The organism is Prevotella sp. AM34-19LB (assembly GCF_003468525.1).
Taxonomy (GTDB): Bacteria; Bacteroidota; Bacteroidia; order Bacteroidales; family Bacteroidaceae; genus Prevotella.
The window spans coordinates 57,672-115,342 of record NZ_QSIG01000004.1; the positions used below are offsets into that span (position 1 = coordinate 57,672).

40 protein-coding genes, 1 tRNA gene and 9 pseudogenes (2 of these 50 cut by a window edge) are annotated in these 57,671 nt (G+C 48.6%); 27 read left to right on the forward strand and 23 right to left on the reverse strand.

All coding sequences use genetic code 11. The features are described 5' to 3' along the window. The 4 genes and pseudogenes from DW830_RS02150 to DW830_RS02165 form a co-directional block, all read right to left on the reverse strand. Nucleotides 1-134, reverse strand: partial view of an efflux transporter outer membrane subunit gene (locus DW830_RS02150; protein WP_119248700.1) — the 5' end (the start) only. 1,261 nt of this gene lie to the left of the window's left edge; 134 of the gene's 1,395 nt are visible here — the first part of the coding sequence; the start codon lies at nt 132-134; its stop codon lies off the left edge, out of view. Nucleotides 135-161: 27 nt separating this feature from the next. Next, on the reverse strand, nt 162-3,428 hold the full coding sequence (locus DW830_RS02155) for an efflux RND transporter permease subunit (protein WP_119248701.1): 3,267 nt from the start codon (nt 3,426-3,428) through the stop codon (nt 162-164). A 33-nt stretch (nt 3,429-3,461) separates the two neighbouring features. Continuing rightward, a pseudogene (locus DW830_RS02160) lies at nt 3,462-4,672 on the reverse strand (efflux RND transporter periplasmic adaptor subunit). A gap of 168 nt (nt 4,673-4,840) precedes the next feature. Beyond that, nucleotides 4,841-6,289 (reverse strand): CCA tRNA nucleotidyltransferase, encoded by a 1,449-nt coding sequence (locus DW830_RS02165; protein WP_119248736.1) that lies wholly within the window; start codon nt 6,287-6,289, stop codon nt 4,841-4,843. Nucleotides 6,290-6,399: 110 nt separating this feature from the next. Between DW830_RS02165 and DW830_RS02170 the strand changes: the two genes are divergently transcribed. From DW830_RS02170 to DW830_RS02190, 5 genes and pseudogenes are all read left to right on the forward strand, one after another. Beyond that, nucleotides 6,400-6,948 carry a DUF1599 domain-containing protein gene (locus tag DW830_RS02170; protein ID WP_233544340.1) on the forward strand — a complete coding sequence of 183 codons (549 nt, stop codon included), beginning with the start codon at nt 6,400-6,402 and terminating at the stop codon, nt 6,946-6,948. A 61-nt stretch (nt 6,949-7,009) separates the two neighbouring features. Next, a pseudogene (locus DW830_RS02175) lies at nt 7,010-9,093 on the forward strand (BT_3928 family protein). Nucleotides 9,094-9,232: 139 nt separating this feature from the next. Continuing rightward, complete coding sequence (locus DW830_RS02180; RefSeq protein WP_119248703.1) at nt 9,233-9,925, forward strand: SPOR domain-containing protein; 693 nt, start codon at nt 9,233-9,235, stop codon at nt 9,923-9,925. Nucleotides 9,926-10,025: 100 nt separating this feature from the next. Next, nucleotides 10,026-10,619 carry a GTP cyclohydrolase I FolE gene (folE, locus tag DW830_RS02185; RefSeq protein ID WP_119248704.1) on the forward strand — a complete coding sequence of 198 codons (594 nt, stop codon included), beginning with the start codon at nt 10,026-10,028 and terminating at the stop codon, nt 10,617-10,619. A gap of 153 nt (nt 10,620-10,772) precedes the next feature. Further along, nucleotides 10,773-11,525, forward strand: coding sequence for an exodeoxyribonuclease III (locus tag DW830_RS02190; protein WP_119248705.1), 753 nt, complete (start codon nt 10,773-10,775; stop codon nt 11,523-11,525). Between the two features lie 152 nt (nt 11,526-11,677). On the opposite strand, the gene DW830_RS02195 is transcribed toward DW830_RS02190, so the two are convergent. Next, nucleotides 11,678-12,184: a hypothetical protein gene (locus tag DW830_RS02195; protein WP_119248706.1), complete on the reverse strand. Its 507-nt coding sequence runs from the start codon at nt 12,182-12,184 to the stop codon at nt 11,678-11,680. Between the two features lie 390 nt (nt 12,185-12,574). Between DW830_RS02195 and DW830_RS02200 the strand changes: the two are divergent. From DW830_RS02200 to DW830_RS02215, 4 genes and pseudogenes are all read left to right on the forward strand, one after another. Further along, nucleotides 12,575-13,815 (forward strand): annotated as a pseudogene (locus DW830_RS02200) (3-phosphoshikimate 1-carboxyvinyltransferase). Nucleotides 13,816-13,861: 46 nt separating this feature from the next. Continuing rightward, on the forward strand, nt 13,862-14,245 hold the full coding sequence (locus DW830_RS02205) for a hypothetical protein (RefSeq protein ID WP_117661365.1): 384 nt from the start codon (nt 13,862-13,864) through the stop codon (nt 14,243-14,245). Between the two features lie 76 nt (nt 14,246-14,321). Then, nucleotides 14,322-15,143 carry a metal ABC transporter permease gene (locus tag DW830_RS02210; RefSeq protein ID WP_119248707.1) on the forward strand — a complete coding sequence of 274 codons (822 nt, stop codon included), beginning with the start codon at nt 14,322-14,324 and terminating at the stop codon, nt 15,141-15,143. A gap of 34 nt (nt 15,144-15,177) precedes the next feature. After that, on the forward strand, nt 15,178-18,291 hold the full coding sequence (locus DW830_RS02215; RefSeq protein ID WP_119248708.1) for a tetratricopeptide repeat protein: 3,114 nt from the start codon (nt 15,178-15,180) through the stop codon (nt 18,289-18,291). Between the two features lie 33 nt (nt 18,292-18,324). Here the strand turns inward: DW830_RS02215 and DW830_RS02220 are convergent, their stop codons facing one another. The 3 genes and pseudogenes from DW830_RS02220 to DW830_RS02230 all read right to left on the reverse strand — a co-directional run bounded on the left by DW830_RS02220 (nt 18,325) and on the right by DW830_RS02230 (nt 20,451). Further along, nucleotides 18,325-18,927: a lysine exporter LysO family protein gene (locus DW830_RS02220; protein ID WP_119248709.1), complete on the reverse strand. Its 603-nt coding sequence runs from the start codon at nt 18,925-18,927 to the stop codon at nt 18,325-18,327. Beyond that, the gene (locus DW830_RS02225; RefSeq protein WP_089544018.1) at nt 18,917-19,198 is read right to left on the reverse strand and encodes a LysO family transporter; all 282 of its coding nucleotides are present in this window, start codon (nt 19,196-19,198) and stop codon (nt 18,917-18,919) included. Before DW830_RS02225 ends, DW830_RS02220 begins: the two co-directional genes overlap by 11 nt. Nucleotides 19,199-19,462: 264 nt before the next feature. After that, nucleotides 19,463-20,451 (reverse strand): annotated as a pseudogene (locus DW830_RS02230) (Rpn family recombination-promoting nuclease/putative transposase). Between the two features lie 380 nt (nt 20,452-20,831). Between DW830_RS02230 and DW830_RS02235 the strand changes: the two are divergent. Next, nucleotides 20,832-22,412, forward strand: a complete 1,581-nt coding sequence (locus tag DW830_RS02235; RefSeq protein WP_119248710.1) for a bifunctional response regulator/alkaline phosphatase family protein — start codon at nt 20,832-20,834, stop codon at nt 22,410-22,412. A gap of 115 nt (nt 22,413-22,527) precedes the next feature. Next, nucleotides 22,528-22,953: a tRNA (adenosine(37)-N6)-threonylcarbamoyltransferase complex ATPase subunit type 1 TsaE gene (gene tsaE / locus DW830_RS02240; RefSeq protein WP_119248711.1), complete on the forward strand. Its 426-nt coding sequence runs from the start codon at nt 22,528-22,530 to the stop codon at nt 22,951-22,953. A 91-nt stretch (nt 22,954-23,044) separates the two neighbouring features. Here tsaE and trxA read toward each other — a convergent pair whose 3' ends face one another. Both trxA and dnaE read right to left on the reverse strand, forming a co-directional pair. Then, nucleotides 23,045-23,359, reverse strand: coding sequence for a thioredoxin (gene trxA / locus DW830_RS02245; RefSeq protein WP_089544029.1), 315 nt, complete (start codon nt 23,357-23,359; stop codon nt 23,045-23,047). Between the two features lie 90 nt (nt 23,360-23,449). Then, nucleotides 23,450-27,100 carry a DNA polymerase III subunit alpha gene (gene dnaE, locus DW830_RS02250; RefSeq protein ID WP_410524478.1) on the reverse strand — a complete coding sequence of 1,217 codons (3,651 nt, stop codon included), beginning with the start codon at nt 27,098-27,100 and terminating at the stop codon, nt 23,450-23,452. Between the two features lie 137 nt (nt 27,101-27,237). Between dnaE and DW830_RS02255 the strand changes: the two are divergent. Together DW830_RS02255 and pssA are read left to right on the forward strand one after the other, a co-directional pair. After that, nucleotides 27,238-27,929, forward strand: a pseudogene (locus tag DW830_RS02255) (phosphatidylserine decarboxylase family protein). 4 nt (nt 27,930-27,933) lie between these two features. Beyond that, nucleotides 27,934-28,662, forward strand: a complete 729-nt coding sequence (pssA, locus tag DW830_RS02260; protein ID WP_119248712.1) for a CDP-diacylglycerol--serine O-phosphatidyltransferase — start codon at nt 27,934-27,936, stop codon at nt 28,660-28,662. 151 nt (nt 28,663-28,813) lie between these two features. Here the strand turns inward: pssA and pyrH are convergent, their stop codons facing one another. From pyrH to DW830_RS02275, 3 genes are read right to left on the reverse strand one after another with little or no spacing between them, the layout of a single operon-like run. Next, nucleotides 28,814-29,524, reverse strand: a complete 711-nt coding sequence (gene pyrH, locus DW830_RS02265; RefSeq protein ID WP_089544033.1) for a UMP kinase — start codon at nt 29,522-29,524, stop codon at nt 28,814-28,816. Nucleotides 29,525-29,542: 18 nt separating this feature from the next. Beyond that, nucleotides 29,543-30,295: a biotin--[acetyl-CoA-carboxylase] ligase gene (locus tag DW830_RS02270; protein WP_119248713.1), complete on the reverse strand. Its 753-nt coding sequence runs from the start codon at nt 30,293-30,295 to the stop codon at nt 29,543-29,545. 33 nt (nt 30,296-30,328) lie between these two features. Next, on the reverse strand, nt 30,329-30,706 hold the full coding sequence (locus DW830_RS02275; RefSeq protein WP_119248714.1) for a YraN family protein: 378 nt from the start codon (nt 30,704-30,706) through the stop codon (nt 30,329-30,331). Nucleotides 30,707-30,858: 152 nt separating this feature from the next. Here DW830_RS02275 and DW830_RS02280 point away from each other — a divergent pair, with 152 nt between their 5' ends. Further along, a complete protein-coding gene (locus DW830_RS02280; protein ID WP_089544036.1) occupies nt 30,859-31,305 on the forward strand; it encodes a nucleoside deaminase in 447 nt (148 codons plus the stop codon). 3 nt (nt 31,306-31,308) lie between these two features. Here the strand turns inward: DW830_RS02280 and DW830_RS02285 are convergent, their stop codons facing one another. Beyond that, on the reverse strand, nt 31,309-32,157 hold the full coding sequence (locus DW830_RS02285) for a hypothetical protein (RefSeq protein WP_089544037.1): 849 nt from the start codon (nt 32,155-32,157) through the stop codon (nt 31,309-31,311). Nucleotides 32,158-32,198: 41 nt separating this feature from the next. Then, the gene (gene rsmI / locus DW830_RS02290; protein ID WP_089544038.1) at nt 32,199-32,930 is read right to left on the reverse strand and encodes a 16S rRNA (cytidine(1402)-2'-O)-methyltransferase; all 732 of its coding nucleotides are present in this window, start codon (nt 32,928-32,930) and stop codon (nt 32,199-32,201) included. 96 nt (nt 32,931-33,026) lie between these two features. On the opposite strand from rsmI, the gene DW830_RS02295 reads away from it, so the two are divergent. The 4 genes from DW830_RS02295 to DW830_RS02310 all read left to right on the forward strand — a co-directional run bounded on the left by DW830_RS02295 (nt 33,027) and on the right by DW830_RS02310 (nt 35,837). After that, nucleotides 33,027-33,608 (forward strand): thymidine kinase, encoded by a 582-nt coding sequence (locus tag DW830_RS02295; RefSeq protein WP_119248715.1) that lies wholly within the window; start codon nt 33,027-33,029, stop codon nt 33,606-33,608. Nucleotides 33,609-33,640: 32 nt separating this feature from the next. Then, a complete protein-coding gene (locus DW830_RS02300; RefSeq protein WP_119248716.1) occupies nt 33,641-34,780 on the forward strand; it encodes an AI-2E family transporter in 1,140 nt (379 codons plus the stop codon). A 77-nt stretch (nt 34,781-34,857) separates the two neighbouring features. Continuing rightward, nucleotides 34,858-34,930 (forward strand) — tRNA-Lys (locus tag DW830_RS02305). Nucleotides 34,931-35,216: 286 nt separating this feature from the next. Next, on the forward strand, nt 35,217-35,837 hold the full coding sequence (locus DW830_RS02310; RefSeq protein ID WP_119248717.1) for a DUF4840 domain-containing protein: 621 nt from the start codon (nt 35,217-35,219) through the stop codon (nt 35,835-35,837). A gap of 190 nt (nt 35,838-36,027) precedes the next feature. Here DW830_RS02310 and xylE read toward each other — a convergent pair whose 3' ends face one another. Continuing rightward, nucleotides 36,028-37,488, reverse strand: coding sequence for a D-xylose transporter XylE (gene xylE, locus DW830_RS02315; RefSeq protein WP_119248718.1), 1,461 nt, complete (start codon nt 37,486-37,488; stop codon nt 36,028-36,030). Between the two features lie 138 nt (nt 37,489-37,626). On the opposite strand from xylE, the pseudogene DW830_RS02320 reads away from it, so the two are divergent. The 4 genes and pseudogenes from DW830_RS02320 (at nt 37,627) to DW830_RS02335 (ending at nt 41,680) form a co-directional block, all read left to right on the forward strand. Then, a pseudogene (locus DW830_RS02320) lies at nt 37,627-38,581 on the forward strand (methylenetetrahydrofolate reductase). A 13-nt stretch (nt 38,582-38,594) separates the two neighbouring features. Next, nucleotides 38,595-39,706: pseudogene (locus tag DW830_RS02325) on the forward strand (ATP-binding protein). A 175-nt stretch (nt 39,707-39,881) separates the two neighbouring features. Continuing rightward, nucleotides 39,882-41,195 carry a stage 0 sporulation family protein gene (locus tag DW830_RS02330; protein WP_233544341.1) on the forward strand — a complete coding sequence of 438 codons (1,314 nt, stop codon included), beginning with the start codon at nt 39,882-39,884 and terminating at the stop codon, nt 41,193-41,195. 2 nt (nt 41,196-41,197) lie between these two features. Continuing rightward, nucleotides 41,198-41,680, forward strand: a complete 483-nt coding sequence (locus DW830_RS02335; protein ID WP_117661383.1) for a gliding motility lipoprotein GldH — start codon at nt 41,198-41,200, stop codon at nt 41,678-41,680. A gap of 79 nt (nt 41,681-41,759) precedes the next feature. Here DW830_RS02335 and rodA read toward each other — a convergent pair whose 3' ends face one another. The 6 genes from rodA to DW830_RS02365 all read right to left on the reverse strand — a co-directional run bounded on the left by rodA (nt 41,760) and on the right by DW830_RS02365 (nt 48,447). Beyond that, nucleotides 41,760-43,232 carry a rod shape-determining protein RodA gene (gene rodA / locus DW830_RS02340; protein WP_119248720.1) on the reverse strand — a complete coding sequence of 491 codons (1,473 nt, stop codon included), beginning with the start codon at nt 43,230-43,232 and terminating at the stop codon, nt 41,760-41,762. Nucleotides 43,233-43,307: 75 nt separating this feature from the next. Further along, nucleotides 43,308-45,158, reverse strand: a complete 1,851-nt coding sequence (gene mrdA, locus DW830_RS02345) for a penicillin-binding protein 2 (protein ID WP_119248721.1) — start codon at nt 45,156-45,158, stop codon at nt 43,308-43,310. A 62-nt stretch (nt 45,159-45,220) separates the two neighbouring features. After that, entirely contained in the window at nt 45,221-45,721 is a 501-nt protein-coding gene (mreD, locus tag DW830_RS02350) for a rod shape-determining protein MreD (protein ID WP_119248722.1), read from the reverse strand. Nucleotides 45,722-45,754: 33 nt separating this feature from the next. Next, nucleotides 45,755-46,633 (reverse strand): rod shape-determining protein MreC, encoded by an 879-nt coding sequence (gene mreC, locus DW830_RS02355; protein WP_089544051.1) that lies wholly within the window; start codon nt 46,631-46,633, stop codon nt 45,755-45,757. Between the two features lie 84 nt (nt 46,634-46,717). Next, a complete protein-coding gene (locus tag DW830_RS02360; RefSeq protein ID WP_006847875.1) occupies nt 46,718-47,740 on the reverse strand; it encodes a rod shape-determining protein in 1,023 nt (340 codons plus the stop codon). 113 nt (nt 47,741-47,853) lie between these two features. Further along, entirely contained in the window at nt 47,854-48,447 is a 594-nt protein-coding gene (locus DW830_RS02365) for an IMP cyclohydrolase (protein WP_089544052.1), read from the reverse strand. 151 nt (nt 48,448-48,598) lie between these two features. On the opposite strand from DW830_RS02365, the gene DW830_RS02370 reads away from it, so the two are divergent. The 3 genes and pseudogenes from DW830_RS02370 to DW830_RS02380 all read left to right on the forward strand — a co-directional run bounded on the left by DW830_RS02370 (nt 48,599) and on the right by DW830_RS02380 (nt 51,960). Further along, on the forward strand, nt 48,599-48,787 hold the full coding sequence (locus tag DW830_RS02370; RefSeq protein WP_119248723.1) for a hypothetical protein: 189 nt from the start codon (nt 48,599-48,601) through the stop codon (nt 48,785-48,787). A 31-nt stretch (nt 48,788-48,818) separates the two neighbouring features. Beyond that, nucleotides 48,819-51,334: pseudogene (gene clpB / locus DW830_RS02375) on the forward strand (ATP-dependent chaperone ClpB). 299 nt (nt 51,335-51,633) lie between these two features. After that, nucleotides 51,634-51,960: a hypothetical protein gene (locus tag DW830_RS02380; RefSeq protein ID WP_119248724.1), complete on the forward strand. Its 327-nt coding sequence runs from the start codon at nt 51,634-51,636 to the stop codon at nt 51,958-51,960. 1,014 nt (nt 51,961-52,974) lie between these two features. Here the strand turns inward: DW830_RS02380 and DW830_RS02385 are convergent. Further along, a pseudogene (locus tag DW830_RS02385) lies at nt 52,975-54,974 on the reverse strand (glycoside hydrolase family 97 catalytic domain-containing protein). Between the two features lie 326 nt (nt 54,975-55,300). Here DW830_RS02385 and hflX point away from each other — a divergent pair. After that, a complete protein-coding gene (hflX, locus tag DW830_RS02390; RefSeq protein WP_089544780.1) occupies nt 55,301-56,548 on the forward strand; it encodes a GTPase HflX in 1,248 nt (415 codons plus the stop codon). A gap of 21 nt (nt 56,549-56,569) precedes the next feature. Next, nucleotides 56,570-57,671: the 5' portion of a DUF4954 family protein gene (locus tag DW830_RS02395; protein ID WP_119248725.1), read on the forward strand. The gene runs 755 nt beyond the window's last position; the window shows 1,102 of its 1,857 coding nt (coding positions 1-1,102); it begins with the start codon at nt 56,570-56,572; its stop codon lies off the right edge, out of view.

Sequence of the window (57,671 nt, forward strand, 5' to 3'; positions counted from 1 at the left end):
GTATCAGAAGCTACATCGCGAACGATACCGCTGGTCTTCACATCCGGACGCTCATACTTTCCGTAGAGAGTCTTGCAGCTGCTCAAGGAGAGCGCTGCGAGACCCAATATGATGATATTTAAATTCTTTTTCATTATTTCCTTTGAAGTTACATTGCGTTATTACTTCTTCTCGATACCTTTCTTGTGGTGAGCTGCATTAGCATACTGCACCAACTCGGCAGCAGCCTCCTCGTTCAACTCATCCTCGAACTTCAATGGAGTCAACTTCTCCTGCAACCATTGGAAGACTGCAAAGAGAGCAGGAACCACGAAGATCTGACAGATAGTACCAATCAACATACCACCCACTGCGGCAGCACCCAGAGTCTGGTTACCATTCTTACCTACACCTGATGCGAACATCAGAGGCAACAGACCGATAACCATCGCCAGAGAGGTCATCAGGATAGGACGGAGACGGGCACCGGCACCCAGGATAGCTGAGTACTTGATAGCCATACCCGTACGACGACGCTCAAGGGCGAACTGTACAATCAGGATGGCGTTCTTAGCCAACAGACCGATCAACATAATCAACGAAATCTGCATGTAGATATCGTTAGAGTGACCGAAGATATTGGTGAAGATGAACGAACCAGCCAGACCGAATGGGATAGACAATACTACAGACAATGGCAAGATGTAACTCTCGTACTGTGCACTCAAGATGAGGTAAACGAATACGATACAGAGTGCGAAGATCAAACCTGTTGAGTTGCTTGATTCAGCCTCAGAACGGGTCAAACCAGAGTACTCATAACCATAGCCTTCTGGCAATGTCTCCTTGGCAACCTCAGCAATCGCCTTCATACCATCACCGGTAGAGTAACCGCTGTTAGGAGTTACAGATACATCCATAGAGGTAAACAGGTTGAAACGTGTGATGTTAGATGGACCATAAACCTTCTTCAAGTTCACGAACTCGCTTACTGGAGACATGGTGCCATCAGCACAACGTACATAAATCTTGCTCAGATCGTCTGGACGCATACGACTCTCAGGACCAGCCTGAATCATCACACGGTAGAGCTTACCGTAAGCATTGAAGTTAGATGCGTAGAGACCACCGAGATACCCCTGCATGACAGACAATACTGTTGATGGAGAGATACCAGCCTGCTTGGTCTTTGCAACATCCACATCTACCATATACTGAGGATAGTTAGGGTTGTACTGAGTCTGAGCGGTCTGGATTTCAGGGCGCTTGTTCAGCTCAGCCAGGAACTTCTTCACATTGCCATAGAACTTGTTCAAGTCACCACCGGTCTTATCCTGCATAGTCATGGTGATACCATTCTGTACAGAGAAACCGGAAATCATAGGTGGAGCGAAGGCAAGAACCTGTGCATCCTTGATGGCAGCAGTCTGCTTGTAGATCATACCCAACACAGAAGTAGATTCCATAGGGTTGACAAAGAGAGCCTCAATACCGCCACCCGTACAAGCCTCCTTGATACGGTGGAAGAATCCACCCGGACGCTCCTCGAATGGCTTCAGCTTCACGATGATGGTACCCTGGTTAGAACCGTCACCACCGATAAAGCTATAACCCATGATGGCGTTACGGGTTGCGATGGCAGGGTTGCTAGCCAGCATCTTATCTACCTGCTTAACCACCTCAGCAGTACGTTCCTGAGAGGTACCAGGAGCAGTAGAGATACAAGCGAAGATAGTACCGGTATCCTCATCAGGCACCAGACCCGTCTTGGTAGTACCCATCAGGGCTACCAGACCTACGATGCTGACAGCCACCAGGCTACCAGCGATGATGCCGTGGTTGATAACCCACTTGACACCACCCTTATACTTATTGGTAATCTTCTCAAACTGATAGTTGAATCCTGCGTGGAATCGATCGATAAAAGACATCTTCTTCTCGTGACCCTCCTCGTGTGGCTTCAGCAACATGGCACAAAGTGCAGGAGACAAGGTCAACGCATTGATAGCCGAAATAACGATAGATACAGCCATGGTTACACCGAACTCACGGTAGAAGTAACCGGAAGTACCACCGATGAATGATACAGGAACGAACACGGCAGACATCACCAATGTAATAGAGATGATGGCGCTGGAGATTTCGTTCATCGCATCGATAGATGCTGTAAGAGCACTCTTGTAACCCTGGTCGAGCTTGGCGTGAACCGCCTCGACCACCACGATGGCATCATCGACCACAATCGCAATCGCCAGCAGCAGGGCGGACAGCGTAAGCAGGTTGATGGAGAATCCGAAAATCCAGAGGAAGAGGAACGTACCAATCAAAGCCACAGGTACAGCAATCATAGGAATCAGCGTAGAACGGAAGTCCTGCAAGAAGATATACACTACGATGAACACCAGTACCAGGGTGATGATCAAGGTGAAGATAACCTCCTCGATAGATGCGAACAGGAACTCGGTAACATCCATCAGGATGACATTCTTCAACCCTGGAGGATAACTCTTCTCCAGTTCATCCAACGTCTTCTTCACGTCGCTTGCAATCTGGGTAGCATTGGATCCGGCAATCTGCTGAACCATACCCATCACGGCAGGCTGACCATCGTTGAGCAGGTTTACATTATACTGCAAACCACCCAACTCAATCTTGGCAACTTCGCCCAGACGGAGCGTCTGACCGGAAGTATTGCTCTTGATGAGGATGTTCTCATACTCCATTGGAGTCTTCAAACGACCCTTGTAACGCAAGGTATATTCATACTGCATATCAGAGCTCTCACCAAAGCTACCAGGGGCAGCCTCGATATTCTGCTCTGCCAAAGCCTGGGAAATATCAGAAGGAACCAGTCCGAACTCCTTCATCTTCTCCGGCTTCAACCAGATACGCATAGAGTAGTTACGGGTAGAAGGGCTCTGCACATCACCCACACCATTGATACGCTTCAACTGAGGAATGACGTTGATCAAGGCGTAGTTGGTAACAAACTGGTCGTCGTAACGGCCATCGTCTGTAGTCAGAGCGAACATGATTACGTTGGAACTCTGACGCTTGGTTACGGTGACACCCACTCTGGTAACCTCGGCAGGCAACAGAGACTGCGCCTGAGACACACGGTTCTGTACATTGACCGCAGCCATATCAGGGTCGGAACCCTGCTTGAAGTAAACGGTAATCTGAGCGAAACCAGAGTTAGACGCAGAAGAGGTCATATAGGTCATGTTCTCCACACCGTTGATACTCTCCTCCAGCGGAGCAACGACAGAGTTCAACACCGTCTGGGCATCTGCACCCGTATAGGTAGCAGTTACCGTGATGGTAGGCGGCGCGATATTCGGATACTGCTCAATAGGCAGCGATACCAAGCCGATGATACCCAGCAAGACGAAGAAGATGGAAACCACCGTCGAAAGTACCGGGCGCTTTATAAAGTTTGTAAATGACATAATTTACTATTTTTCTTTATACCTTATTATATATTACTTCTTGCCGCTCATAGTAGTAGCGAAGGCATGAGCGTTATCCTGAGACTCAGCCAACTCTGCAGCCTCAGCAATCTTCTGATTGTAACGCTCCAAAGTGATAGGCTTAATCTGCTGGCCATCGGTCAACTTGGTGATACCCTTCAATACGATACGATCACCAACATTCAGACCAGAAGTTACGATATAGTTCTTTCCATCATCCTGTGGATTTACCTTGATCTCAGAATACTTCACCTTGTTATCCTTGGTTACTACGTAAACGAAAATCTTATCCTGCACCTGAGAGCAAGCCTCCTGAGGGATGACGATAGCACTGTTATGATCGTTAGGCACAACGATAGAACCTGCACCACCACTCTTCAACAACTTCTCTGGGTTAGGGAAGTGAGCGATGAGAGAGATAGAACCAGAAGTAGCATCGATGACACCACTCATCTTAACCACCTTACCTGGATGATTATAGATAGAACCATCTGCCAACTGCAACTTAACAGCTGGGAACGCAGCAATGGCAGCCTGAACACTACCATTGGTCTTAGACATGCTCAAAATCTGAGACTCAGAGAGTGAGAAGAACACCTCCATGGTGCTGATGTTGGAAACGGTAGTCAAAGCCTGACCAGAAGCGCTAACCAAAGCACCCACCTTGAAAGGAAGGCTACCTACTACACCAGCTGAAGGGCTGGTAACGGTGCACCAAGCCAACTGCTCACGGGCTGAAGCCAAAGCAGCCTCTGCCTGAGCTACCTGAGCCTGAGCTGTAGCCAAACCGTTAGCTGCAGTAGAAAGCTCGTATTCACCGATAATCTTGCTATCATACAACTTCTTATTGTCTGGTAAGTCAACTTTGCAGTGTTAGCCTGAGCCTTGGCTGTATTGACAGCGGCAGCAGCTGAACGGACAGCAGCCTGATAAGTCTCGCTATCGATAGAGAACAAAGCCTGACCTGCTGAAACAGTCTGACCCTCATGTACAAAAACCTTTGTAATGAAGCCAGAAACCTTAGGACGTACCTCAACATCCTGAATACCCTTGATAGTAGCAGGATAGGTTGTCTGCAATGCGGCGCTGGAAGTGCCGATAGTAGCCACGGCAAACTCATCATCGCCAAAGTCAGGCAGACCGCCCTTCTTACTTCCACCACATGATGTCAAAGTTGCAAGAACACAAATTGCTGCAACGAACAAAACGTTTTTTATTTTCATACCTATTTTATATTATATTTATATTATAATTTATTATTTTTTGTCATACCTTATTATATATACCGCCCTCTGGCGGAAACTGAAACAATGCTTTTAGTTTTAAAAGCGGTGCAAAATTACTAATAATAAACGAATAACGGCTCGCAAGGAGCCGTTATTTAACAAAAATTATTCTCTGTTTAAGTTTTCTGCCATATTCAGCCCCATATCCTGGGCTTTCTTCATCAGAAGTTCCATCAGCGGTTCGCGCTCGTTAGCCACCTTGTTGTCCAGCACGGCATCCTTGAGATACTGCTTCAGTACGCCTACTTCGCGGCATGGCTTGAGCTGGAACATCTCCATGATTTCGTTGCCGTCGATACATGGCTGGAGCAGTCGCTTGTAGTCACGCTCCTGAAGATCAACCAGTTTCTCGCGCACCATCTTGAAGTTATCCAGGAATCGCTGCTTGCGCACCTGGTTCTTGCTGGTGATATCAGCCTCGCAAAGCGTCATCAGGTCGTTGATGTCATCACCGGCATCATTCAGCAGTCGGCGCACGGCGCTATCGGTCACCTCCTCATCCGCTATCACGATCGGACGCATGTGAAGCTCCACCAGTTTCTGCACATACTTCATCTTGGCATCCATCGGCAGTTTCATGCGGCGGAAGATGCCTGGAATCATCTTGGCACCGATAATGTTATGGCTGTAGAAAGTCCATCCGATGTTGTTGTCCCATCGCTTGCTCTTCGGCTTACCGATGTCGTGGAAGAGTGCCGCCCAGCGGAGCCAGAGGTTATCAGAATGCTTGCAAACATTCTCGAGCACCTCCATCGTATGGTCGTAATTGTTCTTGTGGGCTTTGCCGTTACGGGTCTCCACCTTATCCATCGCCACCAGTTCCGGCAGGATGAGATCGAGTAGTCCGGTATCCTTCAGATAATAGAAGCCGATGCTTGGATGTTTGGAGAGCATAATCTTGTTCATCTCGTCGCAGATACGCTCGCCACTGATAATCTTCAGTCGTTCGGCATTGCGCGAGAGAGCGGCATAAGTCTCATCTTCTATCTGGAAATTGAGCTGGGTAGCAAAACGTACACATCTCATCATACGGAGCGGGTCATCAGAAAAGGTGATATCCGGATCGAGCGGAGTGGCGATGATGCCATCTTCCAGATCATAGACACCGTCAAACGGATCGACAAGTTCGCCAAAACGGTCCTTGTTCAGGCAGACCGCCATTGCATTGATGGTGAAGTCGCGACGGTTCTGGTCATCCTCCAGGGTTCCATCCTCTACAATCGGCTTGCGCGAATCACGGTTGTAACTCTCCTTTCGTGCTCCCACAAACTCTACTTCTGTATCCTTATACTTAACCTGTGCGGTTCCGAAATTTCGGAACACCGAGAGATGTGCCTTCTTGCCCAGCTTCTTCTTGAGGGCAGAAGCCACCTCTATTCCGCTACCCACCACTACGACATCGATGTCATTGGAAGGGCGCTCCAGAAAGAGATCGCGCACATATCCACCTACAACATAGCATTCCACAGACAGGGCGTCCGCCGCCTCTGAAATCTCGTGAAAAATATCCTTATCTAGTATTTGCGCCAGTTCGGCATTGGTCAAATTTCTCATACTCATTTTATTTCGGGGTGCAAAGTTACTGTAAAATAAGCGAAAAACAAAATAATTATTTGGCTATTTCACAATAAATGCGTATATTTGCACCGAATTTCGAAATTATTATGGCAGATTTATTGAAAACAGAACAGCAGTTTAAAGTTGTTATGGGAGAATGCAGGGCATTATTTGAGAAGAAGCTTCACGATTATGGAGCCTCTTGGAGAATCTTGCGTCCATCTTCCTTAACCGACCAACTCTATATCAAGGCGAAGCGCATCCGCTCGCTTGAAATCAAGAAAGAATCACTCGTAGGCGAAGGTATCCGTCCGGAGTTTATCGCTCTTATTAATTATGGTATTATAGGACTCATCCAGCTGGAAAAGCCTTTCGTGGATGAAGTGGATATGACACCGGAAGAGGCGATGAAGCTCTACGACAAGCATGCCCAGGAAGCCCTGGAACTGATGCTCAAGAAGAATCACGACTACGACGAGGCATGGCGCTCGATGCGAGTGAGCAGCTATACCGACTTTATTCTCACCAAGATACAACGAGTGAAGGAAATCGAGGATATCGAAGGAGCCACACTCGTATCAGAAGGCATCGATGCCAACTATATGGACATCATCAACTATGCGGTTTTCGGTGCCATAAAAATGGGAGAAAAGTAAGAAGGCTCATTCGAGAAGGCTCATTCGAGAAGGCTCATTCTATGAAGTAAAAGGGTAATTTATGACGGCAAAGCAGATTATAACAAAAACAGCGGTGAATATCGGGCGACTGCTCGTGGCTGTAACCTTCATCTTCTCAGGATTCGTGAAGGGAATGGATCCACTGGGCACACAATACAAGATAACCGACTATCTGGAAGCGCTGCATATCGACTGGATGTTTCCCGACTGGAGCACCCTGGTGATGTCGGTATTGCTTGCCACTGCTGAGTTTGCCATCGGTATCTTCCTCCTCTTCGCCATCCGACGGAGACTGGTGAGCAAAATCACCCTTGCCGTGATGAGCGTGATGACGCTGATTACACTCTGGATCGTCATCGCAGACCCAGTAAAGGATTGCGGATGCTTCGGTGACGCCGTAGTGCTCACCAATATGGAGACATTCATCAAGAACATCATCCTCCTGATTTTCGCCGTCCTGCTTTGGAGAAAGCCGCTGGAGATGCCGAGGCTCATCTCGAAACAGACACAGTGGTAGTGATCAACTACACCTTCCTCTTCTCCATCGTGATGAGCATCTGGAGCCTGTGGTATCTGCCGCAGTTCGACTTCCGCCCTTATCACATCGGTGCCAACATCGCCAAGGGTATGGAGATTCCGAAGGGAGCCAAGCAGCCGAAGTTTGATACCACCTTCATTCTGGAGAAGAACGGCGAGCGAAAGGAGTTTACGATAGACAATTATCCAGACTCTACCTGGACCTTCATCGACAGCAAGACGGTGCAGACAGAAGAAGGCTACGTGCCCCCTATCCACGACTTCAGCATAGAGGATGCGAAGACGGGCGAAGATATCACCCAGGAAGTGATTCACCGCAAGGGCTACACCTTCCTGCTCATCTCGCCACATCTCGACTTTGCCGATGACAGCAACTTCGGAAGCATCGACGAGATACACGAATACGCCAACGACCATGGATATCCCTTCCTCTGCCTCACGGCAAGTACGGAGAAAGCCATCAGGCACTGGCAAGACATCACGGGAGCAGAATATCCCTTCTATATCACAGACGAGACAACGCTGAAGACCGTGATACGCAGCAATCCGGGACTGCTGCTGCTGAAAGACGGCACCATTATCCAGAAATGGAGCCACAACGACCTGCCTAAGATGGCAGACCTGGCAGGCAAGCCGCTGGAGAAGACTGAAATCGGCAAGATGCCGGAAGTAAGTGCCGCCAAGAAGATAGCCGGCATCATCTCCTGGTTTGTCATCCCGCTGGTATTCCTTACCATCGCCGACCGGCTTTGGGCATGGGGCGCCTGGATCAGAAAGAAAGAGAATTCAAACAGAATATTATCAACTTTTAAAAAGAAAAGAAAAATGAGAAAGAAAATTGTAGCAGGCAACTGGAAAATGAACATGAACCTGCAGGACGGTGTTGCTCTCGCTAAGGAGATCAACGAGGCATTGGTAGCAGACAAGCCAAACTGTGACGTAGTTATCTGTACTCCATTCATCCACTTGGCTTCTGTAGCTCAGGTTTTGGATTCAGAGGTAGTAGGTCTCGGTGCTGAGAACTGCGCAGACAAGGCTAAGGGTGCTTTCACAGGTGAGGTTTCAGCTGAGATGGTTAAGAGCACAGGTGCTCAGTACGTTATCCTCGGTCACTCAGAGCGTCGTGAGTACTACGGTGAGACTGCAGAGATCTTGAAGGAGAAGGTAGAGTTGGCTTTGGCTAACGGTTTGAAGATCATCTTCTGCTGCGGTGAGACTCTCGAGGAGCGCGAGGCAGAGAAGCAGAACGAGGTTGTTAAGGCTGAGTTGGAAGGTTCAGTATTCCACTTGGACGCAGAGGCTTGGAAGAACATCATCCTCGCTTACGAGCCAATCTGGGCTATCGGTACAGGTAAGACCGCTACATCTGATCAGGCAGAGGAGATGTTGGCATACATCCGCTCAATCGTAGCAGAGAAGTATGGCAACGAGGCTGCTGAGGAGACATCTATCCTCTACGGTGGTAGCTGCAAGGCTAGCAACGCTCCTGAGCTCTTCGCTAAGCCAAACATCGACGGTGGTTTGATCGGTGGTGCTTCTTTGAAGGCTGCTGATTTCAAGGGTATCATCGACGCTTGGAAGAAGTAATCTCACAAGGATATTTACCAAAGGGGATGCCTTCTTTCATGGGGGCATCCCTTTCCCTATCTTTATAGGATAGCAGAAACAGATTGCTGACACATTATATATTAATAAAAGGTATATATATATTAAATAAGGTATAGTCATGAAACAATTCGTCACATTATTGATTTTCATCCTCTGCTCATCTATCCAGATGAATGCGCAGACTTACTTGGACCATCTCAAGCAGAAGAATCCAGGACAGGGTGTCGTGACCGTACACCAAAGCAAGGCTATCGACGAATTGGTGAACGGAAAACAGGTTCCAACCAATACAAATCAGGTGAATCCACAGGACGATAAGACTAAGACTAACCCACAACCACAGAAGAAACCAACAGATACTCAGCATAAAGAAGTAACTCCAGCTACCCAACACAAGCAGTCACCAGACTCGCTCAAGAAGAACGAGCCACAGCACGAAACTGCCAAGGAGAAACAGCACGAAAACAATGCACAGAAGGCTGAGACACATCAGGAAGAAACCGAGATGCCTGTAGTGGATATGCGCAAGAAGGTAATGCGCAGAAGCTATAAGGTTACAGGATATAGAGTGCAGATCTTTGCCGGAGGAAACTCACGCAACGACCGACTGAAGGCTGAACAGACGGGCAACAACATCAAGATGAAGTTCCCAGACCAGCCTGTATATGTGCACTTCTACTCGCCAAGATGGATTTGCCGTATGGGCAACTTCCGCAATCTGGGCGAAGCACAGAAGGTGCTTGCCAAGGTAAAAGCCCTGGGATACAGACAGGCATGCCTGGTAAAAGGCCAGATTACCGTGCAGTATTAAAGTAAAGAGTGAAAAGTGAAGAGTGAAGAGTGAAAAGTGAAGATTTCAACAGTCTTACTATTCATAAAGTTCAAAATTCAAAGTTCAAAGTAAATAAGATATGAATCCAGAAACAGAATTTCGCGAGGGATTGGATGAACTCGCAGGACACTATAAGGAAGTTTTGAAGCTCCTGGGTGAAGACACAGAGCGTGAAGGACTTGTAAAGACTCCTATGCGCGTAGCCAAGGCGATGCAGGTATTGACCCGCGGCTACTATCAGGATGCCCACAAGGTATTGACCGATGCCCTCTTTGAGGAGAAATACGACCAGATGGTCATCGTGAAGGACATTGATTTCTTCTCTCTCTGCGAGCATCACATGCTGCCTTTCTATGGCAAGGTACACGTGGCTTACATCCCTAACGGCAAGATTACCGGACTGAGCAAGATTGCCCGTGTAGTAGATATCTTCAGCCACCGCCTTCAGGTGCAGGAGCGCCTTACCCAGCAGATCAAGGACTGCATCCAGGAGACATTGAATCCTCAGGGCGTAATGGTCGTAGTAGAAGCTAAGCACATGTGTATGCAGATGCGTGGTGTGGAGAAGCAGAACTCCATCACTACTACCAGCGATTACAGCGGTGTATTCAATTCACTGAACACCCGCCAGGAGTTCATGAGCCTGCTGAGAGGTGAGAGCAAGAGAATCTAAAGAAGTGATTCTAAAGAAGTGATTCTAAAGAAGTGATTCCAAAGAAGTGATTCTCAAGTAAAAACATCCAGCAACTCATCAAAAAGTTCAAAGTTCAAATTTCAAAGTTCAAAGTTTAAAGTTCAATGTTCAAAATTCAAAGTTCAAAGTAATATGAAGTTTATATCCTGGAACGTGAATGGCCTGCGTGCTTGCGTGGGCAAGGACTTCGAGAGCCAGTTTAAGGCACTCGATGCCGACTTCTTCTGTCTGCAGGAAACCAAGATGCAGGAAGGTCAGCTCGACCTGAAGTTCGAGGGCTACGAAAGCTACTGGAACTATGCCGAGAAGAAGGGATATTCGGGCACAGCCATCTATACCCGCCACCAACCACTGTGCGTGAGCTACGGTATGGGCGTGGAGGAGCACGACCACGAAGGAAGAGTCATCACCCTGGAGTATGACAACTTCTATCTCGTAACCTGCTATACTCCGAACTCCCAGACAGAACTCAAGCGCCTGGATTATCGCATGACTTGGGAAGATGACTTCCGAAAGTTCCTGAAAAATCTGGATGCCAAGAAACCAGTAGTTATCTGTGGCGACTTAAACGTGGCACATCAGGAGATAGATATCAAGAATCCGAAGACCAACCGTCGCAATGCCGGTTTTACCGACGAGGAGCGAGAGAAGATGACGCAGCTTCTGAACGATGGCTTTACAGATACCTTCCGCTATCTGCATCCCGAAGAGGTTACCTATTCGTGGTGGTCATACCGATTCAAGGCACGCGAGAAGAATGCCGGCTGGCGCATCGACTACTTCCTGGTATCTGATAGCATCAAGGATAAGATTACAGAAGCAAAGATACATACCGACATCATGGGCAGCGACCACTGCCCGGTAGAGGTTGATCTGGCACTCTAGACATAGCAAAAAAAAGGGGATGTACCTTCCTCCCGGAAGCCATCCCCATATTGGTCATATCAACATAAAATTTTAATTTATATAAGAGAGATTTTCTATTTAATTTAAGAGAGATTTTCTATTTTAAAGATCTTCTATCTTAGAGAGATCCTCTACAGCAAGCTCTGAATCTCAGAGAGATTCTTCTTCTCTGTGGTACCATCCTTGTATGTTACCATAAAGTAATTGTGAATAGACTTACCATTCTTGAACTGAACAATAGCCACGCCACCTTCACGGAGCTGGAGAGTGAAGTATCCCTCACGCTTGCCGTTAACATACTTTCCGTGCCACTTCTCCTTACCATTCTTGTAGTAAGTAGTAACCTCACCATTAAAGATAGTATTGCGGTCGTTACCGAGATCGATGAAGCTGTAGCCACCCTCGGCACGAAGATTACCGTTCATATAGAAGTCCTGGAACACATCCTTCTTATTGATGCCAGCGCCGGTAGTCATCAGCAATCTGTAATAACTAGCCTGATCTGCACTAGCTACGTTACTCATATTTTCTGCATAGAAAATAGTGTCTGCTACTACTGTTGCATTCTCTACGTGCTTGCGACCGAAAGTAGCTACGGTCATGAGAGCCATCAATGAGAATAATATAACTCGTTTCATATTTTTAATTTTTAGATTGTTACTAATTGTTTATTGTTTTATTTTTCTGATGCAAAGGTACTACAAATTCCGGTAAGTTGTATCATTCCTTAACGCTATTTTATGTTATTTTTGGGGTCAGTTTTACTTTTTGAAAGAAAACGCACACAAAATTACAATTTGACATTTTAGGGGGGCGATTTTTACACTTTGAAATAGTCATATCTCCATATACCCCATTATTACCCCCATCTCGTTTACATATTGACAGTAAGAGGTAGAAATAGAGCACGGCTGCCGATGCTTTTTTTGAGATATTTCGAAAACTTTTCGCCAGAAACTAGCGTATATACTTTTTATTTTGTACTTTTGCACTAAAATATATATAATATAAGGTACGCGTATGATAAAATATACCATCAAGCACCAAGCCAACTGAACGCAAGTATCAACTTGCCAGCATCTAAGAGTATTAGCAACCGAGCTCTCGTAATCAGTGCGATGGCAGGAAGCCATATCCACCCCAACAACTTGAGCGACTGCGATGATACGAAAGTGATCGTTGCCGCCCTTCAGAATATGCCCGAGGTCATCAACATCAAGGCAGCAGGCACAGCCATGCGTTTCATGACAGCCTATCTCTCTGCCACCACAGGCGAACATACCATCACCGGCACCGAGCGCATGCAGAACCGCCCTATCGGCATCCTCGTAGATGCCCTGCGCTATCTGGGTGCCGACATCACCTACGAGAAGAAGGAAGGCTATCCCCCACTCCATATCCGAGGCAAGGCGCTGGAAGGCGGCCACCTGGAGGTAGTGGGCAATATCAGTTCGCAATATATCTCGGCGCTTCTGATGATCGGTCCGATTCTGAAGAACGGACTGGAACTGAAGTTGACTGGAGAGATAGCATCCCGCCCTTACATCGACCTTACTCTCTGGACGATGAAGGAATTCGGTGCTGATGCCGACTGGACGGATATGAATACCATCACCGTGAAGCCACAGCCTTACAAGGAGACATCCTATATGATAGAGAACGACTGGAGTGCTTCTTCCTACTGGTATGAGATGATGGCTCTGAATGGCAACATCGACTCCAGAATCCAGCTCGAAGGCTTGATGGACTGCTCGAAGCAGGGAGATTCCGTGGTGAAATACATTTTCAGTCTGCTGGGAGTGAAAAGTGAATTTGAGAACCATGATCATCTTTCGAATGTCATGCTGAAGGCGAACCGCTGTCTTCTGCCGAAATTCGATTATGATTTCTCAGGTTCTCCTGATCTAGCTCAGACCATTGTGGTAGCCTGCTGTGCCTTGGGTGTAAAGTTCAAGTTCACGGGTCTTGCCAGCTTGAAGATCAAGGAGACCGACCGCATCGAGGCACTGAAGACAGAGTTGAAGAAGGTGGGCTATGTCATCCACGATGAAAACGACAACACCCTGTATTGGGATGGCGAAACCTGCGAGCTTCATTTGCTCCAATCGATACCTACGAGGATCATCGTATGGCGATGGCATTCGCCCCTCTCGCCTTCAAGTTCCCTCAGATTGATATCAACAATCCCGAGGTAGTGAGCAAATCCTATCCTCATTATTGGGAAGACCTGAAGAAAGTAGGGTTTGAAATTATTGAGAGTGAAAAGTGAAGAATACAACAGCTTTGCTAATCATAAAGTTCAAAGTTCAAAGTAAATGCTATATTTAGTTTTAGCCCTGGTGGCATTAGGCCTGATAAGCGCCATTTTCGGAATCGTATCTCACCGCAGGGGGGAAGACGAGGAACCTTTGCAGGAAGGCGTATCGTGCAACACCTGTAACGGTGAGAACTCGAAGTGCGAGCAGGAGTGCATGATGGAAGCCGCCACCAAAGAAATAGAATATTACGATGATGAGGATCTCGACCGCTTTGCCGGTCGGGATGCTGATGCCTATACCGATGAGGAGGTTGAGGAATTCTCGGAAGTGCTCTATACCATGCAGCCGGAAGAAGTGGCAGGATGGAACAGAAGCCTGATACTGAGAGGCATCAACCTGCCCAACCAGCTGAAGGATGAAGTCATCGGCTTTTTAAGCTAGAATTTTGCAGTTCTAAGTTCAGCAGCATTGCTAATCATAAAGTTCAAAGCTCAAAGTAAAAGTTCAAAGTAAAAGAATGGATATACTACAATATACATTTTTCCAAAATGCACTGATAGGCGCCTTTCTGGCAAGCATCCTGTGCGGCTTTATCGGAACCTACATCGTTACCCGCCGATTGGTATTCATCAGCGGCGGCATCACCCATGCCTCTTTCGGAGGCATCGGCATCGGCGTGTTTACAGGAATCAATCCGATACTCTCCGCCATGGGTTTCGCCGTACTCAGCGCCTTCGGAGTGCAATGGATATCGCGCAAGAAAGATGTGCGAAAGGATTCCGCCATCGCCATGTTCTGGACCCTGGGAATGAGCGTGGGCATCATCTGCTGTTTCCTGACTCCAGGATTCATGCCCGACCTGCCCTCCTTCCTCTTCGGAAGCATCCTTGCCATCGACAGCGCAGACCTGTGGCTGTTGGGCGGACTCGCCCTTATCGTAGCCCTCCTCTTCACCTTCCTCCTGCGCCCTATCCAGAACATCGCATTCGACAGTACCTTCGCCCGTTCGCAGCATCTGCCGGTTACCGCTATCGAATACCTGATGATGACGCTTATCGCCATGACCATTGTGGCTACACTGAAAATGGTGGGCATCGTACTCGCCATCAGTCTGCTCACCATTCCGCAGATGACCGCCAACCTCTTCACCTATAATTACAAGCAGATGATATGGGCAAGCATCATCCTGGGATGGATAGACTGCATCGCCGGTCTCTACATCAGTTATCTGCTCAACGTGCCATCAGGTGCCACCATCATCTTCATCAGCATCGTGGTATTCGCACTCGCCAAAATCATCCTGGGCATCAGGAGAAAGAGGAAGACAGATCTTTCATAATAACAATAGATGCATTCTGAAAAAATAGAAAACAATGAAAGGCAAAAGCCCCATCAAACACCTTTTTCTGATAGGACTCGCTGTGATTGCAGTGAACCTGACGGGATGCTCTACGCAGAAGAATACGGCGCAGAGCAGGTGGTGGCATGCCTTTAATGCCCGATACAATACCTATTATAATGGTACCGTGGCTTATATCGATGGAGCGCTGGAGAAGGAAGAAGGCAACCGGGACAACTTTACGGAGCAGATTCCACTCTATACCGTAGGCAACAAGAACAGCCGCGATCTGGGCAAAGCCAACTTCGACCGAGCCATCGAAAAATGCGAGAAAGCCATCCACCAGCACAGCATCAAGCGCCGCCCTGTATGGGAACCCGGCAAGAGAAAGACGGCGAAAGATATCGAATGGCTCAGTCGCAGAGAATACAATCCGTTTTTATGGAAAGCGTGGATGCTGATGGGCCGCTCGCAATTCCAGAAGGGGGATTTCGAGGGGGCTGCTGCCACCTTCTCCTATATGAGCCGCCTTTACTCCACCCAGCCTGCCATCTACGGCAAGGCGCGCGCCTGGCTTGCCAAATGCTATATCGAGCAGGGCTGGACCTACGATGCAGAAGATGTGATCCGAAACATCCAGCGCGATTCCATTCACTGGCGTGCCCAGAAGGAATGGGATTATGCCTTCGCCGATTACTATATACACACGGGGGATGCCCGGAAGGCGATTCCCTATCTCAGGAAGGTGATAAGCCATGAGATGCGACACAAGCAGAAAGCCCGCCAGTGGTATCTGATGGGACAGTTACAGGCTTCCATCGGCAACCAGCAGGAGGCTTATCAGGCTTTCCGCCACGTCATCCGGCTCAATCCGCCCTACGAACTGGAGTTTAATGCCCGCATCGCCATCACCGAGGTCTTGGCTTCGGGTAACAGCAGGAAGATGATCAGCCGACTCAAGCGTATGGCGGCATCGGATAAGAACAAGGATTATCTGGACCAGGTATATTATGCCATCGGCAACATCCACCTAGCCCAGAAAGATACCCTGCATGCCATCTATGCCTACGAAAAAGGCAACCGGAAGGCTACCCGAAACGGTATAGAGAAGGGTGTACTCCTGCAGCGTCTGGGCAATTTGTATTGGGAAACCGAACGATATGCCGATGCCAAGCGCTGCTATGGCGAAGCAATCGGTTTGCTCGATCAGGACAGAAAGGATTATCCGCAGCTGGCTCATCGCTCCAAGGTGCTGGACGAACTGGTTCCCTATACCGATGCCATTGCCCTCCAGGATTCCCTTCAGTCTATTGCCAAAATGGACGAGAGAGACAGAAACGCAGCCATCGACCGAGTGATAGCTGCCCTGAAAAGAAAGGAGAAAGAGGAAGAAAGAAGGAGATGGGACGACGGAGCAGAAATGAATTCGGAATTTGATGGAGGAAATGACGGGAATGGTTCCGGGAAAGATTCCAGAAACGGATTCGGGAACGGATTCGGGAACACCAATACCTGGTATTTCTATTCCCCTGTAGCCGTAAGCCAGGGTAAGGCGCTCTTCGAGAAACTCTGGGGAAAGCGAAAGAACCTCGACAACTGGCAGAGAATCAACAAAACAGTTGTAGCTTCAGCACAAGAAACGGATATCGCTCAAGGAACAGATTCCAAGCTAAGAACAGATTCCGGACAAGGAACATCTTCAGCACAGAGAACAGATTCCGGGCAAGAAACGAATTCTGATCAAGATTCCAAGCTCCAGCCTGATGCATTACAAGACGCTCTATCCCATTCTTTATCCCAGAAAGAATCCGGCAAACCATCTGCCGATAGCGCCAGCCTCGACCCTCATCAACGGGCTTATTATCTGGCCCAGATTCCGTTCACCCCAGAGCAGATGTCAGCGAGCAACCAGCTCCTGGCGGATGGCTTATACCATGCCGGAATCATCTTCAAGGACCGGCTCGACAACCTGGCACTGAGCGAGAAGATGCTGCTCCGACTGGTGGACAACTACCCGGATTTCAAGCATCTCGACGAAGCCTATTACCATCTGTATCTGCTTTATTCCCGAAAGAAGCAAACTCAGATGGCGAACAGTTATGTCGATAAATTAAAGAAGGATTACCCAAAAAGCCAGTTCACAGCCCTCCTCTCCGACCCTTACTATCTGGAGAATGCGAGGATGGGTGTACACATCGAAGATTCCATCTACACCCTCACCTATCAGGCATTCAAGGAGGGCAAGTACGAGGCGGTGATGCACAACTCGGAAATATCAGACAAGCGGTTCCCTACTGGCGCCAACCGCGACAAGTTCCTCTTCATCAGCGGTATGACCCTGCTCAACGAGGGCAAGGTTTCCGAATGCCTGGAAAAGATGAACCAGGTGATAGCGCAATATCCCAACAGCCGGTTGAGCGAGATGGCGGGAATGATCGTAAACGGCGTGAATGCCGGAAGACGACTCTACGGCGGAAAGTTCGACCTGAGTAATGTCTGGGCGAAACGCAGCGATGTGCTCAATTCCCAGGACTCCACCCAGCAGAAAGAATTCTCTGCCGACCGCAACGACCGTTTTGTCTTCCTGCTCGCCTACAGTCCCGATTCCGTCAACGAGAACCAGCTGCTCTTTGAGGTAGCCAAGTATAACTTCACCACCTATATGGCGCGCAATTTCGACATCAGCATCGAAGACCTCCAGGGGTTGCATCGCCTGCAGGTAAGCGGTTTCCAGAACTACGACGAGGCGCGCCAGTATGCCAACGAGCTGCATCGGCAAGCCGGCATTCTCTGTCTGATTTCCAAGGCGAGAAGCTACGTAATCAGCGAGCCGAACCTCGAGCTTCTGGGCAGAAATCTCTCGTATGATGATTACGACAAGTTCTATACCCGTCACTTCGCACCGCTGAAGATCAGCAAGATGCGCCTGCTGATGGAGCCAACGGAAATCGTAGTGGATAAGGATTCCCAGAAGGAGGAAGATGCTCTGAAGGAAGAAAATGATTCCCAGAAGAAGAATCCTGAAGATAATGGAATCGATATCGAGAGCCAGCCCGCAGAAGATACCGATACCGGCATCTACTTCGATGACTCGAATACCCCAGATTCAGAAGCCGATGATGAATACATCGAGCTGAATGGATTCTGATAAAGCAAGAAAGCTCTAGCGGCAAGGAAGCCGTTAGAGCGAACAGAAGAAGGTAACCAGGAACGGTACGGAGAAATCTACGCAGAAGCCGTGGAAGATGGAAACGATGATGAAGCTCTCGCCCGAATAGCGGGTGATGATAGGCAATGTGGTATCCATCGTGGTGGCTCCACCTACGCTGATAGGTGCCAGCTTGCCGAAATACTTCGCCAGCAGAGGCGCACAGAGCAGGGTGAGAATCTCACGGAAGATGTTGGCAAGCAGGGCGATGGTTCCCAGCTCGGCACCCCGATACTGCGTGATGAAGATGCTCGACAATGAGTAGTATCCGAAGCCCGAACCGATGGCGAGACAGTCGGAGATCTGACGGTGTCCCAGTATCAGGGAGGCAGCTGCGCATCCGGCAAGGGTTCCCAGGATGGTCATCACCGGCAACATCATCAGTCGGGGATTCACCTTTCTGAAACTCTTCAGGATAGAAGTATCGCAGCCGATGCTGATACCCACGCAGAACATCAGGCAGCAGAGGGCATAATAGCTCACGTCGCTCGCCAGGAAACTGGCAGGAATCACATCCCACACTCCCACGATGATGCCCAGTACGAAGAAGCCTACGATAATCAGACTACCTTTCATTTCCAGCCTCCTTTCTGCAGACATATCTCCACAATGCCCACGCAAAGATTGCACTACCCAGACTTCCGGCTATCGTAAGCACGATGGCTTCGAGTCCCAGGGTCTGAAGACCATTGATAATACGAGGGTTCGCTCCCACCTCGATGCCGAGCAGGAAGAGGAGTACCCAGATAAGCGCCGTGATGACACGGCCGATAAAACTCATTTTCTTGTTGCGGAGCAGGTACCCCGTACCAATTCCGCATAGCATGATCATTACAATCTTGAGCATTGTTTCTTCTTTTCTTTCTTTTTTTATTATTTTTGATTGATTACTTTTATCTTCGATAATAATAACGGATCGTACTAGTACTAATACTTGCTAATCTTCTTGTTATATTCTATAGTTTGCTTGGTATTCTGACATTCACAAACCCCATTCTCAACTTCTCTTTATTAATGTGCCACAACAAGGAAAAAACTGACTTCTAAAAATACGGATATTGGAAATCAAGCAGTTACATAATAAGCAGCAGCAAGTTGGGTTAAATTTCCCTTATTCTTTCAGCTGCTTCAACTGACTCTCCGACAATCCCGTTATTTCCATCACCGTAGCAGTATCTATGCCATTCGTCAGCATCTTTCTGGCAATCTCAAGGCTTCGCTTGTTCATGCCCTTCTCCATTCCTTCAGCCAGACCTTTTTCCATTCCTTCAGCCAAGCCTTTCTCCATTCCTTCAGCCAAGCCCTTCTCCATTCCTTCAGCCAATCCTTTCTCCATTCCTTCAGCCAGTCCTTCTTCTTTTCCTTCTCTCTTAGCGGTATCAATCGAATTCTTGATATCACGATACGCCATCTTACTGGCTTCATACTCCCGCTGTTCCTGCGGAGTGAATCTTGCAATCTCGGCTTCTTCGAAGAGGCGGTCGAAGACCTTGTCGCATAACGCCTTAGGGCGCTGAGTAAGCTTATAGAGATTCTTCAGGCATAGAGCCACTTGTCGTAGAGCGTATCCAACTCGTCAAGCGACTTGTTGAACTTGGCGATTTCCACGTAGATAAACTCCAGCTTATCGTAGAAAATCTTGTGCGTAGCTGTATCGCATAACTGTACATGATGGCGGATTTCCTCCTTATTGAAGGCATCCTCGTTCATGTTGAAGTTGAGCAGAGCAATGGTGTAAACATGGTTGAGCTTGAAGTCCCATTCACTACCCTTAGGAGCCTGCTCACGAATCGGAAAAGTGGAATAGAACAGGGCACGGTCTTTGAAGTAGGTCTGGTATGCATTCTGCATTTCCACGATAAACTTCTCGCCGTTCTCACCTTCGCAATATACATCGAAAATAGCTTTTCTGTCGGTGTAGATGTCGCCCACATTCTCTGGATTCAGATACTTCACGTCCTTAACAACCTGTCTTCCGTTGAACAAGCTGTTGAGGAAACAGATCAGCAAATCCTTGTTGGGAGCTGATCCGAAAATTCGCTTGAAACCGAAATCGGTCAACAAACTGATATATCTTTCTTCTACCTGCTTCATAATCATCTGTCTTTTAAAACCCTACCGCAAAGTTACGACTTTATTTTCATACCTGCAAGAGTTTTCAGATAAAAGTTGAGAAAATGTGATGATTCCCTGCTCTTCTCAGGAAAGTATCAAGAGGCAGTGGAGGGGGTTACAGTGGTTACGGTTACAGAAGTTACAGTTTTCTTTGAGGGGTAAACTGCTTTCCGCTCGCATTTTATGATTATCAATGAAAGGAAGTGCCGGTAAGTAAAGCTTATCGGCACTTTTTTTTTCAATTAAGTTTCTTTAACCACAACTCTCTTCCGTCATTCAATTATTCTTTGTACTTTAGCACCTCGAAAATAAAAACATATCCTAAAAGGATACAGCAAAAAGATACTCTAAAAGGATAATGCAATATGAGCAACGGATTATTACTATGGATCGATGATGAAATTGAGCTTCTCAAGGCGCATATCATCTTCCTGGAGAAGAAAGGATACGAGGTTGCCACGGTGAGCAATGGCTCGGATGCCATCGAGCTATGCCGACAGCAATCCTTCGACCTCATCCTCCTCGATGAAATGATGCCTGGACTGAGCGGTCTGGAGACCCTGCAGCAAATCAAGGACATCCAGCCCGCTACACCCGTTGTGATGTGTACCAAGAGCGAAGAGGAGAACATCATGGACCAGGCCATCGGGTCGAAAATCGCCGACTATCTCATCAAGCCCGTCAATCCGAGCCAGATTCTGCTCTCGCTGAAAAAGAACATCCACCGAAAGGATATCGTGACCGAGGTAACGCAGAGCGGATACCAGCAGGACTACCAGCAGATTGCCCTGAAGATGATGGACTGCCGTTCCTGCCACGACTGGATGGAGATATACAGAAGACTCGTGAAATGGGAGCTGGAACTGAGCGATACAGACAGTCAGATGACCGAGATGCTCGCCATGCAGAAGGAGGAGGCAAACATCGGATTTGCCAAATTCATCACCAGGAACTATCTGGACTGGATAGACCAGAAGAGGGATGGGAATGCCTCTTCTTCCGGCGACCGCCCGATGATGAGCCAGGATGTCTTCAGAAACAGGATTTTCCCGATTCTGGACAAGGGAGAGAAGGTGTTCCTCATCGTGATAGACAACTTCAGATACGACCAGTGGAAGATGCTGGCAGCTGACATCGGCGACATGTTCGACATTAACGAGGATATGTATATGAGCATCCTGCCTACCGCCACGCAATACGCCCGGAACGCCATCTTCAGCGGTCTGATGCCCAACAGGATTGCCGAGATGTTTCCGGAACTCTGGGTGGATGAAGACGAGGAGGAGGGCAAGAACCTGAACGAGGAGCCGCTGATACAGACGATGCTCGACAGATACCGCAAGCGATACAACTTCAGCTATCACAAGGTGAACGATTCGCAGGGCGCCGACCGGTTTATGGAGCACTACAACGAATGCAGGGAGAAGGACCTGAACGTGCTGGTGATCAACTTCATCGACATGCTCTCGCATGCCCGAACGGAATCGAAGATGGTACGCGAGCTTGCCAATACGGAGAGTGCCTACCGCAGCATCACGCAGAGCTGGCTGCGCCACTCGGTGCTCTCGGAACTGTTCAGAAGACTGTCGCAGGATGACTGCAAGGTGGTGATCACCACCGACCACGGAAGCATCCGCGCCTCGAAGCCCATCAAGATCATCGGCGACCGCAACACGAATACCAACCTGCGCTACAAGCTGGGCAAGAACCTAGCCTGCAATGCCAAGGAGGTTTTCACCATCAAGGATCCGAAAAGGGCACAGTTGCCTGCTCCCAACCTGAGTACATCGTATGTTTTTGCCTACGGAGATGCCTTCTTCGCCTATCCGAACAACTACAATTACTACGTTTCGTACTATAAGGATACCTTCCAGCACGGTGGCATCTCGATGGAGGAAATGCTTATTCCGCTCATCACCCTGACACCGAGAAAGAGAAAACTGTGATGGTTGATAATTTATAGTTTATAATTTAAAGTTTATAGTAATCATAAAGTTCAAAATTCAAAGTTCAAAGTAAAAAAGTTCAAAGTAAAAAAAATCAAAGTTCAAAGTAGAATATATGAAGATTAAGATTGATTCATTAGACAACATCCATACTGCAGCCAAGGAATTCCTGCAGAACATGGGCGACGGCAAGGTCTTCGCCTTCTATGGCAAGATGGGTGCCGGAAAGACAACTTTCGTAAAAGCTATCTGCGAGGAACTGGGCGTAGAGGATGTGATCACCTCGCCTACCTTCGCTCTCGTCAACGAATACACTGCCGGAAACGGTGATCCTATCTACCATTTCGATTTCTACCGCATCAAGAAGATTGATGAGGTGTATGATATGGGATACGAGGATTATTTCTACGGCGGAAACCTCTGCTTTCTGGAGTGGCCGGAACTCATCGAGGACCTGCTGCCGGAGGATTGCACCAAGGTTACCATCACCGTGGAGGAAGATGGTAGCAGAAGCGTAGAATTCGCCGGGGCGAAAAGTTAGGAAAAGAAATACAAAAAAGAGAAATGAAAAATGGAAACCAGTCCATTCTTCATTTCTCTTTTTTCTTATTTTATCAAAAGAGACACATGTCTTACAGCAGCGCCTCAAACTTCTCCTTGAGAGTTGACTTGTTAGCAGCACCAACAAACTTGTCAACCAACTGACCGCCCTTGAAGAAAAGGATGGTAGGGATGTTGCGAACGCCAAACTCCATAGCGATGTCGTCGTTCTCCTCTACATCACACTTACCAACTACCAACTTACCATCAAACTCCTCAGCCAATTCTGACACGATAGGAGCAATCTGGCGACAAGGACCACACCATGTAGCCCACAAATCTACTACCAATGGCAACTCGCCATTCTTGTAACTCTCGAAATTCTCGGTTGTAATTGTTACTTCCATTTTCTTATACTTTTTTTTTATATAATTAATATTAATTGATCTGATAACTCATCTTCGGATGGTCGTTCACAAACTGTATCAGTTCCCTGCTCACTCCCACCGTGCGGTCCTGCGCACGCAGCAGCACATTGGTCTTGGTCTCGGCATCGTGAATCTGAAGGAAGAGCTGTGCCTTGCCTCATCATTCTCCACCAGCGTCTTGATATCATTCACCAGCGTTTCATCTATCACCGTACTGTCCACGATGATGGTAAACTTCTCCAGGCGGTTCTCCTTCACGGTCTGGAGATACTCCACAGTACTGATTTTGAAGTCGAGATAGTTGCTGTTGCCGTAACGGGAAACACACTTCGCCGTAACGAAGATGGTGCTGCCCTCTACCATGATGCCTCGCCAGTTGCCCCAGTCCTCACCGAAGAGCGCCAGCTCGCCCGATCCTTCGAAATCCTCGATGGTGACGAAGCCGCACGGCTTTCCGGTCTTGGTGAACTTGGATTTCACCCCGGTGATGATACCGCCGAACACCACATCCTCCTTCTTGGCAAGCTCCACCTTGTCGCCCAGTTCAGAGCAGTGGGTATTGCAGAGGTTGCGGAGGATGATTTCGTAATCGTCGAGCGGATGAGCCGAGAGATAGATGCCCACGAGCTCACGCTCCCTGTTGAGCCTTTCGATGGTGCTCCAGGATTCAGCTTCCGGTATAGGAGGGGTGGCTATCTCCACCGCCTCTACGCCTCCGAAGAGCGAGGTGGCTGCCTCGCGCTGTTCCTGCTGGTAGAGCTGACCGTATCTTACGAGCGTATCCAGGAAGGTATCGCCCTTGCTGTTCTTGCCGAAGTACTGCTCGCGGCGGATGCCGAAGCTGTCGAAACCGCCACTCAGAGCCAGACTTTCGAATGCCTTGCGGTTGACATTGGAGAAATCCACGCGCTCGGCAAAATCGAAGATGTTCTTATAAGGGCCGTTCTTCAGGCGCTCTGCCACGATGGCATCGGCGGCAGGAGTTCCCATTCCCTTGATGGCGGAGAGTCCGAAGCGTATCTCGCCATGCTCGTTCACACCGAAGGCACGGTAACTCTCGTTTACATCCGGTCCCAGGGTCTTGATGTCCATCGACTGGCACTCCTCCATCAGCTTGGTAATCTCGGTGATCTGCGCAAAGCGGCGGGTCATCAGCGCTGCCATGTATTCGGCTGGATAGTGCGCCTTGAGATAGGCAGTCTGATAGGCTACCCACGAATAGCAGGTGGCGTGCGACTTGTTGAAGGCGTAGGATGCAAACTTCTCCCAGTCGCCCCAGATCTTCTCGAGCACAGCCGGATCGTGGCCGTTCTCCTGTCCCTGCTTGATGAACTTCGGCTTCATCGCATCTACGATAGCCTTCTTCTTCTTACCCATCGCCTTACGGAGGGCATCCGACTCGCCTCGGGTGAAGCTTGCCAGCTGGCGGGAAAGGAGCATCACCTGCTCCTGATACACCGTGATGCCGTAGGTATCCTTGAGGTATTTCTCCATGCAGGGGATATCATAGGTGATGGCCTGCTGACCGTTCTTACGGGCGATGAAGTCAGGAATGTAATCCATAGGTCCCGGACGGTAGAGAGCGTTCATGGCGATGAGGTCCTCGAAAACCGTAGGCTTCAGCTCGCGGAGATACTTCTGCATACCCGGCGACTCAAACTGGAAGGTTCCGATGGTCTGGCCGCGCTGGTAGAGCTGATAGGTAAGCTCATCATCGATAGGGATGGTATCGAGGTCAACGATATCGCCCGTGGTCTGCTTGATAACCTTGCATGCCTCCTTCATCTCGGAGAGGGTCTTCAGACCCAGGAAGTCCATCTTGATGAGTCCGGTAGTCTCGATCACGTGACCGTCGTACTGGGTTACTGCCGTCTTCAGTCCCGGGAAATCAGGGTCATCGGCGGTAGATACAGGCACCCAGTTGCTGATAGGGTCGCGGCAGATGATGAATCCGCAGGCATGGATACCCGTGCCGCGGATGGTACCCTCGAGCATGCGGGCATACTTGATGGTATTGCTCTCGCGGGGGTCGCTGGAGTATTCTGCCTCCTTCAGCTCCGGGGTATATTTGATGGCATTGGTAAGATTCATCTTCGCACCATCGGGCAGACGGTCGGGAATCGCCTTGCAGAGTGCATTCGCCTTGTCCAAAGGCAGCTTCTCTACGCGCGCCACATCCTTGATAGAGTTCTTGGTGGCCATCGAACCGTATGTAATAATGTGGGCACAGTTCTCGTGACCGTACTTATCCATTACCCAGCGCAATACCTTGCCTCGACCGTCGTCATCGAAGTCGGTATCGATATCAGGCAGGTTCACACGGTCTGGGTTCAGGAAACGCTCAAACAGCAAGTCGTACTTCAAAGGGTCTATCTTGGTGATTCCCAAGCAATATGCCACTACGGAACCTGCCGCTGATCCACGGCCCGGACCCACCATTACGCCCAGCTCTTCGCGTGCCGCCTTGATGAAGTCGGACACAATGAGGAAGTAGCCTGGGAAACCCATGGTCTTCATCACGTGAAGCTCGAAGTTCACGTGCTCATCCACATTCTCGGGCAGCGGATCGCCATATAGCTTCCTGGCTCCCTCGTAGGCGAGGTGACGCAGGTATTCTGCCTCAAACTTGATGCGGTATATCTTGTCGTAGCCGCCCAGACGGTCGATTACCTTCTGACCTTCCTCGGGCGGCAGCTGGTTTTCTCCGTTCTCATCAGAAGTAAACTCCTTGTAGAGGTCTGCTTCCGACACCTTCTGGCGCAGCTGCTCCTCGGTACCGAAACTCTCCGGAATGGGGAAGAACGGCATGATAGGACCATGGTCGATGCTGTAGATCTCTACCTTATCCAACACCTCAATGGTATTCGAGAGCGCCTCGGGCACATCAGCGAACACTTCGTTCATCTCCTCGCGGGTCTTGAACCACTCCTGCTTGGAGTAGCGCATACGGTTGGGATCGTCCAGATCCTTGCCGGTGGCGATGCAGAGCAGATGGTCGTGCGCCTCGGCTGTCTCCTTGTCCTCGAAGTGGCAGTCGTTGGTGCACACGAGCTTGATGCCGTATTCCTTGGCAAACTCGATGAGCACCTTATTCGCCTTCTGCTGCAGTTCGTATGCCTCGCGGTTGGCGAGCAGACTCGGATCATCGGGCACCTTGTGGCGCTGCAGCTCCAGGTAATAGTCATCGCCGAAGAGGTTGTGATACCACTCGCATGCCTCACGGGCTCCGGCGATATCGCCCTTCAGAATCTTGGCTGGCACCTCGCCGGCGATACATGCCGAGCAGACGATGAGGTCTTCGTGATACTTCTCCAGGTCGGCACGGTCGGTTCGAGGGCGCATGTAGTATCCATCCACCCACGAATTACTCACCAGCCTGATGAGGTTCTTGTATCCGTTATAGTTCTTGGCGAGCACGATGAGGTGGTAACCACTCATATCACCCTTGTCCTTCTCGCGGTCGCCCTTGGTGCGTCGTGCCACATACATCTCGCAACCGATGATGGGCTTAAAGGGTTCGAGCCCCTCCTTCTTCCTGTCTTTGTTGACCTTTCCACAATAGTCAACCAGCTCCTTGATGCCGAACATCACACCATGATCGGTTACTGCCATACCCTTCATGCCATCCTTGATAGCCTTGTCCACCAGACGTGGAATCTTGGACTGGCCATCGAGGATGGAATACTGTGTATGGACATGTAAATGAACAAAATCTTCCATTTTTTGCGTTAAAATTCGTAATTTGAGAACAAAGTTACTGCTAAAAGTTGATATTGCCAAAAAAATGGGAGAAAAATTTGCAAAAACCATAAAAATGCCGTACCTTTGCACCAGAAACAAAAACGTAAACCTTTCTCATGGGACAAAAAATAAAGAAACTAAAAAAGATAAGAATTCACCGTGAAGGCACCGACCAGCTGGTGTTCGGCGGTATAGCACTGGTGGCTGTCGCAGCAGTACTGTGGATGGCCTTTGACAACAAGATACCTTTCTGGGCATTCCTTGTGGTCTTCGGTGTGGTATATGGTATCGTGCTCAACTTCTACCGATGCCCGATCAGATTCCTGAACGTGGAAGATACCGAGAAACTCGTGGTAGCTCCTGCCGACGGCAAGATCGTGGTGATAGAGGAAGTGGAGAATGCACCTTACTTTAACGATAAGCGACTGATGATTTCCATCTTCATGAGTCTCTGGAACGTACATGCCAACTGGTTTCCGGTGGATGGCAAGGTGAAGTTCGTGAAGCACGAGGACGGAAAGTTCATGAAGCTTGGCTGCCTAAGGCGAGCGAGGAGAACGAGCACGCCGACATAATGATCACTACCCCAGAGGGCGTGGATGTATTGTGCCGACAGATTGCCGGTGCCGTAGCCCGCCGCATCGTAACCTATGCCAAGGAGGGAGAAGAGTGCTACATCGATGAGCATCTCGGATTCATCAAACTGGGTTCACGAGTGGATGTGTATCTGCCTCTCGGCACGGAAGTATGCGTGAAGATGGGACAGTCAACCACAGGTGATCAGACAATCATTGCAAAACTGAAATAAGAAAATGAGTATTAAGAAGCATATTCCAAACACGATTACCTGCTGCAACCTTATCTCAGGCTGCATCGCTACATCGTTTGCCTTCGGAGGAAATTCCGAAATGGCACTGTTGTGGATTATCATTGGAGCTGTTTTTGACTTTTTCGATGGCATGAGCGCCCGTTTGCTGCATGTTTCATCGCCTATTGGCAAGGAGCTGGACTCGCTTGCCGACGATGTGACCTTTGGTGTGGCACCCGCCACCATCGTATTCTCACAACTCTATGTAATGGAGTATCCAGAGTTTCTGGAGCCTTTGCGCCCCTGGTTGCCATACGTAGCCTTCATCATCGCAGCTTTCTCTGCCCTGAGACTGGCGAAGTTCAACCTGGATGAGCGCCAGACCACCTCTTTCATAGGCGTACCTACCCCAGCCAATGCGCTGTTCTGGGGATCGCTGGTAGTAAGCAGTCCTGACTGGATTACCAACCAGAGCTGGTCGGTATATCTCGTGCTGGCGCTGATTTTCATCACCAGCTTCCTGCTGGTATGCGAGTTGCCGTTGTTCGCCCTGAAGTTCAAGCAATGGTCGTTCAAGGGTAATGAGGTGAAGTATTGCTTTGCCGGTTTTGCCATCGCCGTTCTTGCGGTATCTGTGGCTGCCGAAGGAGCAAGAGGATTCCTGGAGGGATGGTGGCCTATCATCCTGATGTACATCCTTCTCTCCTGGATGATGTTTCTGAAGAAAAAATAAAAATATAGGTTTTGTCATTTCCTTTTCAAGGAAAGGCGTTAATTGTTAGTATAGGCATCAGCTTTCTAACAAAGATAAAAAGATTAAGGAATAACAAAGGCTTACTTCCGGCGGGAAGTAAGCCTTATCTTTTTTATATGATCTCTGATGATTAGTTGTGTACGAGTGTACCAATCTCCTCACCTTCCATCACCTTCTTCAGGTTGCCTACTACATCCATATTGAATACGTAGATAGGAAGGTCGTTCTCCTTGCACATGGTAGTAGCCGTGAGGTCCATCACCTTCAAGCCCTTGGTGTAGATTTCATCGTAGGTGATATCCTTGAACTTGGTAGCGGTAGGATCCTTCTCAGGGTCGGCGGTATAGATGCCGTCCACACGGGTACCCTTGAGCATCACGTCTGCCTCAATCTCGATACCACGTAGAGAAGAACCGGTATCGGTAGTGAAATATGGGCTTCCTGTACCTGCAGAGAAGATGCAGATGTAGCCGTCTTCCATTGCCTCGATTGCCTTCCACTTGGTGTAGAACTCACCGATAGGCTCCATGCGGATAGCTGTAAGCACCTTGTTCTTCACGCCCAGTGCACCGAGGGCACTGCTCAGGGCGAGAGAGTTGATGACGGTGGCACACATGCCCATCTGGTCGCCCTTCACACGGTCGAATCCCTTCTGGCTTCCGCTCAATCCACGGAAAATGTTACCACCACCGATCACGATACCGATCTGTACGCCCATCTCGTGAACTTCCTTAATCTGCTTAGCATAATCACTCAAGCGCTCAGGGTCGATGCCGAAGCTCTGCTTGCCCATCAGGCTCTCACCGCTCAACTTCAAAAGAATTCTTTTAAACTTTGCCATAAATATCTTGTTTAATGTTTATTGTTTCATATTTGCTGAAGGAATCAGGAACCTGATTTCGCCGAAGGCATACGACCGGATCATTCCTTTCCTGTCGTGAAGGATGAGATGGCCGTCATCTTCCACCTCTACGAAGGCACCCTCGAATTTGCCGTCGGCATCCTCGTACCAGTGGAATCCCTTACGGCGGTAGAGCGAGAGATGATAGATGCCCGAAACATCCATATAGTCGGCACGGCGGAGCAGTTCATAATACTTTCTGAATGCCTCGATGATCTTCTGCAGCACCTCTTCCCTATCCACCTCGTGACCCAGAATCTGAGCCAGGGATACCGGATTGGGCGCATCGCTGTGGAACTCGGTCTGATTGATGTTCACCCCGGTACCGAAGATGCATCGCTTGATGCCCTTGGAATCGACAGAGGTTTCTATCAGCGTGCCGCTGATCTTCCTGTCGTTCCAATATACATCGTTCGGCCATTTCAGCGTAATGCCGTCGGTATAGGTATCCAGGGCATCCTTGACGGCTAGGGCTCCTGCCTCAGAGAGCAGGAACTGCTGGCGTACGGGCACCCAGGTAGGAGTCATCAGCAAACTGAACAGGAGGTTCTTGCCCGGTTCGCTCTCCCAGGTATGCGTGCCCTGTCCCCTGCCTGCCGTCTGATAATCGGCTACAGCCACGATGAGCGTATCATCCTCGCAGGCTTTCATTCCCTTCAGGAAGGTATTCGTAGAATCCACTTCCTGCATTCTTATGATCTTTGTTTCCATTTTCACCTTATTATATATATGTAAGCATCTGCCTCAAAGGATGAGCATCGGATTGAAGGCATCCTTGAGATGCTGCAGACTCTTCACCTGATGAGCGCATCCCACGATGGAGATGACATCGAAGCGCAACTCTTTGTCCACCTGGCATTCCTTGACATAGGCATTAGCAGCTATGGCAAGATTCCTCATCTTGCCGGGGGTAACAGCCTCTTCGGGCTGCTGGTATTCCTCGCCGGTGCGGGTCTTCACCTCTACCACCACCAGGGTGTTGCCATCGGGCGTATAGGCAAGGATATCCAGGTCGCGGCGGCCTAGCCTCCAGTCACGATCTATGATGGTATAGCCCTCATCTTCCAAATAGAGCGCAGCCTCATCTTCTCCCCATTTGCCCAAATCATTATGTTCAGCCATAGATTATTCTCTTTAGTTTACCTCTGGCGGCATCATTTTCCGCCCAAAAGGCACTATTACTATGCAAAAATAATACTTTTCTTTCATCCATCAAAGTTTTTTATGTATTTTTGCACAAAAATAGAAAAAGAGAAATCATAAAGAATGGAAATATGGAAGACAATCTGAAAAAAGACGAAGAATATATGCGCCGTGCGCTGATGGAGGCGCAAGCAGCATTCGACGAAGACGAGATTCCGGTAGGTGCCGTCATCGTTTGCAGGGACCGCATCATCTCGAGAGCCCACAATCTTACAGAGATGCTTACCGATGTTACCGCCCATGCCGAGATGCAGGCGATTACATCCGGAGCGAACATGCTGGGCGGAAAATACCTGAAAGACTGTACCCTCTATGTCACCGTAGAGCCGTGCGTAATGTGCGCCGGAGCCTTGGGATGGTCGCAGATCAGCCGTGTGGTGTATGGTGCCGGAGATGAAAAAAGGGGCTATACAAAATATGCGCCCGATGCACTGCATCCTAAGACAACAGTTACATCGGGCGTATTGGAAGATGAGTGCCGTGCACTCATGCAGGATTTCTTTCAGAGAAAGAGATAATCATTACTTCACGAGAACAACCAGGTACTTGCTGGTGCTCCAGAAAATCTGAGAGTTGGTGATGCGGAGCGTATATTGCTTGTTGGCATCACGAACCAGAGTATAAGAGCTTGAAGGATGAGTAGTGAGCAACTTGGCTGACTTAGAATAAAGCTTGATCTCAGAAACCTCACGGATATCTACCTTTGTAAAGTAGCTCTTGTTGAAGTTACCGGTCATAACCTTGCCATTCTCCATGATGTGCTGGTTCTTCAGCTCCTTCTTGGTACCGAATACATACCATGCTGTGTTGAGCTGCTTATCCTGAGCATTGATCACCTCAGTCTTCTTACTGCTTTCCTTGGTAAGGTTGCTGGTCTTGGTGTTCAAGTTGTTGATAGTCTCATCAAGAGCTGCAATGTGGATATCCTTGCTATCCAACTCCTCACGGAGTGCCTGGAGCTGCTTCTCCTTCTCAACCAGCTGCTTCTGCAGGTTCTCGATGGTCTTCTTGAGCTGGTCGCCCTGGATAGAGCTGTTAGCCAACTGCTTCTGCAACTTGGCGAGGAGCTCCTTGTTCTGCTTCATGCGAGTAGCGATGAACTGCACATCCTCCTTGAGTTTCTGTCTCTTGGTGGCACCCTCGCCATTCTTCAAGAGCACCACGCGGTTCTCAGCCTCATTGATCTGGTTGAGACCATCCTCAATCTCATTCAGAGTACCCAGCATATCATTCAGTTCGCTATCCTTCTGCGCAATGATGCTGTTGAGCGAATCTGATTGAGCCGCATTGTTAGCGGCATTGTTCTTGCCGTCGTTACATCCTGTTAAAACAAAGGCTGCGAGGCACGCCATCATTAATAGCTTTTTCATAATCCTTCTCCTTTTTGTTAATTTTATGATTAATACTTTATTTATTTATTATTCTTACGCTCTTCGCGTCGCTTTTCCTTCAATTCCTCCTTCAGCTGCTTGGGATCCTTACCCGCCAGCACGATGACGAACTCGCCGCGCGGTTCCGTCTCCAGGAAGTGGGCGATTACCTCGGCAAGGCTTCCACGCACACTTTCCTCGTGCAGCTTCGAGATTTCACGGCAGCAGCTCACCTGTCTGTCCTCTCCAAAGACCTCGGCAAACTGCTGCAAGGTCTTCACCACTCTATAGGGTGACTCGTAGAAGATCATGGTGCGCACCTCATCCTTGAGTGATTCCAGATAGGTTTGTCTGCCCTTCTTCTGCGGGATGAATCCCTCGAAGCAGAATCTGTCGCAAGGTAATCCGGACGACACGATGGCTGGGATGCAAGCCGTAGGTCCCGGAAGGGTCTGCACGGTGATGCCTGCTTTCGCAGCCTCACGAGCCAGATAGAAACCAGGGTCGCTGATGCCTGGGGTTCCTGCATCACTGATCAAGGCGATGGTCTCACCAGCCTTCAATCGCTCTACGATGCCAGCCGATGTGCCATGCTCATTAAACTTATGATGCGCCACTAATCGATTTTTAATATCGAAATGCTTAAGCAGGACGCTCGATGTACGAGTGTCCTCAGCGAGCACCATATCTGCCTCTTTCAAGACCCGGATGGCTCGCATTGTCATGTCCTCCATATTGCCTACTGGAGTCGGTACGATATATAATATGCCCATAAGTGGGTACAAATGTAGTTAATTAATCTTTCATAGCAAAAAAAAACTGCGTATCTTTGCATTTTTTAAAACCTTATTAGTAATTTTGTCCCCGAAATGACTGAAATACTGAATGGGGAGGCACACCGTCCCGGAAGAATTGAAGTGGTGTGCGGATCGATGTTCTCCGGAAAAACCGAGGAACTGATCCGAAGAATGAAGCGTGCCAACTTCGCCAGGCAGAAGGTGGAAATCTTCAAGCCGGCGATAGATACACGCTACTCCGAAGACAATGTAGTGAGCCATGACCAGAATTCTATCCGATCTACTCCTATTGAATCTTCCGGATCGATATTGCTATTGGCTTCGGATATCGACGTGGTCGGTATCGACGAGGCTCAGTTCCTGGACAATGGATTGGTGGAAGTCTGCAACGAACTCGCCAACCGCGGCGTACGCGTCATCGTGGCGGGGCTGGATATGGATTTCAAGGGCGTTCCCTTCGGTCCGATTCCTGCGCTATGTGCCATCGCCGACGAGGTGACCAAGGTGCACGCCATCTGCGTGAAGTGCGGTGCACTGGCATACGTTAGCCATCGACTGGTAGCTAACGACAAGCGCGTGCTCCTGGGTGAGCAGGATGAATACGAGCCGCTCTGCAGAGACTGCTACCAGAAAGCCATCAACCAGGAGAAATAGAAGAAAGTATCAAAATTCAAAGTTCAAGGTAAATGAGTAAGGAGATTACATTCGATAAGTTCATCAGATGGGCTGGTATCGTTACCCTCGTCATTGCAGTACTCTACATCACCAACTATCTGAGTGAGGTACTGCTCCCTTTCTTTATAGCATGGTTTTTCGCATACCTGCTCTATCCCGTCGTGAAGTTCATCGAGAATAAACTCCATGTCAAGGTTCGTGCCATCTCCATTCTTCTGGCAATGGGAGCTGCGATTGCCATCGTGGGTGGTGTCATCTGGCTCATCATCCCACCGATGATCGACCAGTTTGATAAACTGGGAGAAGTGTTGACCCGATGGGTTCACCAAACTACCCATACCAACAATCTCACGATGCTGATCAAGGAGTGGCTGCAGGACAACCAGACCACCATAGAACGATTCTTGAAGAGCAAGGACTTCAGCGATACCCTGAAGACCACGATGCCGAAGGTTTTCTCTGTAGTGAGCCAGACGGCAACCGTGCTGATGAGTATCGTGGCATCCATGATTACCTTATTATATATGTTCTTCATCCTGCTTGATTACGAAACCCTGACTGCCAACTGGGTGCGCATCTTCCCGAAGAAGAACCGTCCGTTCTGGTCGGCACTGATGAAGGATGTAGAACGCGAGCTCAACAACTATATCCGAGGTCAGGGAATGGTGGCGCTCTGTATGGGCATCATGTTCTGCATCGGCTTCACCATCATCGGTTTCCCGATGGCGATAGGCTTGGGCATTCTGATCGGCATTATGGACCTGGTACCGTATCTTCATACCTTTGCCCTCATTCCTACGGCCTTCCTGGCAATGCTCAAGGCGGCAGATACGGGACAGAACTTCTGGGTAGTCTTCGGACTGGCGGTATTGGTATTCTGCGTGGTGCAGGTGATTACGGATATGGTGATAACGCCGAAGATTATGGGCAAGGCGATGGGCTTGAACCCAGCCATCCTACTTCTGAGTCTTTCGATATGGGGCGCTCTGCTGGGCTTCCTGGGCTTGATTGTAGCCCTTCCGCTCACCACCCTTCTCATAGCTTATTGGCAGCGGTATGTAACGAGAGAAAAGCCGCAATATGAAGAGGATTTAGGGCAGGAACCACCGGAAATAGCCTCTGAAACGGGCAAAATTGAAGAAAAACAATAAAAAAACGACTAAATATTTGGTGATTTCAAAAAATAGTAGTACCTTTGCACTCGCTTTTAAACATAAGATTAGAGATTGACTCGCTAGCTCAGCAGGTAGAGCACAACACTTTTAATGTTGGGGTCATGGGTTCGAGCCCCATGCGAGTCACAATCTCTGAAAAGGACTTTCCACTAAGGGAAGTCCTTTTTTCGTATATGGTTCGGGCAATTGAAAGGGAAAAAGCTTTAAAAGCTGCGGGAAAAGAATTCCTTTAACTCTCATTAACTAAAAACAGATGCAAGATTCTTGCTTTTCTGCGTTTTATATAATGGAATTTAGGGCAAAAATGCCCTAGGACACTCAAAGGTGCCGGAAAGATTCCCCCCATAGAAACAAAAAAATAGAATAACATAAGACAAAAATAACAAAAGACAAAATAAAATTTCATAAGACAATGAAGAAAATTACATTATTCTCAATTCTGGCTGTACTCTTTGCAGCTATGTCATTCACCTCTTGTAACACAGGCGGTGACAGCGGTATCCAGCTTCCAACCAAGCAGGAAGCATATCAGATGATGTTGCAGGTAGGCGGTACTCACCAGTGCGGTATCCTCTTCCCTGCTGATAAAAACAACAATATCCAGGAGAAGGACAGTTTTGTTACCAGCATCTCTATCAATCCTTCTGACAGTACTTACCGTATCAGCAACTTCCCTGTTAAGTTTTTGGCTAAGTATGTAAAGAACGAGAAATACAGCAAGTTGATTTCAGAAGTACCAAATCAGATTTTGTCTGGAAAGCTTCACTCTCTGGACGCAACAACCCCATTCTTCTATACACAAACATACAACATCACTTTCAAGGATGAGCAGAACAACAATTATACTTTGGCATTCTATGCTCTCAATGGATATGCTGCTGCAGGATTTGACAAGAGCAAACAGAATTTCCTGCTCTATCTCACACCAGGCGCTATCTATAATGGCACAGAAATGGTGAATGATGTATTCAAGACAACTGTAGGCACATACGGTTCTATACCATACACTATGCTTCTGACATTCAAGAGATAAAAGAATCACCCTGTGATTCTAATTCTAAAACAAGAAATTAAGTTAATACTCTTTTAAATACAAACAACTTACAAATATATGGTCTGAATTTATCACTCAGCGTGAAAACTACATAAAAGGCGCGACAGCTCTCTGCTATCGCGCCACTTTTTTTTATTCTATATTTCAGTATGTTCTATATTTCAGTATCCTAATCTTTCTTCCAGAGCTTGCTCATATCCTCCAGACTCTTGCCCTTGGTTTCAGGTACCAGCTTCCATACGAAGATGGCTGCAACGATACAGATGGCACCATACAGGCCATAAGTAAACCAATGACCGAAATCATCGCCCGGAGTAAGGTGCATATTAAACATCGGTACGAAGGTAGAGCTGACGATGAAGTTGAATATCCACTGGAAAGCTACGGCAATCGCCACAGCCGCACCACGGATGGTATTCGGGAAAAGCTCGGCAATAAGCACCCAGGCAATAGGTCCCCAGGAGAACATAAAGCTGGCACTATATACCATGATACTCAGCATAGTAACCGTACTCAAGGCTTCATTACCAAAGGTCAAGGCTACGCCCAAGGCACCTACTGCCATGCCGATGGAACCGAAGATAAGCAATGGCTTGCGACCCAGCTTCTCCACCGTAAAGACGGCTACCAGCGTAAACGAGATATTCACAATACCCATAATGACGGTCTGAACCATCGGATTGCCCATACCCATATCCTGGAAGATACGAGGCGCATAATAGAGCACCGCATTGATACCCACAGCCTGCTGGAATACAGAAAGCATCACGCCCACAAAGATACACATAAAACCATAAGAGAAGAGCTTCTCGGTCTTCACGGTAACCGTATTCTTGATATCGTGGATAATCTCACGTGCCTTCTCTGAACCATTGATCTTGGCAAGCACGGCGTATGCCTTCTCATCCTGTCCGATCATCACGAGATAACGAGGGGTCTCTGGTACGAAGCAGATAAGGAAGGTGAACAGTCCTGCCGGAACCATCTCGCTGCCAAACATATATCTCCAGCCCGTCTCAATGGTCCACTGTGCATCCACCATATTGGCAATGGCACCCGCAGCATCATAGATAGGATTGGCATGGGAACCCATAATGATGAAATTGACGAAGTAAACCACCAGCTGACCGAAGATGATGGCAAACTGATTGCAGCTCACCAACATACCGCGCACATTACTCGGAGCGATTTCACCTATATACATTGGGCAGATGGCTGAAGCCATACCTACACCGATACCACCCAGCACACGATAGAAATTGAACACCACCAGCAACGTCCAGTCGGCATGCCCCTGAGGAAGGAGATAGGTTTCCGGTTCCATGGATCCCCAGGCAGACAGGAAGAAGCAGACACCCGCAAAGATGAGCGAGCGCTTGCGACCCAGCCTGCTGGCGAAAAGACCAGAAAGCGAGCTACCGATGATACATCCGATGAGCGCACTGGAAGAAGTGAATCCGTGCATCACATCGGTGTATTCGAAATCACCTGCACCCTTGAAGAATGCCTGCAAACCCTTCTCGGCGCCTGATATCACTGCAGTATCGTAACCGAAAAGCAAGCCACCCAATACGGCGACCATCACAATCGAGAAAAGATAGGCCTTAGAGCCCGTTTGTTGTTGTTCCATTTTACTTTAGGTTATTTTTTAATCTGTTTATTTTTATTTTTTATCTGTCTATTATAAAATAATACGCATATTCTGCACTTTTCCCCTATTTTTTTGTAAATTTGCAACCAAAATAAGAGAACATAGATATCACGTAATATGAACATCGCAGAATTCTTACATCAGAAGGGCGACAAAAGAGGCTTCTCTTTCGAGGTTTTGCCACCTCTCAAGGGTAATGGCACTGCGGCTCTCTTCCGCACCATCGACAGCCTCAAGGACTTCGACCCACGGTTTATCAACATTACCACACACCACAGCGAGTATGTTTACAAGGAACTGGAAAATGGTCTCCTCACTCGTCAGCGTGTGCGTCGCCGCCCTGGCACCGTTGCCATCGCAGGCGCAATCCAGAACAAGTACGACATCCCTGTCATCCCTCACGTCATCTGTAGCGGTGCCACGAGGGAAGACATCGAATACGAATTGCTCGATCTCCAGTTTCTGGGCATCAGCAATATCCTTGTACTAAGAGGCGACAAGGCGAAGGAAGACCGACAGTTTACACCAACTGAAAACGGCCATACCAATGCCACCGACCTGCTGGAGCAAGTAAACCAGTTTAACGACGGTTTCTTCTTCGACGGCACCCCGATCAAGCATCCGGATGATAAATTCTGCTGTGGCGTAGCCTGCTATCCGGAGAAGCACGAAGAGGCTCCCAATCTAGAGATGGACATGCAGCATCTCCTGGAGAAGCAGCAGTTGGGCGCTGACTATGCCATCACCCAGCTCTTCTACGACAACGAGAAATTCTATGCTTTCGTAGAGAAGGCTCGCCAGATGGGCATCACCATCCCTATCATTCCGGCACTGAAGCCATTCGCCAAGCTGAGTCAGCTCACCATAGTACCAAAGACCTTCCATTGTGACATCCCAGAAGCACTGGCGCAGGAGGTTTTGAAGTGCAAGAGCGATGAAGATGCCAAGCACTCGGTATCGAGTGGACGACAGCCAGGTGAAAGATCTCTTCGATCACGGATACAATCATATCCATTTCTTCACCGTTTCGGCGGTGGATAGCGTGAAACAGATAGCTAAAATTTTATTTTAAAGTTCAAAGTTCAATGTTAAATAGTGAAGTGATAGGTCAGCAAGATATATGGAACCGTCTGATGGAGATGGTTCAGGAGAATCGTGTGCCTCATGCACTGATGTTCTGCGGTCCACAAGGTTGTGGAAAACTGGCAGTGTCACTGGCTTTTGCCAGTTATCTGCTGGGCGATTCCCCGATGCTGAGAAAATGGGAGCATCCCGACCTGCACTTCACCTTCCCTACCATCAAGACATCTGAGATGAGCGGCGACCATACTCCCGTAAGTCTCGACTTTATGAAAGAATGGCGTGAGATGCTCCTCCAGGAAGGTCCGTATGTGCTGATCGGCGACTGGATGCAGCGCATGGGCAAAACCGATGCCGACTTCAACAAGCAGGCTATCATCACCGCCGATGAGACCGACAATCTTTCGAGAGAGCTGAGCATGATGTCGAGTCAGGGCGGATACAAAATCAGCCTGATATGGTTACCGGAGAGAATGAACCTCACGAGCGCCAACAAGATATTGAAACTGCTGGAAGAGCCGCCTCATCAGACACTCTTCCTCCTGGTAAGCGAGCAGCCGGAACTCCTGCTCGAAACCATCAGAAGCCGTGCACAGCGTATCGACCTGAAGAAGATGAAACTTCCGAGATAGAGAAAGCTCTCATTGAGCGAAGAGCGCTGGATGCAGAATCAGCCCACCGAATCGCCCGAATCGCCAACGGCAACTGGAACCATGCACTGGAAGAGCTGGACTCTGGCAATGAAAACCGCCAGCATCTGGATATGTTCATCATGCTGATGCGCCTCTCCTATATGCGCAACATCCACGACCTGAAGAAGTGGAGCGAGGTGGTTGCCACCTTCGGCAGAGAGAAGCAGAAGCGAATGCTCGATTACTTCATGCACATGCTGAGGGAGAGTTTCATGTATAATTTCCGCCAGCCGGAACTCAGTTATATGACACTGGAGGAGGAGAATTTCGCCAGGAACTTCGCCCGATTCATCAACGAGGCGAATATCATCGACATCTCCAATCTCTTCGAGGAAAGCAAGCGATTCATCGCACAGAATGCCAACCCGAAAATCGTATTCTTCGACCTGGCGCTGAAGAATATCGTTCTGCTCATCAGAAAATGATGGGAAAGCAACAGAGAATCCCAGGCGCCATACGCTCTGGGGGTACAAAGTAGAAAACATGACGCCTGGTAAGGGCAAAAGCATCATATACATTATATATATTTAATAACAATAAATAGAATACATCATATATATTTAATAACAATAAAAAGAATACATCGTGGATTATAAAAATATGAAATTCAGAATGTGGAATGGCTGCGATAGAGGTCTGTGCTGCAAGGCTGTGGGTCGTCAGGACCGACAGCTCAACACATACGACTGGCTAGCCGACGTGCCGGGAAACGCTGAGAGCACCGACCTGGTGGAAGTGCAATTTAAAAATACCCGAAAGGGATATTATCACAATGTCAACAACCTCGACCTCAAGAAGGGCGACATCGTGGCTGTAGAGGCTAACCCGGGTCACGACGTGGGTGTAGTAACATTAACCGGCCGACTGGTAAAGCTGCAGATCAAGAAGGCAAACCTCAAGTCGCAGGATGACATCAAGCGCATCTACCGACTTGCCAAGCAGGTGGACCTCGACAAGGCAAAGGAAGCCAAGAGCCGCGAACACGACACCATGATCCAGAGCCGACAGATAGCCAAAGACCTGGGCCTGAAGATGAAAATCGGTGACGTGGAGTATCAGGGAGATGGCAACAAGGCTATCTTCTACTATATCGCTGATGAGCGTGTTGATTTCCGCCAGCTCATCAAGGTGCTTGCCGATACCTTCCATGTCCGTATCGAGATGAAACAGATTGGTGCACGCCAGGAGGCTGGCCGTATCGGCGGTACAGGTCCTTGCGGCAGAGAGCTCTGCTGCGCTACCTGGATGAAGAACTTCGTAAGTGTGAGCACCAATGCTGCACGCTATCAGGACATCTCGCTCAATCCTCAGAAGCTGGCAGGTATGTGCGCCAAACTGAAGTGCTGCCTCAACTACGAGGTAGATAACTATGTAGAGGCAAGCAGAAAGATGCCACCTAAGGATGCCGTGCTTCAGACTGCCGATGGCGAGTTCCATCAGTTCAAGGTAGATATCCTTGCCGGACTCATCACCTACTCTTCTGACAAGAACCTGGCTTCCAACCTGGAGACCATCACAGCAGAACGTGCCAAGGAAATCATCGAGATGAACAAGCAGGGCGAGAAACCGCTCAGTCTGATGGAGAATGGCAAGGTGAAGGAAACTTCCAAGAGCATCGACTTGCTCAATGAGTCTGATCTCAGCCGATTTGACAAGACGAAGAAAAAGAAGAAGAACAAGAACCGCAATGCGAACCGCCCTGAAAAGGGAGACAACCGTCAGCCAAACGGCAATCGTCCGGAAAAGAACGAGAACCGCCAGCCAAACGGCAATAACCGCAACAGGGATAATAGAAACAAGGGACCTCGCCAGCAGGGAAACAGACCTCAGCAAGGCAATAACAACAAGCCAAAGCAGGCAAACAACAAGCCTCAGCAGAGCGAGAACAACAAGCCACAGGAGGACAAGAAGTAAAAATGAAAAGACTGATTCATTTCGTTTTCATACTGGTGGCAACCATTGCCTTCAGCGCTTGCAATCATGCCAAGGTATATGATGAATATGCCCACACACCGATTGCAGGATGGGAGAAGAACGATACCCTATCGTTCGAAATCCCTCCGATGGCTGCCACCGGCTATTATCGGCAGAGTCTGGGTCTGAGAACCACGGGTGCCTATCCGTTTACGGCATTGACACTCATCGTGAACCAGACCATCTACCCTGCCAACAAGGGCAAGCGTATAGAGAAGACTGATACCGTACTCTGCCAGCTCATCAACCAGCATGGTGAGAACAAGGGACAGGGCATCAGCTACTATCAGTACAACTTCCCTATCAATATCTATAAGATAAACAGAGGCGATTCCATCCATATCGCCATCCGCCACGATATGAAGCGAGAAATTCTTCCGGGTGTAAGCGACATCGGAGTGAAAATAACGAAAAATGACCAATGAGACGTATCTCACTGGTCATTTTTTTTATGCTGTAAAATCTGCTTCCAATATGGAATAGCCTACTTCTTATGCCTTAAAGCTAGCTTCTCACCAGGTTTCTTCCGGCATCAATACGCAGGAAGATGAAAAGCAGGATGGTAAAGCCCCAGAGCGAACTACCTCCATAACTGAAGAATGGAAGCGGAATACCGATTACCGGCGTCAGTCCCAGCACCATTCCCACATTAATAAACAGGTGGAACAGGAATACCGAAAGCACACAGTAGCCGTATATTCGCCCGAACTTGAAAGGTTGTCGCTCCGCCAGATGTATCAACCTCAATATCAACATCAGGAAGAGCAGTAGCACGCCTGCCGAACCCAGGAATCCTTCCTCCTCTCCTACCGTACAGAAAATGAAGTCGGTATCCTGCTCAGGCACGAACTTCAACTTGGTCTGGGTTCCGTTTAGGAATCCCTTTCCCTGCAAGCCACCCGAACCGATGGCTATTTCACTCTGATGCACATTATATCCGGCACCCGCCAGGTCTTCATCCAATCCCAGCAGCACATTGATACGCACTCGCTGGTGAGGTTCCATCACGTTGTTCAGCACGTAATCGGCACTGTAGAAGAAGGCTATACTTCCCATTGCGAAAATCGAAATCAGGAAATAGTTGCGGAAGCGGGTTCTCAAACCGTGATACACCAGGAATCCGATCATCACCGCACAGAGCAGCAGCTGCACCCATACGATGTCAAACGGAATGATGTAGGTGGAGAAGAGCGCAAAAATGAGCGTGATGCCCACTGAGTAGCACAGGATGATGAGAGCATACTTCCTGTTGCCCGTATAGCTGTTCACCAGTCCTGCCGTGAAGATCTGCACCAGCAGCAGCACCGTGAACTTTCCCACCGAGGTATAGGTATCCCACATCATCACGTTCTCGTACTTGATACCCACCACAAAGTAAACCACCATCGAGACTCCGGTAAAGAGGATGGCACCCGGCATGCCCTCGCGGTAAAGCATCAGGAAGAAGGCGGAATAAACCAATGCCGAACCCGTCTCGCGCTGTCCCACGATACATATCATAGGCAGAAGAATAATGCCTACAGCCGCCATGAAATGCTTCATCTTATGGATATTGAATCCATAGCTGCACATAAACTTCGCCACAGCCAGCGCCGTAGCAAACTTACCGAATTCGGCAGGCTGCAGTCGCAGCGGTCCCAGCACCAGCCAGGAGTGCGAACCCTTGATGCTATGCGGATTGAATATCGTGGCAAAAAGCAGCAATATCAACACGGCATAGATTACGTAGGCGAAGGTATCGAAAAACCGGTCATCCATCATCAGGATGACGAAGCCCAGCGCGATGGAGGTACCTATCCATATAATCTGCATACCCGAACGGGCACCCAGACTGAAGATATCGTTGTCACCATAGGTATAGCTGGCACCGCAGACACTGATCCAGCCGAAGCAGAGCAATGCCAGATAGATGCCGATGGTCCACCAGTCGAGCGAACGGAGAATACCAGCTGGTTGTTTATTATCTGATTGAGCCATTGTTTTTATTATTCAATGAATTGAAACTGCAGTCTCAGAATAGAAACTGCAATTTTTATTTGAAACTTCAGTATATTATCTGCTACTAGAGCCGTAGGCAATTCTTCGAGCCTGCATCTGGGCAGCCTGACTTTCAGAAGCTGGAGAGAGCTTTCCCTTCAGATACTGCTCCATCATCAAACCACCGATAGGCACACCATAGTCGGCACCCCATCCACCATTCTCCACATACACGGCGATGGCGATTCTTGGATTGTTCATCGGAGCAAAGCCCATGAATACAGAGTGGTCGTGACCACGGTTCTGAGCCGTACCGGTCTTGCCGCAAGGCTCGAAGTCGTAACGGGAGAGCATCTTACAGGTACCCTTCAATGCCGAACTTCTCATACCAGCCACCACATAGTCATAGGCTCTCTTCGAAGCCTTGGTGTAATGACGACGGGTATAGAGCGTATCGAGCGGCTCGCCCTGCACCTTGCGCACTACATGAGGCACATAGTAATAGCCTCGGTTGGCGATGGTTGCACCCAGATTGGCAATCTGCAGAGGAGTAAGGTTCACCTCACCCTGTCCGATAGAGATACTGATAATGGTAAGTCCGTTCCAAGATCCCTTGTAGGCCTTGTCATAGAACTGTGCATTTGGAATCAGACCTCGCTTCTCGCCCGGCAGATCGATGTCCAGCTTATAGCCGAATCCCATACTCACCATATAGTCTTTCCATACGGTCATCGCCTCCTGCACCGAGCCATACTTTTTCTTGTTGCCTATCATGTAATAAAGTCCCCAGCAGAAGTAACCGTTGCAGGAAGTACTGATAGCATCCACCAGTGCAATAGGCGACGGGTGACCATGACATCCCACATGCAGACCTCTGTAAGAGAAACCATGATTACATGGGAAGGCTGTACCCGGAGTGATGATTCCCTCGGTAAGATAGGTCAGCGCCTGGGTAGTCTTGAAGGTAGAACCTGGAGGATACTGACCCATGATACTACGGTTCAGGAGCGGTTTCCAAGGGTTCTGCGACAGCCACTTATGCATCTTTCCTCTATTCTTACCCACCAGTCGGCGCGGATCATAGGTTGGAGAAGAAACCATCGCCAGCACCGACCCGTCCCTTGGGTCGATGGCAACGATACTTCCTATCTTGCCCTGCAACAGTCTTTCGCCCAGCGCCTGGAGGTTGACATCGATACCCAGCGTCAGGTCCTTACCTGCGATAGGTCGCTGGTCGAGCTTTCCGTTCTGATAGCTTCCCTGTATTCTTCCCCGGGCATCACGAAGCATAATCTTCACGCCCTTGGTTCCTCGGAGCTCCTTCTCGTAATGCTTCTCCAGTCCCAGCTTACCGATATAGTCACCCGGCTGATAGTAGTCATCATCCTCGATATCGCTTGGCGAAACCTCACCCACGTCTCCCAGAACATGGGCAGCGTATGGATAGGCATATTCTCTCACACTTCGCTTCTGCACATAGAAGCCCGGGAACCGGAACATCTTCTCCTGGAAGACGCTGAAGTCCTTATCTGAAAGCTGACTCATGAAGAGCTGCTGGGTATATCGCGAGTAACCGGGATTCTTGCTTCTGTCCTTGATGGTCTCCATTCGCTTCTCGAAAGCCTCCTTGGTAATGCCCAGGGAGTTACAGAAGTCCATCGTATCCAGACGTCCCTCCTGCTCCTTCATCACCACCATGATATCATAGGAAGGCGAATTATACACCATCAGCTTGCCGTTTCTGTCGTAGATAGCGCCACGCGAAGGAAACTCTATCTGCTTCAGGAAGGCATTGGAATCGGCATTCTTCTTATAATCCTCGCTCATAATCTGAAGCGTAAAGAGACGAATGGTGTATATGACTACAATTGCTATAGCCACACCACCAATCACATACTTACGCTTATCAAGATTGTAATCCACCATATTATATATATAGCTGAAAATTTTGTTTGATCTTTTACTGTTCTCTGTCTTGCTGCAAGGTTCTATGTCTTGCGGAAGCTCTCCAATGCCATGATGAGCAACATCGTGATGGCTGTACTGCCACCGATGCGGAGAAGCCACTCCATCCAATTAAAGAAATTGAAGGTCTCCAGAGTAAAGAATACCAGATTATAAACAAGCACGATAACCAACGTGTAGAGAATATACGAACCGATACCGATGGTGCGCATGGATGGCTCCAGGTCGTCGGCACTGTCTCTTGGCACGAAGAGTTCGAAAAGATAAGGCTGAAGCAGTCCGATGAAGGTCATCGAAGCTGCTGCTACTCCCGGCGTATTGGCAAACACGTCGATACAAAGTCCCATCATGAAGCTCCACAGCATCACCGACCAGCGTGGGTGGTTTCTGCGGAAATGGAGCACCATGAAAATATACAGCAAGGGGGTGGCGCAGTTGAACAGGTGGATATGGTTGAACACCAATCCCTGCACCAGCACAAGCACCACGAAGATGCCGACTCGTTTTATCAAATCTATACTCATTGCTACTTATATATCTCCTCTTACTATGATCTTTTAATTTTTACCTTTGGCATTGCCGTCGGGCATGATACTATCCTGGGCAGCACGCATAATCTGCAGGCGTTCCTTCATCACGGCATCGTCGATGACGCAGACATCACGCAGACGGGCAAAGTCGGTAGAAAGTCTCAACTGTACTCTATACGACAATCCATCAGCAGAATTAAACACGTGCAGAATCTTGCCCACTCTTACTCCAGGAGGGAATACAGCCGAATAGCCACTCGTTACTACGTAGTCGCCCAGCTTGAAGTGGGCATGGCGTGGCACCTCTTCCAGATAAGCCAGTTCCGAAACGCCACCCTTCCATCGCAGATAACCGAAATAGCCTCTGCCCTGGATGGTACAACTGATATTCGACTTCACGTTGAGCACTGGTATCACGATGCTGTAATGCTGAGCCACGAGATACACGATGCCCACCACTCCGGTGCCGCTTATCACACCCATATCCTTATGGATGCCGTCGGCGCTACCCTTGTCGATGGTAATCAGGTTGTCTGGCTTGTCCAGGCTGTTGGCAACCACCTTGGCAGGGATGAGTCGGTAATTCTGAAGCAGCGCAAACTGGTCGCGATGATAGATGGCACTATCCTTGGTTACCCCATAGAGGCTGTCGCTCAGCTGCTGCACCTGCTGTTCCAGATAGGCATTTCGCTGGGTAAGTTCCTGGTTCACCTTGGTCAGGGAGAAGAAAGTCTCCACGTTGGCATCCCATTCATAGATCTTGCCCGTCACGGCATTGGCGGTAGAAAACCACGCACTGCCTTGGTAGCTGTTATACTGGAACAGAAGCACCATGCTCACCACCTCCAGAATCACGAAGACAAACCAATGGTTGTATTTCTGCAAAAACTCTAAAAGGTTGTGCATACTTAAAAAAATGAATCTGTATATGATTAAAATTCCGCAAATGGGCACAAGTGGTCCAGATGCGGAATTTAAATATCTTGAATATTATCTCATCAGGAATGAGAAACGATCCACATTCTTCAATGCGATACCGGCACCCTTAGCCACACTGTGCAATGGATCCTCGGCGATATGGAATGGGATGTTGATCTTGTCCTGGAGTCGCTTGTCGAGACCGCGGAGCAGAGCACCACCACCTGAAAGCCAGATACCGTTCTTCACGATGTCGGCGTAAAGCTCTGGTGGAGTATTCTCGAGAGCAGAGAGTACTGCATTCTCAATCTTGGCTACAGTCTTGTCCAGACAGTGAGCAATCTCCTGATAGCATACAGGAACCTCCATAGGGAGCGCTGTGATACGGTTAGGGCCATGAACGATGAAGTCTTCAGGAGCCTCATCACCCAGATCGGTCAGGGCAGAACCCACATGAATCTTGATGCGCTCAGCCATACGCTCGGAAACCTTCACGTTGTGCTGGCGGCTCATATACTCCTGGATGTCGGCTGTAAGGTCGTCGCCGGCAGTACGGATAGAGTTGTTGGATACGATACCACCCAGAGAGATGACTGCAATCTCGGTGCTACCACCACCTATATCAACTATCATGTTACCTTCTGGTGCCTCTACGTCGATACCGATACCGATAGCAGCAGCCATAGGTTCAAAAATCAAATATACGTCGCGACCGTCAGCATGCTCGGCAGAGTCACGTACGGCACGAAGCTCTACCTCAGTAGAACCAGAAGGAACACCTATCACCATACGGAGTGAAGGTGAGAACAATCGGCTTCCTGTATGAACCATCTTGATAAGTCCACGCATCATCTGCTCGCAGGCAGTAAAGTCGGCGATAACGCCATCACGCAGAGGACGGATTGTACGGATGTTGTCATGAGTCTTCTCGTACATCATCTTTGCCTTCTCGCCTACGGCAATCATCTTGTCGGTGCGGCGGTCGAGGGCAACAACAGAAGGTTCGTCCACTACAATCTTATCATCACTGATAATGATGGTATTGGCGGTACCCAAGTCCATTGCGATTTCCTGAATAAATGAAAAAAATCCCATTTGAAATGTAAATCTAATATTTTAAGCTTAAAATCTTTCCTTTTGTAGTCATCTTCCCGCCCTCTCTTTCAAGAGCGGGAAGAGTTGCGAGATGAATAGGTTTACCTAATTTATTACTTGGCAAACCAAGCGTGGATAGCAGTATCATAGTGAGAACTTACGCCGAATGCACGCTCTGCGAACATCTTGCGGTCCTCAATGTCGGTTTCAGCACCCTTCTTCTTCAGGATGTCGAGAAGCACACTGTACTCAGCCTTGCTAGGAACGATAACCACGTCCTTGAAGTTCTTGGCACCGGCACGGATCAGGGAGATACCGCCGATATCAATCTTCTCGATGATGTCGGCATCGCTGGCGCCGCTGGCTACAGTCTGCTCAAATGGATAGAGATCCACGATAACGAGGTCGATAGAAGGAATCTCATACTCCTTCATCTGCTCCTGGTCGCCCTCATTGTCGCGACGGGCCAAGATACCTCCAAATATTTTTGGATGAAGAGTCTTCACACGACCACCGAGGATTGATGGATATGTGGTGACATCCTCAACTTTTTCACATTCATAACCCAAAGATTCGATAAACTTCTGAGTACCACCTGTGCTCAGGAACTTAACACCCTCTTCATTCAACTTGGCGAGCAACTCGTCCAAGCCATCCTTGTGAAAGACAGACACCAAAGCTGTCTTGATCTTCTTTGTTTCAGCCATTGACTTTATATATTACGAATTTTTATATTCAATATGGTTTCTAAAAACGCTGCAAAGATACAAAGAATATTTGAAATACACAAATATTTAATACCTATTATCACATTATTTAAAGGATATTTGCGATAAATCAAGTAATGGTTCAGCCATTTTGACAGAAGCTTTTCTGCGAATAGGGAAAAAGGAAGGAAAAAACAGACAAAATGTCAGAAAAACGCCCAAAAACACGCAATGGGCACGCTATTCGCATCCACGGATTGCGATGCCGGAAGCCATCAAGGCTGAAGCATCATCCAAGGCTGAAAGTCCGGAAGAACTGAAGCCAGACAACAAGAAGTAGAACAAATAACACTTAGAAAGGAGATTAAGATATGACATTCGACAAATTTACAATCAAGGCGCAGGAAGCGGTGCAGGCCGCTGTGAACATAGCGCAGAGAAATGGTCAGCAGACCATCGAACCGGTGCATCTTCTCAGTGGTATCATCGAGAAAGCACCTGATGTAACCAACTACATCTTCCAGAAGCTGGGCATGAACGGCAATCAGATTGCTATGCTCCTGCAGCAGGAGATGCAGCACTTGCCTCGTGTGCAGGGTGCTGGTCAGCCATACCTCTCGGGCGATACCAACCAGATATTGCTCAATGCCGAGGACATCGCCAAGAAGATGGGAGATGAATTCGTAAGCGTGGAGCCTATCCTTCTCGCTATCCTCAAAGGCAACTCTACCGCTGCCCGAATCCTCAAGGATGCGGGTGCCAACGAGAAGGACCTCACTGCAGCCATCCAGGCTTTGCGACAGGGTCAGAACGTGAAGAGCCAGAGTGCCGACGAGAACTATCAGAGTCTTGAAAAATATGCCAAGAACCTAGTAGAACAGGCTCGCAGCGGCAAGCTCGACCCGGTTATCGGCCGTGATGAAGAGATTCGCCGTGTGCTCCAGATTCTCTCTCGCCGTACCAAGAACAACCCTATCCTTATCGGTGAGCCGGGTACTGGTAAAACCGCTATCGTCGAGGGACTTGCAGAGCGTATCGTTCGTGGCGACGTACCGGAGAACCTGAAGAACAAGCAGCTCTATTCGCTCGATATGGGTGCACTGGTTGCCGGTGCCAAATACAAGGGTGAGTTTGAGGAGCGTCTGAAGAGCGTCATCAAGGAGGTAACCAATGCCAACGGTCAGATTATCCTCTTCATCGATGAGATTCATACCCTGGTAGGTGCTGGCGGTGGCGAAGGTGCCATGGATGCAGCCAACATTCTGAAGCCTGCCTTGGCTCGTGGTGAATTGAGAGCCATCGGTGCCACTACCCTCAACGAGTATCAGAAGTACTTCGAGAAGGATAAGGCGCTGGAACGTCGATTCCAGACTGTGATGGTGAATGAGCCAGACGAGGTAGATGCCATCAGCATTCTTCGTGGTATCAAGGAGCGTTACGAGAACCACCACAAGGTTCGTATCCAGGATGATGCCTGCATAGCAGCTGTCAAGTTATCAGAGAGATATATCTCTGACAGATTCCTACCGGACAAGGCCATCGACCTGATGGATGAAGCCGCAGCCAAACTCCGTATGGAATGCGACTCCGTGCCAGAGGAACTGGATGAAATAACCCGTCACCTGAAGCAGTTGGAAATTGAACGTGAGGCTATTAAGCGTGAAAACGACCAGCCTAAGATTCAGCAGCTCGACAAGGAGATTGCAGAGTTGAAAGATAAGGAGCACGACTTCCGTGCAAAGTGGGAAGGCGAAAAGACTCTTGTTAACAAAATTCAGCAAGACAAGCAGGAGATAGAGAACCTCAAGTTCGAGGCTGAGCGCATGGAACGTGAAGGCAATTACGAGCGTGTTGCGAGATTCGCTACTCCAAACTGGTAGCTCTCGAAGAGGATATCAAGAAGATTCAGGAGCAGCTGAAGAGTATCCAGGGCGGTGAGGCGATGATTCGCGAAGAGGTGACTGCCGATGATATTGCAGAGGTAGTAAGCCGCTGGACCGGAATACCAGTAAGCCGTATGATGCAGAGCGAACGTGAGAAACTGCTCCATCTGGAGGAGGAACTCCACAAGAGAGTCATCGGTCAGGACGAGGCAATCACTGCCGTAAGTGATGCCGTACGCCGCAGCCGTGCCGGCTTGCAGGATCCAAAGCGTCCTATCGCCAGCTTCATCTTCCTCGGTACCACTGGTGTCGGTAAGACTGAGCTTGCCAAGGCTTTAGCAGAATATCTCTTCAACGACGAGTCGATGATGACGAGAATTGATATGAGTGAGTATCAGGAAAAGTTCAGTGTCACCCGTTTGATTGGAGCGCCTCCGGGGTATGTAGGATACGATGAGGGTGGTCAGTTGACCGAGGCTGTTCGCCGCAAGCCATACAGTGTGGTTCTCTTCGATGAGATAGAGAAGGCTCACCCAGATGTCTTCAACACCCTGCTCCAGGTATTGGACGATGGCCGTTTGACAGATAACAAAGGTCGTGTGGTCAACTTCAAGAACACCATCATCATCATGACTTCCAATGCGAGCCGTGAGATGTTGAAGAAGACCTTCCGTCCGGAGTTCCTGAACCGAATTGACGACATCATCACCTTCCAGCCATTGACCAAGGATCAGATTGCCAAGGTTGTGGAGTTGCAGATGAACAGAGCCAAGAAGATGTTGGAGCCACAGGGCTTCGATCTCCGCTGGACTCCAGCCGCCATCGGTTATCTTGCCGAGGTAGGTTACGACCCAGAGTTTGGTGCCCGCCCTGTAAAGCGTGCCATCCAGGATTACGTATTGAACGATTTGAGCAAGAAGATTCTTGCCGAGGAAGTAAGTCGCGAGAAGCCAATTACCATTGACTACTCAGAGGCAAACGGCATCGAGTTCAAGAATCTCTAAAAGATAGGTTTTTATCATTTCCTATTATATGAGAAAGGTTCCTTCGGGGAGTAACATCCCCGTCGGGACCTTTTTTATGTATGCGTTCCCCAACTTTTTGGGGAATATTTCCACAGAGTTTCCTCACATTCCACACCATTCATTTTTGGCACAAAACGCATAAACACCTGATTATCAGCACAAAGACATTTTTCTCATTTTTTTGGCACGCAGATTGTGACTATGATTAGCGGGTTCGACAATGAATCCACAAACAAATAAGTAACATCAATTAGTAACAATTTAAAAAAGATAAGATTATGAAGAAGTTTATGTTTGCAGCTATCGCAGCTTTGGTTATGGTTTCAGTAAGCAACGTTTTTGCATCAAGCAAAATGGTTAGTAACGCTCAGGTTGCTCCTGTTGATACAGTAGCTCCAGATGCACCTTCCGATTCATTGGCAGTAGATGCTCCTGTTCAACCACAGGCTGCAGCAGAGGATTCTACCCAGCAGGAGAATGCAACAGAGGAGACTCCAGCAACAACAGAGGATTCTACCCAGCAGGAAACTACTGAGCAGAAGGAGACTACAGAACAGCAGCCAGCAGAGCAGACTGCTACAGAGCAGCAGACTATTGCTGAATAATAAAATAGGAAAAGACAATTCATTTTGCAGGCGTTATACAAGAAAGAATAGATTAGGTTAGTTTTTTTAAAGGTAATAAGACTTATTCAGGTTTCCATAGAATTTACATGATTTTCAAATATAAGATAGAATTTTAGGTTCGGTTTAGTGAAAAGTGAAGTCTGTTGGCAGTGATGCCAGCAGACTTCTTGCGTTTCACCCTTCTTCTTTTCCTTGCTGAAACAAAGCAGGGATACAGATAAGTTTATCGCCCTTCCTTGATAATCCAGTCGCAGAACAGTTTTTACACACACGTAATGTTTTTCCTCGAAAAAGTATCATAGTCTCATTCTTGACCGAAAACACTAGGCTATATTACTAATATATAGATATTTATACCCAATGATACTTCTCGGAAAAAGCAGAAAGAAGTATCATGGAAGTATCATTAAAGACTGCAGAAGTATCATTAAAGACAGCACGATGCACGAGAAAAGACTATTAAAACATCAAGAAAAGTCAGTTTAAACATCGCAAAAAGATAGTTTAAACATCGCAAAGACTCAAAAGAATATTGCCCAAAAACAAATTCTATATTTGGGCATTCGTTGCCCATACTATGGGCAATAGTTGCCCAGCACACGGGCTGTCAATGCCCACGTGGTGGGCTGCGGATGCCCGTGTAACGGGCACAAGCAGACCAACCGGAGGGCATAGAAAGACCAACTGATGAACTAAAAAAGCAGACACATCACCATGACTTATCCTGATTATATTGACACAACCATAAAACATCTACAGGTGAAATAGGATTAAAAAAGCCTATGAGACTTCCATGATACATTAATGAGACTTCTCAGCTCAAAAACCAAGAAGTCTCATTTTTATTATTTTCTTATATATCAATCATTTAACCCCCATTTTCCAAGCAAAAATGAGACTTTGATACTTTTTTCGCTAAAAAAACTTTTTCACGTAGGCAATCGATACCCGTAAAATTTTTCACGCAGGCAATCGAAGCCTAAAACATGAAGATTATTCGATGATGATACCGCCATTAGGCTGAATCACAACCTTTGCCTTACCATCCTTGCCAACCTTCAAAGTCTTCTTGACAGAAGTGAAGAACTTCTCGCCCTTCTTCTTTGGCTGGTCGGTGATATAAGTAACGGTCTTACCAGCAAACATCGGCAAATCCAGGGTCAGAGCAAGAGGCTTGTCTGTAGCATTCAGTCCGCCTACGAACCATCTGCCGGCAGTAAGCGCTGCACCGGAACCATTCTCTACACTCGACTTGCGAGCCACCACCGCATACTTGGTTGGATAACCGGCAATATACTTGGTATCCTCCCAGGCGGTAGGAACATTCTTGAGCCAATCCAACTCCCACTGTGGTACATCCTGCAAGTTGTTAGGATAGAGACAGATGCAGTTTACGCTGCTCTGATTGGTGATGGCTGTAGCCATCTCAAATACATCGCTGGTATAACGCTGATGGCGGCTCTTGTTATCCTTGGAGAAATACTTGTTCATCATCACACCACCCCAGTCGAAGCTGGCTACGGCATTTCTGGAGAACGGATGCATCGTCATCTCGAAAGCCTCCTTCTTGGCATGATAATCCGTGAAATATACATTCTCTGAAGCCAGGGCAGCCTCACTCGAAACATAGTTAGGATACATGCGCTCCCAGCCACGTGGCATGGTGCAACCATGGAAGATCACCTCCAAGCCATAATCGTTGGCATCGCTGAGGATATCCTCATAAAGCTTCATCGTCTCCTGCTTGTCGCCACCGAAGAAATCCACCTTGATACCTACCACGCCAATTTTCTTCATCCACGCCATCTCCTTCTTGCGGGCGATGGAATTGTTCATAATCTGACGAGGAGTCTGAGGAGCATCATTCTCGAAACCGTTGGAATTGTACCAGAGCATCAGGCTTACCTTCTTGCTCTTGGCATACTTACTCAACTCTTCGATGCGCTTTCTGCCTATCTGCTTGTCCCACCAGCCATCTACCAAGATGCTTCATAACCCTGAGCAGCAGCCACATCCACCATCTTCACCTGGTCGTCATAGTTAACGGAATTGTCCTGCCAGATGAGCCAGCTCCAGGTATAGCGGGATGGCTTGTAAGTCTGACTTGCCTCATACAATGGCTTCACTACATCGTAAGGGATGGTGGTCTCTACGACAGGAGCCAGCGAAGAACCCACAGTGATGGTACGCCAGGGAGTTTCTCCCGGCAATGGGATACCGGCATATTCGGAACCGATGCCATTGTTCTCCCCCTTCTGAGGGAAGGCGATGGTATAGCCCTTGCCCGGCTCGTAATCAGAAAGACGGCAGCCTGGATAAGCGCTCGACACACCAGTTTCGCTGACCAGCACCCAACCGTCGCTGCCCACCTTGAAGAGACATGGGAAGGTATAGCCCACACCGAACTGCGACTTCACGTTCATCGGAGCATCCGGAGTATATTCCTCCTCATAAGATGGCTTGGTGCGCTCCCAACCGGTCATCGGAGTAATCTGAGGACAGAGGAAGGTAGTGGTCTTCTCCGGGAAATTGAATCCGCTCACCTCATTATATATAATCACCGACTTAGGATTATCCTTCTTAGGACGGCTCATCTCATACTTGTAGGCGATGTCGTTGTTGCTTACATGAAGATGAAGGGTCATGGAATCCTTCTTGCTGTTGAGGAAACCGATGGTAGCATCCACCACATCCTTCTGGATATCACTCTTCTTGATGCGGGTCATCTTGTAGGCAAGCGGCTTCACTTCCCCACCCTTCAGGATGCCCATGGTGAGATCCTTTGAGAAATCACCATAATTGGCAACCAGACCGAGCGCCGAAGTTCCTAGCATCTGCTTGCCATTGTAATCTACCGTGTAGGAAGCCTTGCCTCCCTCACAAGCAACATTCACCACCAATTTACCGTCTGGCGACTTCACTGTATAGTTGTTAGCCTGCATACCCAAAGCAGCAAGCAACAAAATACCAGCGATACTCATTTTTTGCTTCATATTTATTTTCTTTTTAGGTTTGATTTATTTTAATGCCTGCAAAGATAAGCAAAATCCAGAAGAAAGAGGAGAAGAATCATTGAAAATTTGACACTTTTCGCTAATTTAAAGGGATTTAATGCCAAAAAGCCCCGACATCACGTCGAGGCTTTTGAGTTTTTGAATGTTTCAGCATTCAGACATGTCGATTTCTGCGTTCGCAAATACCGATTTCCGCCCCGTAGCCTTGCGGTCCCTTTCATAAAAAAAACATAATTTTCACCTTATATATATAATAAGAGATTTTTTTTATTATCTTTGCACCTATAATAATACGTACGTAAAGAATGAAAGAATTTGTAATATCAGAAGTCAAGGCGGAAACCGCTGTGCTGGTGGGTCTTATTACCAAGACACAGGACGAAGCCAAGACCAAGGAATATCTCGACGAGTTGGAATTTCTTGCAGATACCGCAGGCGCCGTCACCGTGAAGCGATTCACGCAGAAGGTGGTGTCGCCTAACCAGACCACCTACGTGGGAAAGGGTAAGCTGGAGGAAATCAAGCAATACATCAAGGACGAGGAAGAGGAAGATAGAGAAGTAGGTATGGTCATCTTTGATGATGAGCTTTCTGCCAAACAGATCCGTAACATCGAACAGGAACTGCAGGTGAAGATTCTGGACCGCACCTCACTCATCCTCGATATCTTCGCCATGCGTGCGCAAACCGCTGCGGCTAAAACCCAGGTAGAGTTGGCGCAATACCGCTATATGCTCCCTCGTCTGCAAAGACTCTGGACTCACCTGGAGCGCCAGGGTGGTGGTTCAGGTTCCGGTGGCGGAAAGGGATCGGTAGGTCTGCGTGGACCGGGTGAGACCCAGCTCGAGATGGACCGCCGTATCATCCTCGGCAGAATGAGCCTGCTCAAGGAGCGACTCGCAGAAATAGACAAGCAGAAGACTACCCAGCGCAAGAACCGCGGAAGAATGATCCGCGTGGCTCTCGTGGGCTATACCAACGTGGGAAAATCCACCATCATGAACCTGCTCAGCAAGAGCGAGGTGTTTGCAGAGAACAAACTCTTTGCTACCCTCGATACCACCGTGAGAAAGGTGGTGGTAGATAACCTGCCATTCCTCCTTGCCGATACCGTAGGATTCATCCGCAAGCTGCCTACCGACCTGGTGGATTCCTTCAAGAGCACCCTGGATGAGACCCGTGAGGCAGACCTCCTGCTCCACGTGGTGGATATCTCTCACCCAGACTTCGAGGAGCAGATCCAGGTAGTGGAAAAGACCCTGGAGGAGATAGGATGCTCCGACAAACCTTCGATGATCATCTTCAACAAGATAGACAACTACTCCTGGGTGGAGAAGGAGGAAGACGACCTCACTCCGATGGAGAAGGAGAACATCCCGCTGGAAGATCTCAAGAAAACCTGGATGGCAAAGCTCAACGACGACTGTCTCTTCATCTCGGCAAAGAACAAGGAGAACATCGACGAGTTCCGAGAGGTGCTATATAAAAAGGTAAGAGAACTGCACGTACAGAAGTATCCATACAACGACTTCCTGTACCAGGATTACGAATAATTCCCTAAAAACATATAAACAATGAATGACTACAGACCTCTGACCTCCGAGGAAATCGAGGTACTCAAGAGCAACGACTGCTGGGCTGAAGACTGGACTTCGGTGAATGTATCAGAAGACTTCAAGCCCAACTACATGCATCGCGTGATGCTCTATGGCGAGGTAAACATCGGCTCCTTCAACAAGAATGTAGAGGTGAGCCAAGGCTTCGTAAAGCATTCTGGCATCAACAATGCCACCCTGAGAAATGTGACCATCGGAGACGACTGTCTCATCGAGAACGTGGGCAACTTCATCAACAACTACACCATTGGTGATGACTGCTACATCTCCAACATCTCTACGATGGAAACCACCGAGGGCGCTACCTTCGGCGAGGGTAACCTGGTGAGCGTGCTCAACGAGGTGGGCGAAGGAAACGTGATTCTCTTCTCCGACCTCAACAGTCAGCTGGCTGCCTTCATGGTGAAGCATTTCTCCGACAAGGAACTGAAGGAGAACATCCGACAGCTCATCAAGACCGACATCGAGAACAAGGCACCGGAAAGAGGACAGATAGGCAGCAACGTGAAGATTGTGAACACCAAGGAGATTACCAACTGCGTAATCAACGACCTCTGCGAGGTAAACGGTGCCTCACGACTCAGCGACTGTACGCTGCTCGGTTCGGTTCACGGAAACGTATATATCGGTACGGGAGTCATCATCGAGAACTCCATCATCGCCGAGGGCTCCAGCGTCATCAACAGCGTGAAGATACAGGACTGCTTCGTAGGCGAAGCCTGCCAGCTGAGCAACGGTTTCACAGCCTCAGCCTCCGTATTCTTTGCCAACAGCTATATGAGCAACGGCGAAGCGTGCGCCGCCTTCTGTGGTCCATTCACAGCATCGCATCACAAGAGCAGTCTGCTTATCGGCGGAATGTTCTCATTCTATAATGCCGGTTCAGCCACCAACTTCAGCAACCATGCCTACAAGATGGGACCTATGCACTGGGGAACCCTGGAGCGTGGTTCGAAGACAGCCAGTGGTGCCTACCTGCTGATGCCAGCCACCCTGGGTTCGTTCTCAGTATGCTTCGGCAAGTTGATGCACCACCCTAACACCCGCAACCTGCCATTCG

Bases quoted from the DNA above. Each gene is read 5' to 3' on its own strand.
- DW830_RS02365 (WP_089544052.1), bottom strand. From the start codon at position 48,447: ATGGCTGAAACAAAGAAGATCAAGACAGCTTTGGTGTCTGTCTTTCAC.
- pssA (WP_119248712.1), top strand. From the start codon at position 27,934: ATGAGTATTAAGAAGCATATTCCAAACACGATTACCTGCTGCAACCTT.
- DW830_RS02300 (WP_119248716.1), top strand. From the start codon at position 33,641: ATGAGTAAGGAGATTACATTCGATAAGTTCATCAGATGGGCTGGTATC.
- trxA (WP_089544029.1), bottom strand. From the start codon at position 23,359: ATGGAAGTAACAATTACAACCGAGAATTTCGAGAGTTACAAGAATGGC.
- rsmI (WP_089544038.1), bottom strand. From the start codon at position 32,930: ATGGGCATATTATATATCGTACCGACTCCAGTAGGCAATATGGAGGAC.
- DW830_RS02335 (WP_117661383.1), top strand. From the start codon at position 41,198: ATGAAAAGACTGATTCATTTCGTTTTCATACTGGTGGCAACCATTGCC.
- rodA (WP_119248720.1), bottom strand. From the start codon at position 43,232: ATGGCTCAATCAGATAATAAACAACCAGCTGGTATTCTCCGTTCGCTC.
- DW830_RS02360 (WP_006847875.1), bottom strand. From the start codon at position 47,740: ATGGGATTTTTTTCATTTATTCAGGAAATCGCAATGGACTTGGGTACC.
- DW830_RS02215 (WP_119248708.1), top strand. From the start codon at position 15,178: ATGAAAGGCAAAAGCCCCATCAAACACCTTTTTCTGATAGGACTCGCT.
- DW830_RS02220 (WP_119248709.1), bottom strand. From the start codon at position 18,927: ATGAAAGGTAGTCTGATTATCGTAGGCTTCTTCGTACTGGGCATCATC.
- DW830_RS02275 (WP_119248714.1), bottom strand. From the start codon at position 30,706: ATGGCTGAACATAATGATTTGGGCAAATGGGGAGAAGATGAGGCTGCG.
- DW830_RS02280 (WP_089544036.1), top strand. From the start codon at position 30,859: ATGGAAGACAATCTGAAAAAAGACGAAGAATATATGCGCCGTGCGCTG.
- DW830_RS02225 (WP_089544018.1), bottom strand. From the start codon at position 19,198: ATGCTCAAGATTGTAATGATCATGCTATGCGGAATTGGTACGGGGTAC.
- DW830_RS02210 (WP_119248707.1), top strand. From the start codon at position 14,322: ATGGATATACTACAATATACATTTTTCCAAAATGCACTGATAGGCGCC.
- DW830_RS02310 (WP_119248717.1), top strand. From the start codon at position 35,217: ATGAAGAAAATTACATTATTCTCAATTCTGGCTGTACTCTTTGCAGCT.
- DW830_RS02285 (WP_089544037.1), bottom strand. From the start codon at position 32,157: ATGAAAAAGCTATTAATGATGGCGTGCCTCGCAGCCTTTGTTTTAACA.
- DW830_RS02295 (WP_119248715.1), top strand. From the start codon at position 33,027: ATGACTGAAATACTGAATGGGGAGGCACACCGTCCCGGAAGAATTGAA.
- DW830_RS02270 (WP_119248713.1), bottom strand. From the start codon at position 30,295: ATGGAAACAAAGATCATAAGAATGCAGGAAGTGGATTCTACGAATACC.
- DW830_RS02190 (WP_119248705.1), top strand. From the start codon at position 10,773: ATGAAGTTTATATCCTGGAACGTGAATGGCCTGCGTGCTTGCGTGGGC.
- DW830_RS02170 (WP_233544340.1), top strand. From the start codon at position 6,400: ATGGCAGATTTATTGAAAACAGAACAGCAGTTTAAAGTTGTTATGGGA.
- xylE (WP_119248718.1), bottom strand. From the start codon at position 37,488: ATGGAACAACAACAAACGGGCTCTAAGGCCTATCTTTTCTCGATTGTG.
- folE (WP_119248704.1), top strand. From the start codon at position 10,026: ATGAATCCAGAAACAGAATTTCGCGAGGGATTGGATGAACTCGCAGGA.
- tsaE (WP_119248711.1), top strand. From the start codon at position 22,528: ATGAAGATTAAGATTGATTCATTAGACAACATCCATACTGCAGCCAAG.
- hflX (WP_089544780.1), top strand. From the start codon at position 55,301: ATGAAAGAATTTGTAATATCAGAAGTCAAGGCGGAAACCGCTGTGCTG.
- DW830_RS02235 (WP_119248710.1), top strand. From the start codon at position 20,832: ATGAGCAACGGATTATTACTATGGATCGATGATGAAATTGAGCTTCTC.
- mrdA (WP_119248721.1), bottom strand. From the start codon at position 45,158: ATGGTGGATTACAATCTTGATAAGCGTAAGTATGTGATTGGTGGTGTG.
- DW830_RS02165 (WP_119248736.1), bottom strand. From the start codon at position 6,289: ATGAGAAATTTGACCAATGCCGAACTGGCGCAAATACTAGATAAGGAT.
- DW830_RS02155 (WP_119248701.1), bottom strand. From the start codon at position 3,428: ATGTCATTTACAAACTTTATAAAGCGCCCGGTACTTTCGACGGTGGTT.
- DW830_RS02180 (WP_119248703.1), top strand. From the start codon at position 9,233: ATGAAACAATTCGTCACATTATTGATTTTCATCCTCTGCTCATCTATC.
- DW830_RS02195 (WP_119248706.1), bottom strand. From the start codon at position 12,184: ATGAAACGAGTTATATTATTCTCATTGATGGCTCTCATGACCGTAGCT.
- mreC (WP_089544051.1), bottom strand. From the start codon at position 46,633: ATGCACAACCTTTTAGAGTTTTTGCAGAAATACAACCATTGGTTTGTC.
- DW830_RS02380 (WP_119248724.1), top strand. From the start codon at position 51,634: ATGAAGAAGTTTATGTTTGCAGCTATCGCAGCTTTGGTTATGGTTTCA.
- mreD (WP_119248722.1), bottom strand. From the start codon at position 45,721: ATGAGTATAGATTTGATAAAACGAGTCGGCATCTTCGTGGTGCTTGTG.
- DW830_RS02330 (WP_233544341.1), top strand. From the start codon at position 39,882: ATGAAATTCAGAATGTGGAATGGCTGCGATAGAGGTCTGTGCTGCAAG.
- DW830_RS02205 (WP_117661365.1), top strand. From the start codon at position 13,862: ATGCTATATTTAGTTTTAGCCCTGGTGGCATTAGGCCTGATAAGCGCC.
- pyrH (WP_089544033.1), bottom strand. From the start codon at position 29,524: ATGGCAAAGTTTAAAAGAATTCTTTTGAAGTTGAGCGGTGAGAGCCTG.
- dnaE (WP_410524478.1), bottom strand. From the start codon at position 27,100: ATGGAAGATTTTGTTCATTTACATGTCCATACACAGTATTCCATCCTC.